Annotated in this window: 45 protein-coding genes and 1 tRNA gene; 8 read left to right on the top strand and 38 right to left on the bottom strand. The window is 68.9% G+C overall.

The genetic code is table 11. The features are described 5' to 3' along the window. Positions 1 to 166: 166 nt before the first annotated feature. From ACWCRB_RS25345 to ACWCRB_RS25310, 8 genes are all read right to left on the bottom strand, one after another. Positions 167 to 400, bottom strand: coding sequence for a hypothetical protein (locus tag ACWCRB_RS25345; protein WP_044472114.1), 234 nt, complete (start codon positions 398 to 400; stop codon positions 167 to 169). Between the two features lie 433 nt (positions 401 to 833). Continuing rightward, a tRNA-Ala gene (locus ACWCRB_RS25340) sits at positions 834 to 906 on the bottom strand. Between the two features lie 105 nt (positions 907 to 1,011). After that, positions 1,012 to 1,686 carry a histidine phosphatase family protein gene (locus ACWCRB_RS25335; RefSeq protein ID WP_450998212.1) on the bottom strand — a complete coding sequence of 225 codons (675 nt, stop codon included), beginning with the start codon at positions 1,684 to 1,686 and terminating at the stop codon, positions 1,012 to 1,014. After that, entirely contained in the window at positions 1,683 to 2,126 is a 444-nt protein-coding gene (gene rsfS, locus ACWCRB_RS25330; RefSeq protein ID WP_369035937.1) for a ribosome silencing factor, read from the bottom strand. The genes ACWCRB_RS25335 and rsfS overlap by 4 nt, the downstream gene beginning before the upstream one ends. A gap of 100 nt (positions 2,127 to 2,226) precedes the next feature. Further along, positions 2,227 to 3,960, bottom strand: coding sequence for an LCP family protein (locus ACWCRB_RS25325; protein ID WP_450998211.1), 1,734 nt, complete (start codon positions 3,958 to 3,960; stop codon positions 2,227 to 2,229). A gap of 16 nt (positions 3,961 to 3,976) precedes the next feature. Further along, on the bottom strand, positions 3,977 to 4,603 hold the full coding sequence (gene nadD, locus ACWCRB_RS25320) for a nicotinate-nucleotide adenylyltransferase (protein WP_235479158.1): 627 nt from the start codon (positions 4,601 to 4,603) through the stop codon (positions 3,977 to 3,979). Positions 4,604 to 4,642: 39 nt separating this feature from the next. Further along, positions 4,643 to 4,807 (bottom strand): hypothetical protein, encoded by a 165-nt coding sequence (locus ACWCRB_RS25315; RefSeq protein WP_198655517.1) that lies wholly within the window; start codon positions 4,805 to 4,807, stop codon positions 4,643 to 4,645. A gap of 120 nt (positions 4,808 to 4,927) precedes the next feature. Further along, on the bottom strand, positions 4,928 to 5,098 hold the full coding sequence (locus ACWCRB_RS25310) for a hypothetical protein (protein ID WP_235480212.1): 171 nt from the start codon (positions 5,096 to 5,098) through the stop codon (positions 4,928 to 4,930). A 102-nt stretch (positions 5,099 to 5,200) separates the two neighbouring features. Here ACWCRB_RS25310 and ACWCRB_RS25305 point away from each other — a divergent pair, with 102 nt between their 5' ends. Then, positions 5,201 to 6,280 carry a M48 family metallopeptidase gene (locus ACWCRB_RS25305; RefSeq protein WP_450998210.1) on the top strand — a complete coding sequence of 360 codons (1,080 nt, stop codon included), beginning with the start codon at positions 5,201 to 5,203 and terminating at the stop codon, positions 6,278 to 6,280. A 71-nt stretch (positions 6,281 to 6,351) separates the two neighbouring features. Here the strand turns inward: ACWCRB_RS25305 and ACWCRB_RS25300 are convergent, their stop codons facing one another. The 5 genes from ACWCRB_RS25300 to proB form a co-directional block, all read right to left on the bottom strand. Then, positions 6,352 to 7,422: an SCO2583 family membrane protein gene (locus ACWCRB_RS25300; RefSeq protein ID WP_450998209.1), complete on the bottom strand. Its 1,071-nt coding sequence runs from the start codon at positions 7,420 to 7,422 to the stop codon at positions 6,352 to 6,354. Between the two features lie 101 nt (positions 7,423 to 7,523). Next, the gene (locus ACWCRB_RS25295) at positions 7,524 to 8,120 is read right to left on the bottom strand and encodes an SCO2584 family spore wall biosynthesis protein (RefSeq protein WP_450998208.1); all 597 of its coding nucleotides are present in this window, start codon (positions 8,118 to 8,120) and stop codon (positions 7,524 to 7,526) included. Positions 8,121 to 8,428: 308 nt separating this feature from the next. Beyond that, positions 8,429 to 9,715 (bottom strand): glutamate-5-semialdehyde dehydrogenase, encoded by a 1,287-nt coding sequence (locus ACWCRB_RS25290; protein WP_450998207.1) that lies wholly within the window; start codon positions 9,713 to 9,715, stop codon positions 8,429 to 8,431. A gap of 105 nt (positions 9,716 to 9,820) precedes the next feature. Next, positions 9,821 to 10,285: a hypothetical protein gene (locus ACWCRB_RS25285; protein ID WP_105974476.1), complete on the bottom strand. Its 465-nt coding sequence runs from the start codon at positions 10,283 to 10,285 to the stop codon at positions 9,821 to 9,823. A gap of 206 nt (positions 10,286 to 10,491) precedes the next feature. Beyond that, entirely contained in the window at positions 10,492 to 11,619 is a 1,128-nt protein-coding gene (gene proB / locus ACWCRB_RS25280) for a glutamate 5-kinase (RefSeq protein ID WP_450998206.1), read from the bottom strand. A gap of 249 nt (positions 11,620 to 11,868) precedes the next feature. Here proB and ACWCRB_RS25275 point away from each other — a divergent pair, with 249 nt between their 5' ends. Both ACWCRB_RS25275 and ACWCRB_RS25270 read left to right on the top strand, forming a co-directional pair. Beyond that, positions 11,869 to 12,585 (top strand): phospholipase D-like domain-containing protein, encoded by a 717-nt coding sequence (locus tag ACWCRB_RS25275; protein ID WP_450998205.1) that lies wholly within the window; start codon positions 11,869 to 11,871, stop codon positions 12,583 to 12,585. A gap of 194 nt (positions 12,586 to 12,779) precedes the next feature. After that, positions 12,780 to 13,109, top strand: coding sequence for a hypothetical protein (locus ACWCRB_RS25270; protein ID WP_450998204.1), 330 nt, complete (start codon positions 12,780 to 12,782; stop codon positions 13,107 to 13,109). A 58-nt stretch (positions 13,110 to 13,167) separates the two neighbouring features. Here the strand turns inward: ACWCRB_RS25270 and ACWCRB_RS25265 are convergent, their stop codons facing one another. The 9 genes from ACWCRB_RS25265 to ACWCRB_RS25225 all read right to left on the bottom strand — a co-directional run bounded on the left by ACWCRB_RS25265 (position 13,168) and on the right by ACWCRB_RS25225 (position 27,485). Beyond that, positions 13,168 to 15,204 carry a hypothetical protein gene (locus ACWCRB_RS25265; RefSeq protein ID WP_450998203.1) on the bottom strand — a complete coding sequence of 679 codons (2,037 nt, stop codon included), beginning with the start codon at positions 15,202 to 15,204 and terminating at the stop codon, positions 13,168 to 13,170. Positions 15,205 to 15,364: 160 nt separating this feature from the next. Next, the gene (locus tag ACWCRB_RS25260) at positions 15,365 to 16,867 is read right to left on the bottom strand and encodes an SDR family NAD(P)-dependent oxidoreductase (protein ID WP_450998202.1); all 1,503 of its coding nucleotides are present in this window, start codon (positions 16,865 to 16,867) and stop codon (positions 15,365 to 15,367) included. A 174-nt stretch (positions 16,868 to 17,041) separates the two neighbouring features. Further along, positions 17,042 to 18,592, bottom strand: coding sequence for an alkaline phosphatase D family protein (locus tag ACWCRB_RS25255; protein WP_450998201.1), 1,551 nt, complete (start codon positions 18,590 to 18,592; stop codon positions 17,042 to 17,044). 321 nt (positions 18,593 to 18,913) lie between these two features. Continuing rightward, the gene (obgE, locus tag ACWCRB_RS25250; protein WP_450998200.1) at positions 18,914 to 20,350 is read right to left on the bottom strand and encodes a GTPase ObgE; all 1,437 of its coding nucleotides are present in this window, start codon (positions 20,348 to 20,350) and stop codon (positions 18,914 to 18,916) included. Positions 20,351 to 20,470: 120 nt separating this feature from the next. Beyond that, the gene (gene rpmA / locus ACWCRB_RS25245) at positions 20,471 to 20,725 is read right to left on the bottom strand and encodes a 50S ribosomal protein L27 (RefSeq protein ID WP_105974470.1); all 255 of its coding nucleotides are present in this window, start codon (positions 20,723 to 20,725) and stop codon (positions 20,471 to 20,473) included. 14 nt (positions 20,726 to 20,739) lie between these two features. Beyond that, positions 20,740 to 21,060 carry a 50S ribosomal protein L21 gene (rplU, locus tag ACWCRB_RS25240; RefSeq protein WP_006374708.1) on the bottom strand — a complete coding sequence of 107 codons (321 nt, stop codon included), beginning with the start codon at positions 21,058 to 21,060 and terminating at the stop codon, positions 20,740 to 20,742. Positions 21,061 to 21,384: 324 nt separating this feature from the next. Further along, entirely contained in the window at positions 21,385 to 25,176 is a 3,792-nt protein-coding gene (locus ACWCRB_RS25235; RefSeq protein ID WP_450998199.1) for an Rne/Rng family ribonuclease, read from the bottom strand. A 263-nt stretch (positions 25,177 to 25,439) separates the two neighbouring features. Further along, positions 25,440 to 26,240: a TIGR03936 family radical SAM-associated protein gene (locus ACWCRB_RS25230; protein ID WP_450998198.1), complete on the bottom strand. Its 801-nt coding sequence runs from the start codon at positions 26,238 to 26,240 to the stop codon at positions 25,440 to 25,442. Positions 26,241 to 26,288: 48 nt separating this feature from the next. Beyond that, entirely contained in the window at positions 26,289 to 27,485 is a 1,197-nt protein-coding gene (locus ACWCRB_RS25225; RefSeq protein WP_450998197.1) for a hypothetical protein, read from the bottom strand. Positions 27,486 to 28,247: 762 nt separating this feature from the next. Between ACWCRB_RS25225 and ACWCRB_RS25220 the strand changes: the two genes are divergently transcribed. Beyond that, positions 28,248 to 29,024, top strand: coding sequence for a methyltransferase domain-containing protein (locus tag ACWCRB_RS25220; RefSeq protein WP_450998196.1), 777 nt, complete (start codon positions 28,248 to 28,250; stop codon positions 29,022 to 29,024). A gap of 130 nt (positions 29,025 to 29,154) precedes the next feature. On the opposite strand, the gene ACWCRB_RS25215 is transcribed toward ACWCRB_RS25220, so the two are convergent. After that, positions 29,155 to 29,940 carry a S1 RNA-binding domain-containing protein gene (locus tag ACWCRB_RS25215; RefSeq protein WP_450998195.1) on the bottom strand — a complete coding sequence of 262 codons (786 nt, stop codon included), beginning with the start codon at positions 29,938 to 29,940 and terminating at the stop codon, positions 29,155 to 29,157. A 288-nt stretch (positions 29,941 to 30,228) separates the two neighbouring features. Between ACWCRB_RS25215 and ACWCRB_RS25210 the strand changes: the two genes are divergently transcribed. Beyond that, the gene (locus ACWCRB_RS25210) at positions 30,229 to 30,618 is read left to right on the top strand and encodes a hypothetical protein (RefSeq protein WP_450998194.1); all 390 of its coding nucleotides are present in this window, start codon (positions 30,229 to 30,231) and stop codon (positions 30,616 to 30,618) included. Positions 30,619 to 30,723: 105 nt separating this feature from the next. On the opposite strand, the gene ACWCRB_RS25205 is transcribed toward ACWCRB_RS25210, so the two are convergent. Beyond that, a complete protein-coding gene (locus ACWCRB_RS25205) occupies positions 30,724 to 31,128 on the bottom strand; it encodes a hypothetical protein (protein WP_450998193.1) in 405 nt (134 codons plus the stop codon). Positions 31,129 to 31,748: 620 nt separating this feature from the next. Here ACWCRB_RS25205 and ACWCRB_RS25200 point away from each other — a divergent pair. Continuing rightward, the gene (locus ACWCRB_RS25200; RefSeq protein WP_450998192.1) at positions 31,749 to 32,072 is read left to right on the top strand and encodes a hypothetical protein; all 324 of its coding nucleotides are present in this window, start codon (positions 31,749 to 31,751) and stop codon (positions 32,070 to 32,072) included. Between the two features lie 56 nt (positions 32,073 to 32,128). Further along, positions 32,129 to 32,761, top strand: a complete 633-nt coding sequence (locus tag ACWCRB_RS25195; protein WP_450998191.1) for an Imm21 family immunity protein — start codon at positions 32,129 to 32,131, stop codon at positions 32,759 to 32,761. A gap of 237 nt (positions 32,762 to 32,998) precedes the next feature. Here ACWCRB_RS25195 and ACWCRB_RS25190 read toward each other — a convergent pair whose 3' ends face one another. The 11 genes from ACWCRB_RS25190 to ACWCRB_RS25140 form a co-directional block, all read right to left on the bottom strand. Further along, entirely contained in the window at positions 32,999 to 34,951 is a 1,953-nt protein-coding gene (locus ACWCRB_RS25190) for a TIGR03960 family B12-binding radical SAM protein (RefSeq protein WP_450998190.1), read from the bottom strand. 84 nt (positions 34,952 to 35,035) lie between these two features. Continuing rightward, positions 35,036 to 36,538 (bottom strand): CYTH and CHAD domain-containing protein, encoded by a 1,503-nt coding sequence (locus ACWCRB_RS25185; RefSeq protein WP_450998189.1) that lies wholly within the window; start codon positions 36,536 to 36,538, stop codon positions 35,036 to 35,038. A 107-nt stretch (positions 36,539 to 36,645) separates the two neighbouring features. Then, the gene (rodA, locus tag ACWCRB_RS25180) at positions 36,646 to 37,845 is read right to left on the bottom strand and encodes a rod shape-determining protein RodA (RefSeq protein WP_450998188.1); all 1,200 of its coding nucleotides are present in this window, start codon (positions 37,843 to 37,845) and stop codon (positions 36,646 to 36,648) included. Next, a complete protein-coding gene (gene mrdA / locus ACWCRB_RS25175; protein ID WP_450998187.1) occupies positions 37,842 to 40,106 on the bottom strand; it encodes a penicillin-binding protein 2 in 2,265 nt (754 codons plus the stop codon). The genes rodA and mrdA overlap by 4 nt, the downstream gene beginning before the upstream one ends. Positions 40,107 to 40,263: 157 nt before the next feature. After that, on the bottom strand, positions 40,264 to 40,935 hold the full coding sequence (gene mreD / locus ACWCRB_RS25170; protein ID WP_450998186.1) for a rod shape-determining protein MreD: 672 nt from the start codon (positions 40,933 to 40,935) through the stop codon (positions 40,264 to 40,266). 14 nt (positions 40,936 to 40,949) lie between these two features. After that, the gene (gene mreC / locus ACWCRB_RS25165; protein ID WP_450998185.1) at positions 40,950 to 41,894 is read right to left on the bottom strand and encodes a rod shape-determining protein MreC; all 945 of its coding nucleotides are present in this window, start codon (positions 41,892 to 41,894) and stop codon (positions 40,950 to 40,952) included. 166 nt (positions 41,895 to 42,060) lie between these two features. Further along, the gene (locus tag ACWCRB_RS25160; protein ID WP_235479136.1) at positions 42,061 to 43,080 is read right to left on the bottom strand and encodes a rod shape-determining protein; all 1,020 of its coding nucleotides are present in this window, start codon (positions 43,078 to 43,080) and stop codon (positions 42,061 to 42,063) included. 361 nt (positions 43,081 to 43,441) lie between these two features. Next, complete coding sequence (gene ndk, locus ACWCRB_RS25155) at positions 43,442 to 43,855, bottom strand: nucleoside-diphosphate kinase (protein ID WP_006375945.1); 414 nt, start codon at positions 43,853 to 43,855, stop codon at positions 43,442 to 43,444. A gap of 68 nt (positions 43,856 to 43,923) precedes the next feature. Then, positions 43,924 to 44,289 carry a DUF4233 domain-containing protein gene (locus ACWCRB_RS25150; protein WP_450998184.1) on the bottom strand — a complete coding sequence of 122 codons (366 nt, stop codon included), beginning with the start codon at positions 44,287 to 44,289 and terminating at the stop codon, positions 43,924 to 43,926. Between the two features lie 5 nt (positions 44,290 to 44,294). Continuing rightward, a complete protein-coding gene (gene folC / locus ACWCRB_RS25145; protein ID WP_450998183.1) occupies positions 44,295 to 45,779 on the bottom strand; it encodes a bifunctional tetrahydrofolate synthase/dihydrofolate synthase in 1,485 nt (494 codons plus the stop codon). Between the two features lie 163 nt (positions 45,780 to 45,942). Further along, positions 45,943 to 48,567: a valine--tRNA ligase gene (locus ACWCRB_RS25140; RefSeq protein ID WP_450998182.1), complete on the bottom strand. Its 2,625-nt coding sequence runs from the start codon at positions 48,565 to 48,567 to the stop codon at positions 45,943 to 45,945. Positions 48,568 to 48,703: 136 nt separating this feature from the next. Between ACWCRB_RS25140 and ACWCRB_RS25135 the strand changes: the two genes are divergently transcribed. Then, on the top strand, positions 48,704 to 49,666 hold the full coding sequence (locus tag ACWCRB_RS25135) for a hypothetical protein (RefSeq protein WP_450998181.1): 963 nt from the start codon (positions 48,704 to 48,706) through the stop codon (positions 49,664 to 49,666). A 73-nt stretch (positions 49,667 to 49,739) separates the two neighbouring features. Here ACWCRB_RS25135 and clpX read toward each other — a convergent pair whose 3' ends face one another. From clpX to ACWCRB_RS25120, 3 genes are all read right to left on the bottom strand, one after another. After that, positions 49,740 to 51,026: an ATP-dependent Clp protease ATP-binding subunit ClpX gene (gene clpX / locus ACWCRB_RS25130; protein WP_450998180.1), complete on the bottom strand. Its 1,287-nt coding sequence runs from the start codon at positions 51,024 to 51,026 to the stop codon at positions 49,740 to 49,742. A gap of 195 nt (positions 51,027 to 51,221) precedes the next feature. Further along, positions 51,222 to 51,920, bottom strand: a complete 699-nt coding sequence (locus ACWCRB_RS25125; RefSeq protein WP_235479130.1) for an ATP-dependent Clp protease proteolytic subunit — start codon at positions 51,918 to 51,920, stop codon at positions 51,222 to 51,224. Positions 51,921 to 51,970: 50 nt separating this feature from the next. After that, the gene (locus tag ACWCRB_RS25120) at positions 51,971 to 52,588 is read right to left on the bottom strand and encodes an ATP-dependent Clp protease proteolytic subunit (RefSeq protein ID WP_330293871.1); all 618 of its coding nucleotides are present in this window, start codon (positions 52,586 to 52,588) and stop codon (positions 51,971 to 51,973) included. Positions 52,589 to 53,037: the final 449 nt, after the last annotated feature.

The raw sequence follows: 53,037 nt of genomic DNA, 5'->3' as shown, positions 1-53,037 counted from the left end.
CAAGACGGGCACGCGATGTGCTGCAGCTTGAACTCCTGACCTCCTGCATGCCATGCAGGCGCTCTACCAACTGAGCTATAGCCCCTCGCACCGCTCCGCCGGGTCTCCCCGGCGGCGACGCCAACATTACCGGTCCCCCCGGTGCAGCACCAAATCGTTTGCCGGGTCAGGCTGTGACGAACGAGTAGAACCGTTTGAGGGTGCAGTGCTCCTCCAGGAGCCGGCCGTAGATCGGCTCGCCCTCCAGCTCACGGTAGGTCTCGATCGGGTCGCCCTTTATGATCAGCGCCCGCGCGCATTCCTCGCACCAGTACTGGTAGTCGTGGTTCACCGGCTCCATGTCACGGACGATCGGCGTACCACTGCCGCACCAGTCGCATTTCCTCCTGTGTGCACCCATCGATCAGCTCCAGCTGTGGCCGCAGGCCGTGCACACGTAGGAAATCCCACCGTTGTCACCGAGCACCTGGGCGACGTGGCCGGAACCGCAGGAAGGACAGCTGAGACGGGTTCTCCTGCCCCGTATGACTGCCGCTTCAGAGAGGTGACCGACCTCCCTGAGGATGCTCGCAGGCATCGCAACTCCCTCCCGTCGGGCCGCGCCCCCTTCCGGCCGTTTGATTCTGCCACGGCCGGACCAATACGGTCAGCGACGCCTTCGTACCAGTCCGGACACGGCACCCGCCGCAGCCGTCGCGGCCAGCACGAACGCGCACTTAAGAAGAGCCTCCGCAGAGGTATACGCCTCCGGGCCCCAAGTGACTCAAGCCGGGGCGAACGAAAAATCCCGCCCCCCGGAGGGGGCGGGACCTTGATCAACCAGCCATCTACTGTGGAGCTAAGGAGAATTGAACTCCTGACCTCCTGCATGCCATGCAGGCGCTCTACCAACTGAGCTATAGCCCCGCTGCTCTTCCCGACCCGGCGGGGCGAACAAGAAGAACTTTAGCCTGCGACCAGCCGGAAAGTGAAATCCGGGCCCGGGCCCCTGACGGGGTGCGGGAGGCGCGCTCAGTCGTCGTCGCCGAGCACCGGCTCGGGCAGTGTGCCGGCGTTGTGCTCCAGCAGGCGCCAGCCGCGGGCGCCCTCGCCGAGGACGGACCAGCAGCAGTTGGAGAGACCGCCGAGGCTCTCCCAATGGTGGGACTCCAGGCCGAGGAGGCGCCCAATGGTCGTCCGGATGGTGCCGCCGTGGCTGACCACCACAAGGGTGCCCTGCTCGGGGAGTTTGTCGGCGTGCCGCAGCACCACGGGGGCGGCGCGGTCGGCGACCTCGGTCTCCAGTTCGCCGCCGCCGCGGCGGACCGGCTCACCGCGCTTCCACGCGGCGTACTCGTCGCCGTGGCGGGAGATGATCTCCTCGTGCGTCAGACCCTGCCAGACGCCCGCGTAGGTCTCGCGCAGGCCCTCGTCGTGCGTCACCGTGAGGCCGGTGAGTTCGGCGAGTTCGCCCGCGGTGTTCGCCGCGCGCTGGAGGTCCGAGGCGACTATCGCGTCGGGCTTCAGGGAGGCGAGCAGGCGGGCGGCGCGGCGGGCCTGGCCGATGCCGGTCTCGGTGAGCGGCACGTCCGTGGTGCCCTGGAAGCGCCGCTCCACGTTCCACGCCGTCTGGCCGTGGCGCCACAGGATGAGACGGCGGCCGGGGCCCGGCTTGCGGCGGGTCCCGGTGGACGCGGGGGCGGTCACCGCAGCCCTCCGAAGTCGGCGGTGTCCTCCTCGGCCTGCAGCTTGGCGTGCTCGGCAGCCTTGCCCCGGGTGGCCTTGGCGTCGGCGGGCAGCTCCAGTTCGGGGCAGTCCTTCCAGAGGCGCTCCAGGGCGTAGAAGACGCGCTCCTCGCTGTGCTGGACGTGGACGACGATGTCGACGTAGTCCAGGAGCACCCAGCGGGCCTCGCGATCGCCCTCGCGGCGGACCGGCTTGGTGCCGAGTTCCTTGCTGAGCCGCTCCTCGATCTCGTCGACGATCGACTTGACCTGGCGGTCGTTGGGTGCGGAGGCCAGCAGGAAGGCGTCCGTGATCGACAGCACGTCGCTGACGTCGTAGGCGATGATGTCGTGCGCGAGCTTGTCGGCTGCCGCCTGCGCGGCGGCGGTGATCAGCTCGATGGAACGGTCAGTGGCGGTCACTACAAGGCTTTCGGTCGGCGGTCGGGGAAACCCGTACGAGTACTGCTACGGAACCCAAGGGTCTCACGGACCGCCGACACCACCCCACGTCATTACGGGATCACGACGCGGGCTCGTAGTCCTGGCCGAGGATCACGGAGACGTCCGCGTTCGAGGTGACCGTGCCCTTCTTCACCGCGCTGGTGGGCAGGCCCAGCGTCTTGGCGGCCTCGGTGGCGTTCTCCTTGTCGGCGGCGTCGGAGTAGGTGACCAGGGAGGTGGCGCGGGCGGTGTCGGCCGTACCGGCCTCCAGGAAGGTGAAGCCGCCGTTGAGGAGGACGACTCGGGCCTTCTCGGTGTCGTCCTTGTCGCCGGTGGCGTTCTGGACGGAGACACGGACCGCGGCGTCCTTGTCGGGGCTCTTGGCGGTGCCGCCGAGCACCGTCTTGACGACGGAGGCGCTGGCCTGGGCGCTCAGCGTGCCGTCGCCCTGGACGGGCAGCAGCGAGGTCCTGTAGTCGCCGCCCTTGGCGAGGTCGGCGAGCCGGGCGAGGAAGCTGCCGAGGTCCTTGTCGGTCAGCGAGGGGTCGAGGATCTGGGCCAGCGTCTGCACGGTGACCGTCGCGGCCTGGGAGTCGGAGGACAGCTTGCGCAGCACGCCCTGCATGACCTGCCCGAACCGCTCCAGCTGGGCGTCCTGGGTCTCGCCGGAGGCGAGGTAGGTGGCGTAGGCGACGGCCATCTTGCCGCTGAGGGTCTGGTCCTCGCCCTTCTTCACCAGGGGCGCTGTGCCCTTCTTGGTGTTGTCCGGGTCGGGCACGTCCGCGTCGGTGTCGATGTCGATGTTGCCGACCAGCTCGACGAGGTTCTGCAGGTAGGGCGTGTCGAGCCGCCAGGTGCCCTCGATGTCGGTGCCGAGGACGGTGTCGAGCGCGTCGCGGGTCCCTGAGGAGCCGTCGTCGTCGACGGACTTGGCGAGGGTGGTCGTGGAGCCGTCGTCGTCGGTCAGGGCGAGGGAGTTGGGCAGCAGGACGGTGGTGCCCTGCTTGGTGGTGGCGTTGTCGACGAGCAGCACCGTGGAGGTGCCGCCCTTCTTGGTGTTGTGCAGATGGACGACCACGACGTCCCGCTTCTGGGCCGCGGCGCTGGTCGCACTCCCGGCCTTCGTGTCCGAGGAGGACGCGCCGGGCAGCTTCCCCGCGTACCAGAGGTAGCCCACTCCGCCCACCGCGACCAGGGCGAGGACGACGACCAGGGCGACGGCACGGCCCCGCGCGCGGCGCTTGGCCTCCTCGCGTCGCTCGGTGCGGTTCTCGGTGAAGTTCAGCCAGTCGATGACGTCCTCGGAGTCACCGTCGGGATCCTCGACGAAGGCGAACTGCTGGGTGCTGTAGTCGCGTTCGCCCGCGGGCTCCTCCGCCTTCGGAGCGCCGCCCTCGGCGGGCGGCCCACCCTGCTGCGGCACGAAGGCGGTCGGCTCGGCCTGCGCGGTACGTGCCGTCGGGGCGGCGGGCGCGGTCTGCTCGGCGACCCGGGGCTGCTGCCCGCTGCTCGCCGGCTGCCCGTAGGGGTCGTACCCGGTGGCCGGGTTCCCGGCGCCGTAGGGGTCGTACGCGGGCGCGGCCTGCTGCTGCCCGGTCGCGTACGGGTCGTAGCCGTACCCCTCGTACCCCTGTGCCGGGGGGGCCTGGGGGGCCTGCTGCGCGTACGGGTCGTACGACTGCTGCCCTGGCTGTGACGCTTGCGGGTACCCCTGCTGCGGCACCGGCTGGTACACAGGCCGGCCGTAGTCGTCGTAGCCGACGAGCTCGTACTGCTGGTCGCCGTCGTACCCCGAGTCGTATCGGTCGTTCACCGGTGCCCCTCTCGGCTCACTCGCCGCGGTACAGCTCGCGCTTGTCGATGTAGCGCACCACACCGTCCGGCACCAGATACCAGACCGGGTCGCCCTTGGCGACCCTTGCACGGCAGTCTGTGGACGAGATGGCCAGAGCGGGCACCTCGACCAGCGAGACACCGCCCTCCGGGAGTCCCGGGTCGGTCAGGGTGTGACCGGGCCGGGTGACTCCGATGAAGTGCGCGAGGGAGAACAGTTCCTCGGCGTCGCGCCAGGTGAGGATCTGGCCGAGCGCGTCGGCGCCCGTGATGAAGAACAGGTCCGTGTCGGGGTTGAGCGCGCGCAGGTCGCGCAGGGTGTCCGTGGTGTACGTCGGGCCACCGCGGTCGATGTCGATGCGGCTGACCGAGAACTGGGGGTTCTCGGCGGTCGCGATGACCGTCATCAGATAGCGGTCCTCGGCCGGCGACACACTGCGGTCGGTCTTCTGCCACGGCTGTCCGGTCGGTACGAACATCACCTCGTCGAGGTGGAACTGCGCGGCGACCTCGCTGGCCGCCACGAGGTGCCCGTGGTGGATCGGATCGAATGTGCCGCCCATGACGCCGATGCGACGCTTGCCCGGGTTCGACCGGCCGGTAGGCATGTCCTGCTCTCCCATGGGTGCAGACCCTACCGGCCCTGCCTGAACGGACCGGACTCAGCGGTCACGGTTGAAGCGGGTGGTGATCCACAGCAGGAGCATCAGGATGAAGAAGGCGCCGCCACCGGTGAGGTAGGGGCTGAGGCTCTCGTGGTTGCCGCCGTGCTCCTCGCCCTCGGCGGCAAGGGTGACCAACTGGGCTGCGGTGCTGTGGAAGCTCATCTTCGGCAGGACCTATCCGGTGAGGGCGGGATAAAGACGTCGGCTCATCGTAAGCGTGCCCGTCCACCGGGATCACGCCGACTCCGCCCAAGGACCCGGCGGGGGAACTTCCGGCCCGTCTCAGTCGTCCTTCTCCTTGTACCCCCGCAGCAGGAACCACGCGGTCAGGATGCAGCCGAAGAACATCACGATGAGCACGACCCGGAGCAGATCGCCGGACCCCTGTCTCTCGGCGGCTTTCGCGGCCTCGGTGATCCAGTCGGTTGCGGGGGTGTGGTCCATCGGATCCATCGGATCGCTCCTTACGGTGTGCTGCCCCGCCACGGTATCTCCGCCTAGGCTGGGCCCCGCTTCGGGGGGCACATAAGGGCAATCAGACGCGTGGGGGAACACATGTCCGACGACAGCCACGAGAGCAACGGACACGGGCCGGGCGACGGCCACGAGAACGTGCCCAGCAGGCAGCGCACCCGCTTTCCGGGGATCTCCTCGCGGGCGTACGAGCACCCGGCCGACCGCTCCGCCCTGGTCGCCCTGCGCAAGCTCAGCGGGTTCGACACCGTCTTCAAGGCGCTCAGCGGGCTGCTCCCCGAGCGCAGTCTGCGGCTGCTGTTCCTGTCCGACTCGGTGCGGGTCTCGGAGCAGCAGTTCGCCCACCTCAACGTCATGCTGCGGGACGCCTGCGACATCCTGGACCTGGAGAAGGTCCCGCCGATGTACGTCAACCAGGACCCCCAGCCCAACGCGATGTGCATCGGCCTGGACGAGCCGATCATCGTCGTCACCACCGGCCTGGTCGAGCTGCTCGACGAGGAGGAGATGCGGGCCGTCGTCGGACACGAGGTCGGACACGCCCTTTCCGGGCACTCCGTCTACCGGACGATCCTGCTCTTCCTGACCAACCTGGCCCTCCGCGTCGCCTGGATCCCGCTCGGCAACATCGCGATCATGGCGATCGTGACCGGCCTGCGCGAGTGGTTCCGCAAGTCGGAGCTGTCCGCCGACCGCGCGGGGCTCCTCGTCGGCCAGGACCTCAAGGCCTCGATGCGCGGCCTGATGAAGATCGCCGGCGGCAACCACCTGCACGAGATGAACGTGGACGCGTTCCTCGCCCAGGCCGAGGAGTACGAGGCGGGCGGCGACCTGCGCGACTCCGTACTGAAGATCCTCAACGTCCTCCCCCGCACCCACCCCTTCACCACCGTGCGCGCCGCCGAGCTGAAGAAGTGGGCCGAGTCCCGCGACTTCCAGCGGATCATGGACGGCCACTACCCGCGCCGCACCGAGGACAAGGACACCTCGGTCTCCGGCTCCTTCCGCGAATCGGCGTCGAGCTACGCGACCAACGTCAAGAACTCCAAGGACCCCCTGATGAAGCTGGTCACGGACATCGCGGGCGGAGCGGGCGACCTCGGCGGCCGGATACGGCGCGGCTTCGGCAACACGCCGCGAGACACACCTCCGGACGCCTGACCCAACCTAAGGGGCGCGGGGAACTGCGCGACCAGCCCCCACCGGGCCCGCACCCGCCAACACACCCTCCCTCACACCTTCGGCTGCGCCCCCGCCGCCAACGACCCGCACAGCGCCGTAGCCCCATCCGTGGCGAACGGATCCGTACCGGCGGGGCCACCTTCCTTGGCGGTCTGGCCGGCCAGCAGCGGGCGGAAGTGGTTCGCGGAGTCCTCCGCGCAGGACAGAGGGCCGGCCTGGACGTACGAGACGACCAGCCGGGCCTGGTGCATCCGCAGGTCGTCACGGTCGAAGCTGAAGTGCAGCTCGCGCCGGACGGTGAACAGAGACGCCTTCGCCTTGCCGTCCGCGCCGGTCGGCCGCAACGCGTACACGAAGGTGTGGTCGGCGACGACCTCCAGGGTCGCCGAGTCGGCCTCGGCGGCCCGCAGGGTGCCCCGGACGCGGATCTTGTCGTCGGCGAGCTGGGCGCGGGAGGGGTCGAAGCGGACCAGCCATCCGGTGGGCGCATGCCTGCCGTCGGCGGCCGGGCTGTCGAAGCTCTGGTCGAACTGGTCTAGCTGGTCGGGATCGAGCAGCACCCGCACGGCACGGACCTCGCCGCCGGTGAGCACCTCCGGATAGAGCGAGGACTCGACTATGTAGTCCTTGGCGGTGGTCAGGGCGCTGACGACCTGGCTGTCCGAGAAGTGCGCGGTGCTCTTGGTGGCGGGCAGTGCGATGCCCTCGGCGCCTATGCCGAACTGGGCCGCCGGACTGCGCGCGAACAGTTGTTCGGGGTCGACCGCGCCGGGCACGGCACCCTGCGGGGCCAGCGGGATGACGGTCATCCGCAGCGGCTCGGGAGACAGCTCGGCGACCGGGCTCTCGTACGGGTTGCGTATGCCCATGTAGATGGCGGTGCCGAAGGCGACGGCGATCAGCACGACGAGGATCAGCGCCTGCCGGGACAGCCCCCGGTGCAGGGGCTGACGGCGGCGTACGGCGGGTGCGTGGTCGTCCAGGCGCTCCTGTGCGGAGAACTCCTGGAGCCGGGCAGCACGGACGAACGACTCGTCGAAGACGACGGATCGGTACTCGTCCTCGCCGCCACCAGGGGTGGCCTCGGGTGTCCCCTCAGGTGGGTCTCCTGGTCCGCCCATACATTCAGAGTAGGTCGCGGGAAGCCCCGGTAAACGCCCTCCCGCACGACAAGTTCTGACAGGTTCTCACCAGGAAGAAACAGGGCGCGGACAGGTTTGGGTCAAGGAGTGCGCGGGATCGCCGAGACGGCCGGCTGGGAGTAGTCGGCGGAGGCCGAGGGGGTCGTCGCGCTGCCCTGTTCAAGGCCGGTGGAGGCGGGCGGCGGCACCTGCTCCTGGCGGCCGGACGACGCGCCCCGGTAGACCGCCGTGAAGGCCAGCGCGACCATGCCGATCCCCATCACGAGGGCGAGCATCCAGGCGACGGGACGGTGCCAGCGGGAGACCTGCTTGCCGTGGGTGCCCGGAGCGCCGTAGCGGCCCTCCAGGATCTCGGCGTCGTCCAGGTCGTCGAGATCCGGGTCGTGGCCGAAATAGGCGGGGTCGTCCGGGCCGAAGCCGTCCTCGTAGCGCTCGTCGTCCCCTCGTGGGCCTCTGGTGTGCGCCCGGCGCGCCTCGGCCTCGGAGGCCTCCGCTCTCGCCTGCGCGGCGGCCAGGAGGCGCTCGACGGCGGTCGGCTCGTGCACCACGGCCGCCTGTACGAAGGCCTCGTCAAAGACCACGGAGGCGAACTCTTCGTCCGACACCCCGCGGTCGCGGTCGTCTTCGGGCTCCCAGCCGTCAGGGAAGAACGGCGTGCCCCCCACGTCCTCCGGCACGGATCCAGAGTAGACCGGGGGTGTCATTTTGGGCAGACGGTCGGGAAATTCAGCTACTGGATGAGATGCGTTTCATTCGCGGCCGGGCGCGCGGAGCCGCGTTCGCTCAGGCCCGCCTCTGGGTGTTCGCGCCGGTCACACCTGCCGACCTGCTTTTTCTGCCGGGGGTCCGGGGGTCGCCTCCCCCGGGAAAGATGAAGCATGCGCGGCCGACCGCCCCCGTGCACTGCGATCCGCCGGGGCCCCGCGCCGGTCGTGCGCCGGGCGCCCGGCGCACGGACCCGTGATCACGCCCCTCAGCAGCGGATTCAGCGGCGGATATGCCCGTCGCCCGTGACGATGTACTTGGTGCTGGTCAGCTCCGGCAGGCCCATCGGGCCGCGTGCGTGCAGTTTCTGGGTCGAGATGCCGATCTCGGCGCCGAAACCGAACTGACCGCCGTCGGTGAACCGCGTGGAGGCGTTGACGGCGACCGTGGTCGAGTCGACCAGCTGGGTGAAGCGGCGGGCGGCCTGCTGCGAGGTCGTCACGATCGCCTCCGTGTGCCCGGAGGTCCACAGCCGGATGTGCTCGACGGCCTTGTCTAGGGAGTCGACCACGGCGGCGGCGATGTCGTAGGACAGGTACTCGGTGTCCCAGTCCTCCAGCGTGGCCTCGACGACGGTCGCCTTGGAGTCCTTCGCGTACACCTGCACCCGCGGGTCGGCGTGCACGGTCACCCCGGCCTCGGCGAGGGCGTCCAGGGCGAGCGGCAGGAACTCGGCGGCGATGTCCTGGTGGACCAGGAGGGTCTCGGCGGCGTTGCAGACGCTGGGGCGCTGGGCCTTGGAGTTGATCAGGATGTCGACGGCCATGTCGAGGTCGGCCTGGGCGTCGACGTAGACGTGGCAGTTGCCGACGCCGGTCTCGATCACGGGGACCGTGGACTCGGTGACGACGGTCTGGATGAGGGAGGCGCCGCCGCGCGGGATCAGGACGTCGACCAGGCCACGCGCGCGCATCAGCTCCCGTACGGACTCGCGGCCCTCGCCGGGCACGAGCTGGACGGCGTCGGCGGGCAGCCCGGCGCCGCCGACGGCGTCGCGCAGCACCCGTACGAGCGCGGTGTTCGACTCGTACGCCGAGGACGAGCCGCGCAGCAGGACCGCGTTGCCGGACTTCAGGCAGAGGGCGGCGGCGTCGACCGTCACGTTCGGGCGGGCCTCGTAGATGATGCCCACGACGCCCAGCGGGACGCGGACCTGGCGCAGGTCGATGCCGTTGGGGAGGGTCGAGCCGCGGACGACCTCGCCGACCGGGTCGGGCAGCGCCACCACGTCCCGTACGTCGGAGGCGATGGCGCGCACCCGCTCCGGGGTGAGCGTCAGCCGGTCGATGACCGTCTCGCTGGTGCCGGCCTCGCGCGCGCGGGCGATGTCCTTGGCGTTGGCCTCGACGATTTCGCTCGTACGGACCTCCAGCGCGTCCGCGATGGCGAGCAGCGCGTCGTCCTTCTCGGCCCGCGGGAGGGGGGCGAGGTCGGCGGCGGCTGCCTTGGCGCGGTAGGCGGCCTGGGTGACCGGGGACATCGAGTCGTACGGCGAAAGCGTGGTCATGGGGGAAGCGTAGTGCGCCGGGCGGAACCGTCCACCGGCTATCCCAAACCCCGAGACAAGCCGCTCAGACCCCGCAAAAGGGGTCCCCCTGTAAAGGCCGGAAGGTCAGAAGGGGTGGACGCCGACCGGGGTCGCCGGCAGCGGGCCGTAGCCCTCGGCGATGCGGTGGTGGTAGGTCTCGCGGTCGATGACCTCCAGGCCGACGATCTCCCAGGGCGGCAGCTGCGCGGTCTGGCGGTGCTCGCCCCACAGCCGCAGGGCGACGGCCGCGGCGTCGTGCAGGTCGCGGGCCTCCTCCCAGTAGCGGATCTCCGCGTGGTCGTTGGCGTAGCGGCTGGTCAGCAGAAAGGGATGGTCGTGGGCGAGCTGTTCCAGCCCTCGCCTGACCTCCTTGAGCGGGGCCTCGGCGCCGGAGACGCTGAGCGTGACATGCCACAGCCGGGGCACGTCCTTGGGCTCCTCGTACGCCTCCTCGTAGCGGGCGCCGGCCACGACGCTGGTCAGGGCGCGCTCCTCGCCCACCTTGCGCGAGGCGGTTCCACCGCGGGACGCCGCCGCCCCAGGGCGCACTCGTCTCACGACGGCCTCCTTTACCCGATGGTCGTGCGGAATCTCCCTGAAACAGAGAGAAGCAGGTGCGCACGCTTCATGGGGCGCTTTTGCGGAACGTCCACCTCACGGCGGGCGGATTTGCGGGGCGTTCCCCCTGTTTTCGGCCTTTGCGGGACGGGAGTAAAGAGAGGTTTTACAGAGACCGGGGATTCCCTTTGGGGCCCCTACGGGTTCAGGACGACGAGGTCGTCCCGGTGGACGACCTCGCGCTCGTACGCGGGACCCAGTTCGCGGGCCAGTTCGCGGGTCGAGCGGCCGATCAGCTGGGGGATCTCCTTGGCGTCGAAGTTGACGAGCCCGCGTGCGACGGCGTGGCCCGCGCTGTCGCGCAGTTCGACCGGGTCGCCCGCGACGAACTCGCCCTCGACGCCGGCGATCCCGGCCGGCAGCAGCGACTTGCGGCCCTGGACGACCGCGCGCACGGCGCCGTCGTCCAGGGTGAGCGAGCCCTGCGGGGTGGAGGCGTGCTGGAGCCAGAGCAGACGGTCGGCGGAGCGCCTGCCGGTCGAGTGGAAGTAAGTGCCCGTATCCCGGCCCGCGAGGGCGTCGGCGGCGTGGATCGCGCTGGTGAGGACCACCGGGATTCCGGCGGCGGCGGCGATCCGGGCGGCCTCGACCTTGGTGACCATGCCCCCGGTGCCGACTCCGGCCTTGCCCGCGCTGCCGATGTCGACCTGCGCGAGGTCGGCCGGACCGCGCACCTCGGCGATCCGTGACGTACCGGGCTTGCTGGGGTCGCCGTCGTACACGCCGTCGATGTCGGACAGCAGGACGAGCAGGTCGGCGCGCACGAGGTGGGCGACGAGGGCGGCGAGGCGGTCGTTGTCGCCGAAGCGGATCTCGTCCGTGGCGACGGTGTCGTTCTCGTTGACGACCGGGAGGGCGCCCATCGCGAGGAGCTTGTCGAGGGTGCGGGAGGCGTTGCGGTGGTGGGCGCGGCGGCTCATGTCGTCGGAGGTGAGGAGCACCTGGCCGACGCGGATGCCGTGGCGGGCGCAGGAGGCGGCGTAACGGGCGACGAGAAGGCCCTGGCCGACGCTGGCGGCGGCCTGCTGGCGGGCCAGGTCCTTGGGGCGGCGGCGCAGGCCGAGGGGGGCGAGGCCTGCGGCGATGGCGCCTGAGGAGACGAGGACGATCTCCTTCTCGCCGCCGCTGCGGCTCTTGGCGAGGACGTCGACGAGCGCGTCGACCCGGTCGGCGTCGAGGCCGCCTGCCGCCGTGGTCAGCGACGAGGAACCCACCTTGACGACAATCCTGTGGGCCTCTGCGACGGCCTGCCTTGCCCCTGCCACCTGCGGTCTGTCCCCTCGGGTCGTCCGGCTGTACTGCCGGGCAATTTACGCGAACACCCCCTGGGGGTGTTCATCGGTCCAGTGGGCGGACGGGGGATCTCACCCCCATCCGAATCCCACAACCACCCGAATCCCACGCCCACCCGACGCCCGGCCCCACCGCCCCCTCTGGCAACATCCCCTCGGCAAGCGTCAGTTCGAGGAATCCGAGCACGCCCGAACCGATCCGCACTCTTGTCAGGGGGACCCATGAATCTCGCGCCTCGCGCGTCCACCAGCAGATCCGGCCGGCTCGCCGCGATCCTGGCCGCGCTCTCGCTCGCCGCCGGGCTCCAACTCGGTCTCGCCGACGACGCGTCCGCCGCCGTGACCGCCGGCCCGGTCTTCAACGACCCGACCGGAACCGTCGCCGAACAGCGGGCCATCCGCACCCTGCTCCTCGACCACATCGGCCAGTCGGCATCGGGTTCGTCGATCAAGGCCTCCGTCTACCACCTCTGGGACGAGGGCCTCGCCCAGGCTCTCGCGGACGCCCGCGCCCGGGGCGTCGACGTGCAGCTGATGCTGGACGAGAGCGACGTCAGCGACAACGCCGACGACCCCTCGTACCCCGTCCTGGCCGCCGCCCTCGGCACGGACCTCACCCAGGACTCGTTCGTCGGCCTGTGCCCGGTGAACAAGTCCTGCCTGGGCCAGCCCGCCCTGGGTGCCTCCATCAACCACAACAAGTTCTGGCTGTTCTCGCAGGTCGACGGCGCCTCGAACGTCGTCGTGCAGACCTCGTCGAACATGACGCCGTCCAGCTACAGCCGCTTCTGGAACGACGCGTACGTCCTGCCGGGCAACACGGCGATCTACACCGCGTACAGCGACTACTTCGCCGAGCTGGCCGGAAAGACTGAGCGAACTGGCGATCCAGCCGTCGAACACTTGTCCAGCACTCCCCCCTTCAGGGTGGCGATGTAGGGCACCCTGCCCGTATCGGCCAACGGGTCGCAGCGGCATGCCTAGGATCGCGTTGTCGGACAACGGAGTTGTCCGACCTACCGCCGGACGGGCGGGAAGTCAGGCCTGCGGAGGCCACGTAAGACCGACCCTCACCGGTTGGCAGAGGTCGGTGAAACAGGAACCCATGGTGGTACCGCGCAGTGGTACGGACCTTGAATCGCCTACCTCCGGGTGGGCGAGGGCGTCAAAACTGGGACGACGACGGCAACGCGAGCACCATCTCGCGGATCGTTCACTCCAAGCACCTGCCGAGGGAGGCAAATACGAAGGCACGGCTTAGCCAGAAGGTCCTGTGGACCGGCAGCCACAACTACTCAGGGCCGGCCCTCACCAAGAACGACGAGGCGCTGCTGAAGGTCGACAGCAACGCCGACCACGACGCCTACGTCACCGTCTTCGACGCGACCAAGGCAGCGGCGGTCCCCGGCACGGCCGACAGCACGAACGCCTGCAAGGGCATCAGCGGCACCCCCGAGGACTGAAACGGGAGGGGCCCGTCCCGAGGAACGATCCTCAGAAAGGGCCCCTCCCCACGGATTCTCAGGTCCGCGCGGTCGCCGCCTGCCGCTTCTGGCCCGCGTTCCGGGTCTCGGCCTTCACCGCGAGGTCGGCCGTCGCGGTGTTGAACTGCTCGATGGACGGCGGCTCGTCGGGCCCGAGCAGATACCGCTTCAGCTCGGCGCGCTCCCCGGCCAGCGGATCGGCCGCCGGATCGCGTACGGCGTCCAGCAACTGCCCCAGTTCCTCGGCACTGTTGGTGAGGATCACGGCGGCGCGTACGGCGGTGTTCTGCCGTTTGAACTCCTCCGCGCCCAGCTCCGCCGAGTCCGTCACGGCGTACGGCTTACCGCTCGCGATGAAGTCGGAGACCACGCTGGAGATGTCGGAGACCATCCCGTCGGACACGTTGAAGCAGTCGTAAAGGCGTGGCTCGGCGCCCGTGATGACCCGGTGCTCCCCGGCGCCGAACGAACGCCAGTACGCGTCGTTCCACTCGGTGCGCAGCTTCGCAGTCTCCTCGTGCCGCTCCAGGTCGACGACGCCGTCCCGCGTCGCCTCCGCCTCGTCGCCCTTCTCACCGCCGGGCCCGGCCAGTTCGGCGAGCCGCGCCTCCATACGCGCGAGGTCCGCCTTGGCCCGCGTCTGCTCGTCGGCGTCGCCCAGGAAATGCGGGTCGGATGCCCGTTCGACCGCGGCGGCCTCGACCAGGGCAGTGATCCGCTCGTGCGCGGCCTTGGCCTCCTCGCTGCGGGTGCCGGTGAAGGGGTGCGGCTTGTACAGCACCCGGACGGGCGGCTCGGCCGACACCAGTGCGCGCACGATGTTCTCGCCGGCGAGCAGGAGGGAGGTGTTGCCGGGATCGTCGTCCCAGCCCTCCCAGGTCGGGGCGTAGAGAATCGTGGGCACCCCTCCGGACGGGCCGCCCCGAACACCGCTCTCGATGGGCGCCAGTTGGGGCCGCCCCACCTCGACGATGTCCTCGTCCCGGACACCCACGTCGGCGATGGCGTACCGGTCGCGCCCGGCCCGTCCGGCGACCCACACCTCGTCGTAGGCCTTGCTGAACGGGTTCACGCTGGCGATCTTGTCGCTGTCGCCGTGCCCGATGAAGACGTGCTTCATGGTCGGTACGCGCAGCAGGTGGATGTTCTTGCCGACGTTCGCCGCGTAGAGCGCGACCCGGACCGTGCGCAGGTCCAGGTTCATCAGATGGATGCCGCCGGGCACGCAGATGACGGGGACGGTCGTCGGCGCGAGGTTCTGCAGTATGACGCGTTCCCGCAGGACGATCAGCGGCCGGGTCTCCAGCTGCTCCATCGTCTCCAGCCACATGTTGACCTGGTACGCCGAGTCCTTGGAGCCGGAGAAGTACAGCAGCGTCTGCGGCCGGTACTCGCGCAGCCACGCGTCCGTCGCGGCCAGCACGGTCTCCGCGTCCGGCGGGATCCGGCGGCCCCGGACGAAGGGCGCGAGGGCGACCACGTACAGGAACGCCAGTCCGAGTGTGATGCCGACGCCGGTCATGCCGTACGCCGTCGAACCGGTCTCGACGGTGATCAGGATTCCGGTGATCGCGGCCAGGTCGAGGTGGAGCATCTTCTCGCTGGAGCGTTCCAGCAGGAAGCGCGGCGGGGCGTTCGGGATGGGGATGCGCGAGGCCAGATCGACGTTGCGGGTGGCGACGGGCATCCGGCGGCGGTTGCGGATCAGCGTGGTCAGAGCGCCGTGCGGGGCCTGGAAGCCGTAGAAGGCGATGAAGCAGGCGATCGCCGCGTAGAAGATCATGCTCCGGGAGAGGTCCGCGCGTGCCAGGAGCAGCAGCACCAGCAGTTCCCGCACCAGGAACCGGATGGAGACGCCCGCCCGCACCTTGCCGAGGCGGTTGATCAGATAGCTGCCCCGGTGGTGCAGATAGTGGTCCGCCAGGTAGGTCACTGCGGCGGCGACGGCGAAGGCGGGCACGCTCGGGACGAGCGCGGCCACCATGAGACAGGGGAAGCCCAGCATCATGAGGACCGCCGCGGCCAGCTCGGCCGGGCTGCCCACCCGGGCGACGCGAATAGCAGTGGAAATCAAGGAGAACCTGTATCTGGGAAAGTACCGGGACACCCGGGAAAGAAGCTGTGAATTTTCCGGGAGCCTGTAGGGAATTTATCTGGGGCTTATTACGGATCCTGTCCGGGCCTGCTGTCGAATTTCACGCTCGGTCTTCACCGTCGTGCTTGTCTCTCGGGCTTCATGCTAGGCCGTCGTCCTGACGGTCGAGAACGCTGGCGAGCGCCTGTTCGAAGCCGGAGGCCCGGCCGGCCGGGGCCGTCGGGTCCTGCTGGCGGACGTCGATGACATGCCCGGTCAGCTCGGACAGCAGCACGTCCAGCGACGTACGGGCCACCGCCTCGGAGGACAGCAGCGAGCCCGCGGGCTCCTCGCCGAAGGCCTTCGTACGCATCGGGGTGGCCGTGCGCTCCGGGTTGATGCAGTTGACGCGGACCCCGTCACCGGCCCATTCGTCCGACAGGGCCTGGGTGAGGTTCACCATCGCGGCCTTGGTGGAGGAGTAGAGGCTGTACTCGGCACGGCCGCGCGTGTAGCTGCTGGAGGTGTAGAGCAGCAGCTGACCCTTGGTCTCGGCGAGGTACTTGTAGGCCGAACGGGCGATCTGCACGGGGGCCAGGTAGTTGACCTTCAGCGCTTCCTCGATGGTCGCGTTGTCGGTCTCGGCGAGTTTGCCGATGCGCAGTACGCCGGCCGTGTTGACCACGTGGTCGATGCGCCCGGTCTCGGAGTACGCCTTGGACAGCGCGTCGTCGACCTCCTCCGGGTTCTCGACGTGCGTCCCGGTGGTCGAGCGCCCGAGGGCGTACACCGTGGCGCCGTACCCCTCGGCCAGCTCGGCGATGTCCTTGCCGATGCCGTAGGACCCACCGAAGACGACGAGCGTCTTACCGGTGAGCAGCTCCCGATAAGCCTCTTCACTCATCTGCTGGGGCGTGGCGGTGGAGGCGAGCTGGAAGAGCTTGTCGGCGATGAAGACGTCGACGGGCTGGGTGACCTTCATGTTGTACTCGTCGCCCGCGACGACATGGATCGGCACGTCCGGCAGGTACTTGAGTACGACCGAACAGTCGTCCGTGGCCTGGAAGTTGGGGTCGCCGGCCGCGACCTCGTAGGCCCGCCGAATGGTCGACAGCTTGAACGCCTGGGGCGTCTGACCACGCCGAAGCCGCGACCGGTCCGGGATCTCGGTGATGAACTCACCGTCCTCACCGTGCGTACGGGTGACGATGATCGTGTCGGCGGAGGGAATGGCGACGTCGACGGCCTGGAACCGCTCCAGGGCGATCACACAGTCGTCGATGACCCGCTGGGACAGCAGCGGCCGTACGGCGTCGTGGAACAGGACGTTGCGGTCCTCGCCCTCCTCCAACCCCTCCCCCAGCGCGCCGATGGCCCGCTCGGTGGTGTCGTTGCGGGTGGCGCCGCCCTCGATGATCCGGGTGACCTTCTTGAAACCGGCCTTGGCGACGATCTTCTCGATGTCCGCCACATAGCCGGGCGCCATCAGCACGATGACGTCGTCGATCGAATCCGCCTGCTCGAACGTGTTCAGGGTGTGCTCGATGACCGCCTTCCCGGCGATCTTCAGCAACTGCTTCGGAATCGACAGGCCCACCCGCTGACCGGTGCCGCCCGCGAGGACGACGGCGGTGGTGCGGGGCTTGGCATTGTGCTGGGACACGGGCGACCTACCTCGGGGCAACAGAGAACCCTGAAATCGTCCCACCTGCGGTAACCGCAATGCAAGGTGAGCGCCGCCCGGCGCATATGCGTGCGCAACCCGCCATTCACCGGAAATTATTTTCAGTGATTCTGCTTACGGTCGACCGCGGGCCCTTTCGCCGGTCAGACCGGTTCAGACCTGCCGTACCCCCGGTTTCCCGGAGTCGACACGGAGTTTGGCGAGGGTCCGGGAGGCGGAGGTGGGCTTGGTCACGGTGTCCGCGATCCGCACCTGGGCGTCGATGCCGCCCCGCCGGATGTCGAAGAGGTGGTATCCGCGATGGTTGTCGATGACCTTCCAGTGCGGATTGTCACCCATGCGCGGGTCCCACTCCTTGTGGAAGGCGACGGGATCCTGGTCCCCGTTGCTGGAGATGGACGTACCGACGAACTCGGCACCGACAACAGCCGAGCCGGGGTCGGCGTAGTCCCGCTTGAGGTCGCTGATCATGGTGAGGTGCCGGTCGCCGGTGAGGACGACGGGGTTACGGACCTTCGCGAACTCGGCGAGCAGCGCGTTGCGTTCGACCTGGTAGCCGTCCCAGGCGTCGTAGAACCAGAGCTTGCCGGGGCCGATCTGGAGGTCGGTCTCGGCCATCATGATCTGCGAGGCGATGAGATTCCACCGAGCCTGCGACCCGTGCAGCCCATCCAACAGCCACTGCTTCTGCGCGGCGCCGAGCATGGTCATCGCCGGGTCCAGGGCACCGGCCGCGGTGGTGGCCTGGTCGCTGCGGTACTGCCGGGTGTCGAGCACGTTGAGCCGCACGAGCCGCCCGAAGTCGAGCCGCCGGTGCATACGGATATGGGGCCCGTTGGGCACGGAGGTGGCGCGGACGGGCATGTGCTCGTAGTAGGCCTGGTAGCCGGCGGTGAGCCGCGCGACGAACGCGTCGTGCGTCTGCTTGTCGGGATCCTGCGGGATCTCACCGGCGAAGTCGTTGTCGATCTCGTGGTCGTCGAAGGTGACGACGAAGGGCGCGGCGGCGTGCATCGCCTTGAGGTGCGGATCACTGCGGTACTGGGCGTACCGGTTGCGGTACTGGACGAGGCTGTACGGCTCACCGCTGCCCTCGTGCCTGCGTACGCCGGTGCTCGCGGGCGTCGACTCGTAGATGTAGTCGCCGACGAAGACGACGAGGTCGGGATCCTGGGCGAGCATGTCGGCGTACGGGGTGAAGTAGCCGTGCTGCCAGTTCTGGCAGGAGGCGAGCGCGAGGCGCAGATGGCTGCCGGAGACGAGCGGCCGGGGTGCGGTACGGGTACGCCCGACCGGCGAGAGCTGCCCACTGGTCCGGAACCGGTACCAGTAGTGCCGGTCGGGACTCAGCCCGCGTACATCAGCGTGAACGCTGTGCCCGTACTCGGGCCGCGCCCAGGCGTACCCACGCTTGACCTTGCGCCGGAACCGCGAATCCTCGGATATCTGCCACTCGACGACAACGGCCCGATCGGGCATGCCCCCACCGTTGAGCGGATCAGGAGCGAGCCGGGTCCACAGCACGACACCGTCCGACAGGGGATCCCCGGAGGCAACCCCAAGACTGAACACCCCGCTGGGCAACGGGGTTTGCGCGGCCCGAGCGGTCCCCGCAAGCAGCAACTGCCCGGACGCGGCGGCGCCGACGGCAGCGGCCCCAGCAGTCAGAAACCGGCGTCTGCCGGGCGAAACGACCCCACTCATCGTCGAACTCCCTTGCCTGGGCAGCTTCTTGGACCTACGGAAGCTCCCACGACAGCCCGACCGACCCGCTGAACAACGGGATGCGAGTACATGACAAACACAAGTACACGGACGAACAGGAGACCCCTGAGGAATGATCAGGGGGAGATCATAGAAAACGGCGCGGGTAGTCCCGTCGGCAGGGGGTATTTCAGCCCGTCCGGCGTTTGAGGACGAGGCCGTCCAGGCCGACAGCGGGGGGTCTGGGGGCGCAGCCCCCAGGGATGGGAACGGGTAAGGGGCGGCGGGGGCGAAAAACAACGCCCCCGCACCCCCACGCCCCTAAAACGGCTCGAAGTCGTCGAACTCCCGCTGAACATCGTCCCGCTCAGCCTGCCGATCCCGCCGCCGCTGCGCAGCAGGCCGAGGCACCTCAAGCCGATGATCCTCCCCACGCCGCCCAAGCATCTCCGCACCAGCCATGACCGTCGGCTCCCAGTCGAAGACAACCGCGTTGTCCTCGGGCCCGATGGCAACCCCATCCCCCGCCCGGGCCCCCGCCTTCATCAACTTCTCCTCGACACCCAGCCGGTTGAGCCGGTCGGCGAGATACCCGACCGCCTCGTCGTTGTTGAAGTCGGTCTGCCGCACCCAGCGCTCGGGCTTCTCGCCCCGCACCCGGAACAGCCCGTCCTCCTCCTGGACGACGGTGAAGCCCGCGTCGTCGACGGCCTTGGGCCGGATGACGATCCGGGTCGCCTCCTCCTGGGGCTTCGCGGCCCGCGCCTGCCCGACCATCTCGGCGAGCGCGAACGACAGCTCCTTCAGCCCGATATGGGCGACGGCGGACACCTCGTACACCTGGTACCCACGAGCCTCCAGCTCGGGCCGCACCATCTCGGCGAGGTCCAGCCCGTCGGGCACGTCGACCTTGTTCAGGACGACGATCCGCGGCCGGTCCGACAGCCCCCCGTACTCCTTCAGCTCCTCCTCGATCATGTCGAGGTCGGAGACGGGGTCACGCTCGGACTCCAGCGTCGCCGTGTCCAGCACATGCACGAGCACACTGCACCGCTCCACATGCCGCAGGAACTCGAGCCCGAGCCCCTTGCCCTGACTGGCACCGGGAATGAGCCCGGGCACGTCAGCAATCGTATAAACCGTAGCCCCAGCCGTAACGACACCCAGATTGGGCACAAGGGTCGTGAACGGATAATCAGCGATCTTCGGCTTGGCGGCGCTGAGCACCGAAATCAGCGAAGACTTACCGGCACTCGGATACCCCACGAGCGCCACATCCGCGACGGTCTTCAGCTCCAGGACGATGTCCTGCAAGCCCCCGGGCACCCCGAGCAGTGCGAACCCGGGCGCCTTGCGCCGGGCCGAGGAGAGCGCGGCGTTGCCGAGCCCACCACGCCCGCCCTCCGCGGCGACGTACGAGGTCCCGTGCCCGACCAGGTCGGCCAGCACGTTCCCGTCCTTGTCGAGAACGACCGTCCCGTCCGGCACCGGCAGCACCAGATCCTGCCCGTCCTTGCCGGACCGGTTGCCGCCCTCGCCGGGCTTGCCGCTGGTGGCCTTGCGGTGCGGGGAGTGGTGGTAGTCGAGCAGCGTGGTCACGGACTGGTCGACGGTGAGGATCACGTCACCGCCGTGTCCGCCGTTGCCGCCGTCGGGCCCGCCCAGCGGCTTGAACTTCTCACGGTGGACGGAGGCACAGCCGTGACCTCCGCTACCCGCGGCGACATGCAGCTCGACGCGGTCCACGAAGGTGGTCATGGGATGTGCCTCCAGTTACGTACGAAAATCTTCAGGCAGAAATCTCTGCACAGGTAAAACACGCGAAAGGCGGACCCGCTTCCCGTGAGGGAAGTGAGGTCCGCCTCGCGAAAGAACCGATCAGGCGACCGGAACGATGTTCACGACGTTGCGCCCACGGTGCGTACCGAACTCCACCGCACCGGCGGCAAGCGCGAACAGCGTGTCGTCCTTGCCACGGCCGACGCTCGCGCCGGGGTGGAAGTGGGTGCCACGCTGGCGGACCAGGATCTCACCGGCGTTGACGACCTGACCGCCGAAGCGCTTCACGCCGAGCCGCTGAGCATTGGAGTCGCGACCGTTCCGGGTGGACGATGCGCCCTTCTTGTGTGCCATCTCTCCTCAGTCCCTTACTTCGCAGCCGCGGGGATCTCAGTGACCTTGATCGCCGTGTACTGCTGGCGGTGGCCCTGACGACGGCGGTAGCCGGTCTTGTTCTTGTAGCGAAGGATGTCGATCTTGACGCCCTTGTGGTGGTCCACGATCTCGGCCTGGACCTTGATGCCGGCCAGGACCCACGGGTCGCTGGTCACAGCGTCGCCGTCGACAACGAGCAGGGTCGAGAGCTCGACCGTGTCGCCAACCTTGGCAGTGGAAATCTTGTCAACCTCAACGATGTCGCCGACAGCAACCTTGTGCTGGCGACCACCGCTGCGCACGATGGCGTACACGCAGATCTCACTCTCTCGCTCGGGAACGGCACCCCCGCAGTCCAGCCGCCCGGCAAAAGCGGACGGCCTCTCCCGCCGCACCAAAATTGCCCGGTGCTCAGGAGGATGCAGGTTTACGGGGATGTGACGCGTCGTGGATGAAGCTATGGACACGCCGACGCTCAAGATTACGGGCCCGGCCTGAACGGGTCAAACTGAGCGCGATTCCCCCCGCTCAGGGCCCCCAAACCACAAGCACCCAAACGGCGACGGCCCGCCCGGTGAACCCGGACGGACCGTCGTACCGCACACGTGACTACTGCTGCCCGGACAACCGGAGGCTGATCAGCCCTCCGTGCCCGCCGACACCGACTCCTCAGCCGCCGCCGTCTTCTTCGACGTCGCCGCCTTCTTGGTCGTGGCCTTCTTGGCGGCCGTCGTCGTCTTCTTCGCAGCCGTCTTCTTGACCGCCGTGGTCTTCTTCGCGGCGGTCTTCTTGGCCGTGGTCGCCTTCTTGGCGGCGGTCTTGCGCGCGGTCTTCTTGGCGGGAACCGCGTCCTCGGCCTCGGCCGTGTCGGCGGGCGCCGCAGCGGCCTCGGTGGCCGCCGGGACGACCACGACGGCCGCCTCCGCGGACGAGGTGGGCGCGGTGGCCTTGCGCACGGCACGTCGCCGCGGCCGGGCCGGAGCCGCACTCTCGGTCGCCGCGACAGCCTCCACGGGCTCCTCGACAGGAGCAGGAGCCGCCACCGGCCCGACGACGGTCTCAGCCACGACCGTCACCACGGTCTCCGCCACAGCCTCGTCGGCCGCCTTCGGCGACCCGGCCGGAGCGGACACCTTGCGGGTCGCCCGCCGACGCGTACGCCCCTTGGGAGCCGCGTCGTCCTGCACCGCGACGGGCGCCTCGACCACCGGGTCCTCGACGGCGACGGGCTCGACGTGAGCCACGACCTCCGGCACGGCGACCGGCGCCGCGTCCGCAACCACCGAAACCTCGGCGACGTCGGCGACCACGGGCTCGGCCGTACGGGCATCAGCGCGACGCCCGTCCGTCGAACGCGACTCCGACCGGGGTGCCCCCGCCGGAGCCGAGGCCCGACGGCCGGCGCGCCGCCTGGAACGGCCACCGCGGCCGGCCGCGGCCTCCGCCTCGGCGGCACTGTTGTACAGCTCGTCGTCGGGCTCGAAGAAGGGCTCCGGCGCCGCGACCTCGGCGGCGACCTCGGCCGCCGTCTCCTCGACGTCCTCGTCGGCGTCCGTGTCCACGATCACGTCGTGCTCGTGGGTGTCGTGGGCGTGCTCGTGCTCGGCGCCGCCACGGCCGCGCTTCTTGCGCTTGCCGCCGCCTCCGCTGGAGCTGGGCTGCTCCATGTGCACGATGACACCGCGGCCGTTGCAGTGGACGCAGGTCTCGGAGAACGACTCCAGGAGGCCCTGCCCGACCCGCTTACGGGTCATCTGCACGAGCCCCAGCGACGTGACCTCGGCCACCTGGTGCTTCGTACGGTCGCGGCCCAGGCACTCGAGCAGGCGCCGCAGCACCAGATCGCGGTTGGACTCCAGGACCATGTCGATGAAGTCGATGACGACGATGCCGCCCAGGTCGCGCAGCCGCAGCTGGCGCACGATCTCCTCGGCCGCCTCCAGGTTGTTCCTGGTGACGGTCTCTTCGAGGTTGCCGCCCTGGCCGGTGAACTTGCCGGTGTTGACGTCGACGACGATCATCGCCTCGGTCTTGTCGATCACCAGCGAGCCGCCGCTGGGCAGCCACACCTTGCGGTCGAGCGCCTTGGCGAGCTGCTCGTCGATGCGGTACGTCGCGAAGACGTCGACCTCGGAGGTCCACTTCGACAGCCGGTCGGTCAGGTCCGGGGCGACGTGGGCCACGTACCCGTGGATGGTCTGCCAGGCCTCGTCACCGCTGACGATGACCTTGGTGAAGTCCTCGTTGAAGATGTCGCGCACGACGCGGACGGTCATGTCCGGCTCGCCGTACAGCAGGGTCGGCGCGTTGCCGCCCTTCGACTTCTTCTGGATGTCCTCCCACTGCGCCTGGAGCCGCTCGACGTCACGGCGCAGCTCGTCCTCGCTCGCGCCCTCGGCGGCGGTACGCACGATGACGCCCGCGTCCTCGGGGACGATCTTCTTGAGGATGGTCTTCAGACGCGCGCGCTCGGTGTCGGGCAGCTTGCGGCTGATACCGGTCATCGACCCCTCGGGGACGTAGACCAGGTAGCGGCCGGGGAGCGAGACCTGGCTGGTCAGCCGCGCGCCCTTGTGGCCGATCGGGTCCTTCGTGACCTGCACGAGGACCGACTGGCCGGACTTCAGCGCGCTCTCGATGCGCCGCGGCCCGTTGGCCATGCCCAGCGCCTCGAAGTTGACCTCACCGGCGTACAGGACGGCGTTGCGCCCCTTGCCGATGTCGATGAACGCGGCCTCCATGGACGGCAGCACGTTCTGGACCTTGCCCAGGTAGACGTTGCCGACGTACGAGGTCGCCTGCTCCTTGTTGACGTAGTGCTCGACGAGCACGTTGTCCTCGAGGACGCCGATCTGGGTGCGGTCGCCGTACTGGCGTACGACCATCACCCGTTCGACGGCCTCGCGGCGGGCCAGGAACTCGGCCTCGGTGATGATCGGGACGCGGCGGCGGCCCTGCTCGCGGCCTTCACGGCGGCGCTGCTTCTTGGCTTCGAGGCGGGTCGAGCCCTTGATCGACTGGACCTCGTCGCTCGGGTGCTCGTCCCGCTTGGGGCGCGGCTCGCGGACCTTGACGACGGTGCGCTCGGGGTCGCTCTCGCCGGTCCCGATCTCGCTCTCACCGGACGAGTCACCGGCACGACGCCGACGACGGCGCCGGCGACGGCTGCTGGCGGAACCGGAACCGCCCGGCTCGTCGCGCTCGTCCTCCTCGGCGTCCTCGTCGACCTGGTCGGCGGTGTCCGCGGCGTCCTCGTCGGCCCGCGCGGACTGCTCGCCCGCGTAGTCGTCGTCCCCGGAGTCGCTGTCGGAGTCGGTGGACTCCCCACGGCGCCTACGACGGCCACCGCGGCGGCGGCGCCGACGCGAACCGGGGCCCTCGTCGCCGTCGTCGTCCGTGTCGGTGTCGGTGCTGTCCTCGGCGGACTCGTAGGCGTCGTCGACGCTCTCCGCCTCCTCCGGCTCCTCGACCACGACGGGCGCGGCGGCAGCCACGGGCTCCTCGTCGGCACGCCCACGACGGCGACGACGGCGCGGGGTGTGCTCCTCGACGACGGTCTCGACGACCGGGGCGGCCTCGACGGTCTCTTCCTCGGTCTCGACCTCCTCGACGTCCTCGGCCGCTTCGGCGGCAGCCGCGGCGGCGGCCCGCTCGGGCGTCTGGAACATCGGCTCGGTGAAGACGGGCGCCTGGAACACGGCGACGGCGGGACGCGCGGGGCGCCGTCCACCCTCGCCGTTCTCGACGGCGGGCGCGGGCGCGGAGAACCCGACAGCGGCCTTACGGGCGACTCGGCGACGCCCACGACGCGACGAGGCGTCCTCGGCGACAACGGTCTCGGGCTCGATCTCAGGCTTGGCAGCCTCGGCGACGGGCGCGGGCGCCTCCTCCACCGGGGCGGCCGGAGCCGCGACCTCGGTCTCGGCGGCGGGCGCGGAGACCCGGCGGGTGGCCCGGCGACGGGCACGCGGAGCAGGCGCGGCCTCCTCCACGGCGGCGGGCGCCTCGGCCACGCTCTCCTCGCCGCTCTTCTCGCCCTGCTCGCCGCTCTCCTCGGCAGTCGGGGCGGATACGGCGGTCACGGCCGGTTCGTCGACGGCCTCGGCAGCCTTGGCGGGCGCACCGGCGGGCGCGGACGCGCGCCGGGTGGCCCGACGGCGCGTACGAGGAGCGGGCGCCTCGGCGGCGGCTTCCTCGACGTTCTGATCGGTCTGTGCGGCCTTGGCGGCCTCAGCAGGCTTGGCGGCCTCTACGGCCGGTATGGCCGGCGCCGTGGTCTCGGCCACGGCAGCGGCCTCGGCCCCGGCGACAGGCGGTCCCGCGGGGCGGGACGCTGCGCGGCGCCGACGGCGCGGCGGCAGGGTGTCGCTGGGGGTGTCGTGTGCGGAACCCTCGATGGGTTCCGAAGCGGCTTCGGTCGGTTCGAGCATGCGGGCGGTTCTCCCGTCAGGCTCCCGGGCGCCGCACCTGGTCCGGCTTGGGTGCCGGTGACGTCCGCGGCTCGCGCAGTGCGCGGTGCCGCCGTCCGGGGCGCGGGCGCCGCACGGGAGCTCTCTGTGTCCTGTCTCGCCGGTTCCGTACGCCATGTTGCGTACGGCCTGGCGAAAGTCTTGTGGTCGGTGCGCTGCCCGACCCAGGTGGCTCCCGAGTACGAGGGCGGCGCTACGACGTCCGTCCCTTCGCGGGACCTTCCTTACGCCGGTGCCTGCGACGCGGCGGCAGTCGGAGCGGCCATGGAGAGGGCCACCGCTGCCTCGCGGTCGGGCGCGAGCGGGTCGGTCACCGTGCCGGTCTCTTCATCGAACAGCCCCTGCGCCAGCCTGGTCACCCCTGCGGGGACCGGCGGCGCCAGGTCGGCCACGGCGCGGAGACCGGACAGGACGTCGTCGGGTCGAACGGCAGGCGTCACGTGCCGAACAACCAGCCGCAGTATCGCACAGGCCTGGTCGGTCGGCCTATCAGCCTGTGGACTGTGCGTCTCATCACCTGGCTCAGCGCCCACTGCGAGTGCCTCCAGGCCCGCGACCGCGCCCCGGGCATCGAAGGTTCTCATGCCGTTCTTGGCGAGGCGCTGGACCTCGACGGTCTCGGCGGCGTTGAAGAGGTCGACGGCGCGGCGCGCGTCCTCGGGCGCCACACCCTCCAGACGCAGCTCCCATACGGAAGCCGTGAGCCGGTCGGCGAGCCCGGAGGTCCGGGCCTCGACCGCGTCGACGATGTCGAGCCCGGTGGGCAGCGACTCGTCGAGCAGCTCGCGCAGCTTGTCGGGATCGCGCGCTTCGGTGAGCGCGATCTCCAGGTACTCCGCCTCACTGCCCGTGCCGGTGGCTGCGGCATTGGCGTACGACACCTTCGGATGCGGCGTGAACCCCGCCGAGTAGGCCATCGGCACCTCGGCACGGCGCAGCGCACGCTCGAAAGCGCGCTGGAAGTCACGGTGGCTGGTGAACCGGAGGCGGCCGCGCTTGGTGTAGCGCAGTCGGATGCGCTGCACCGTCGGCGCGGGCGGCGGGCCTTCGGGCTGTCGCTTGCCCAGTGTCGTTCAGTCCTTCGTGAGTGCGGTCGTACTGCTACCAAGAGTACGTCCGTCGACGCCTCCTGGTTCCCGCCGGTCCACGGCGACCGCTTCCTTCGGCTCCCCGAAGAGCATCCGCCGGAAGTCGGCCCGGGCCTGCCGTGCCGAGTCGCGTGCGGCGGCCAGCACCTGCCGGGTGACCCGCCCCACACTGCGCGCGGCCTCGGCGGCGGGCCGCAGAACGGCGTCCCGCACGAAGTGCCCGACCGGCGTCAGCACCGTCTGGTACGCCCAGCGCACGGGCTCCACGAAGATCCACCGAAGGAGGGTCCCGAGGAACCGTCCGACGGCGAGCGAGATGTGCCCGGCGATGCGCCAGGCATGTCCGAGGGCGCCCCAGACCTCCCGCCCGATGACGGCGAGGACGCGTCCGACGGGCGTCAGCACCCAGCGCCACAGCGCGAGCGCGGGCAGGACGAGAAGCAGGCGCAGCAGCCAGTAGAGAACGAACCCGATCCCGGTGACCACCATGCCGGCGCACCACGCGACCCACCGGGCACACCAGGCGATCGCCCGCCCGATCGGCGTGAGGATCCACTCGTACAGCCATTGCGCGGGTACGACGACCAGGTACCGCGCGAGCCAGGCGGCCACGGCGTACGCGCCGAGCCCCAGGGCCGCCGCACCCGCCCCGAGCCCCTTGAGCACCCACAGCACCGCGTGCCCCACAGGCGTGAGCACGCGCGCGTAGACCCAGCCGAGCCCGGCACCGATCCCCCGGCACACCCACCCGATCCCTGCGCCGATCCCCCGGCACACCCACCAGAGTCCGGCGCCGATCCCCCGGCACATCCAGGCGAGCCCGTGACCGAGCGGCGTCAGCACATGCCGGTAGAGCCACACCAGGGGTACGACGACGAGCACGTTCCCGAGCCAGCCGAGCGCCTTCCCCACGGGCTCGACGACGTACCGCCACAGCGCGACGAACGGCCAGACGAGGACGGCCCACAAGACCCAGGCCAGCGCCCGCCCGAGGGGCCGCAGCACCGCGTCCATGAGGAGGCGCCAGCCGACGACGAGCCCGTCCCACACCATCCGCACGGGCACGACCAGCACGAGTACGACGATCCGCACAGGGATGCGAATCGCAACGACGAGACACCCTTCAGGCTGCCGCTCGGGCTGCCGCACCTCGCCCCCGGTGGCCGGTTTCTCCAGATCCATACCGACGTAGACGCGCGGGCCCCCTGTCCGGATGCGGTGTATCCGAAAAGTGACCAGGACGAGGGACAACGGCCGTAAACCTACGACTTTTCGTCCTGCCAGAATGCGCGGATGGGCATACCGAACGCACTGAACCCGAACAAGCTGGCCTAGTACTGCACTTCGCCCCTGGACGAGCACAGCTGCCCGTCGGCCTCGGTGACCGTCGTCGAACACGGCGAAGTGACCCTGTCCGAGGCATCCGGCCTCGCGGACACCGCCACGAACGACCACGGGTGGCCGGCGCCGACGACCGCATCGACGCGACCCCGTACGCGCGACTGCACCGCCCCCGGGCACCGCCTTCGAGTACGCCAACCTCGGCTACCGGGCCCTGGGCCGTCTGCTGAAACCGGAGACAGCGGCGGCCGTCCGCGAGGCGCACCCGGTCAACGCGGGCCTCGGATACGGGCTCGGCTGGTGCCTCTCACGCGGTGCCGGTCCCCTGGTGCAGAGCCACGGCGACGGGATGGGCGGAGTCGCGGGATCGTCGTGACCGTGCCCGAGCGGCGGCTGTCGGTGTCGGTACTGACCAACAGCACAGCCCGGAACTGTTACTCCGCCTCCGCCACGAACCCGGCAGCGGCAGCCTCAACGGCGTGGCGCAGGCCTACAAGTCCGGTGACGCAGAGGGCCTGTTGGGCAACTTCCTGATGCACTCCTGCCAACTCCACCCCCGTTGAACCCACTTGGCGCCGGACACACAACTGCTTGACTGGTCCCATGACGAAGACCCTCGGTGTGCCCAGGCCCGACCAGGCGGCCTACATGCTGCGTGCCGCGTCCGAGGACGCGGGACGGGCGTACAAGCAGCGACTGCTCGACCTGCTGGACCTCCGCCCGGGCCACACCGTCCTGGACGTGGGCTGCGGCCCCGGCACAGACCTGCCCGCACTGGCGGAACGCGTCGGCGCGACCGGCCGCGTCATCGGCGTGGACCGGGACCCGGCGATGCTGGCGACGGCCCGTGAACGCACCGCCGCCACAAGCACGGTGGAGCTCCGCGAGGCGGACGCACACGCCCTGCCCGTCGTCCCCGGAACAGTGGACCGCGCCAAGATCGACCGGGTGCTGATGCATGTGCGGTCCCCGGCGGACGTACTGGCCCAACTCCGCACCGCCACCCGCCCGGGCGCCCTCGTCGCCCTGGTGGAACCCGACTGGGACACCCTGGCGGTGGACTCGGAGGACCTGGAGACGAGCCGCGCCTTCACCCGCTACACCACCGAGAAGGTGGTCCGCCACGCCACCGTCGGCCGCAGCCTCGCCCGCCTGACGACCCGGGCGGGCTTCCGCGTCGAGACGACGATCGCCACGACCCCGGTCTTCACCGACTTCGAGCACGCCGACCACACCCTGGGCCTCGGCCGCAACATGCAACAGGCCATCACGGAGGGCCACATCGACAGGACCCGGGGCGAAACCTGGTTCACCGGCCTCGCCCAAGGCCCCTTCTACGCGTCGTTCACCCTCGTCACGGTGATCTGCTCCCACCCGTGACGTCGGGTCATTTCAGTGACTGTGCCCGGTCCCCACCGGCTGCTTCACGGTCAGCGGGAGCAACTTCTTACCCGTGGGGCCGATTTGAATGGAAGTGTCCATCTGCGGGCACAACCCGAACCAAAAACCCTCACGCACGCCGCATAGACAGGGTCAGCGTGCGTCGCTCTCGATCGAGGTTCATGACGCTGACGGAGACCTCGTCGCCGATCTGCACGACGTCCTCTGGGGCCGCCACGAGTTCCGAGCTGAGCTCACGCAGATGAACCAGCCCTTCGACCCCGTCCGCGACCTGGACGAAGACGCCGAACGGAACCAGCTTGGTCACCAGCCCTCGTAGCGTCTGACCCACCGCGATGCGGTCAGCGAATATCGGAAAGGGGTCTGGCTGCGTCGCCCGCAAGGACAGCCGGGCCTCTCCGTTCGTGGTGTCGAACTGCAAGAACTCGCACGACACCCGCTGGCCAACTGCAACAACCTCGGATGCCGCCTCAAAACGACGCCAGGACAGTTCGGGATACGTGATGAAGCCAACGCCTGGATAGACCGGATGGTCAGGTCCCTCGTCCAGTGCCACGAACACACCGAACCGCTCGATCGCCGCCACCGCGCCGGCCAGGATCTCACCACGACGAAGCCCCTTGAGGAACGCCCAGAGTGCCGGATGCTCGGTAGCCGCCATCGACAACCAAACCCGACCCGCGTCCAGATCCACGGCGATCACCTCAGCGGTGATCCGCTGCCCGACCACAGCGACATCAGCGAAGCGGCGACGCCAGGACCCGTCCAACGCCCCCACCACCCCGAGCGGCCGAGCACCAAAACCGTCCAGGGCTACCGACATCCCAGACCTGCTCACCGCCACGACCGTCCCGGAACAAAGAGCACCCACATCGATCACTGCCAGAAACTTCATGACAGCCTGGTCCGCCGACGCTTCCCCCATGCCGCCCAGACTCTCACGACGAGCCGCTAAACCCACCCCACCTCGGACTCAATGCCCACCGGGCTCCCAGGCGTCGGCAGTGGAGCACGAGGAACCGCCTGGGCACCCCTCCGCGCCTGCAAAGGTTCGCAGAGGCTCACCGAGCTTTTCGGCCCAAATGACTGCGTCGGTCAAGAAGCAGGTACACGCAAACGGCGTGCTTTCTGTCCGATTCTCACTGCTACCTGACCTGCGCATATGCCACTACGCTCCGCACCTATGGGGAAAGCCATGCGCCTGTACTGGGGATACGTTGCGGTTGGGGCTCTCATCTTTGCGTGGACCCAGCAATGGGCCCTTCCGATCATTGCCGCCCTGTCCATTGCGGTCTTCGCCTACGCCTCCTTCCAGGTGCCGGTCTGGTGCGGGGCGGTCAATCGAGACGGTCGGACCTACTGCCGAAACAATGCCTACGGCGTACTGATGGGGTGCCGAAACCGCCAACATCGTTGGCAGAAACTCAAGATGATCGTGCTGCGAAGCAAGGTTGGAGATGTGAGTCGCGCCGTCTTTCCTACTGCGAAAGAGAAGTTCAACGCCTTCCTGGCAGTGGGAGGCCTGCTCTCTGCCATCGCCGCAGTAGTCGTTCCCGTTGTGACAGGAGGCTGACGCCCTCCTTCAACCACTGCCGCCAGTTCACAACCCGTCCGTCGTCGACCCACACACCGTGGAGCGACCATCGTCAGAGAGTCGATGCAGACACCGCCAACGTGCTCAGTAGCTGGCAGTCCGATCGAAGCTGGTGACGTTGAGTTTGATGCCCTTCACGCTCTTGAGCGTCGTGGGGTACTCACCCAGGGCGGTCTGGCCAGGCTGGACGTCGGTGTCCAGTTGGGTGCCGTTCGCTAGTCGAGTGCCGCTGGCGTCCACCGCTTCCCAATCCCATGAGTAGTCGGACTTCTCGCTGCTGTTGTTCTTGATCGTCCAAACGACCCAAATATTGGTGAGTCCGGATTCCGAGCGATCGTCCAGTTGGAAGCTCACAAGGTCCGCTCGTTCGCTCTTGCCCTGGGGCGTCTGCTGCGCCTTCGCGGTAGCGGTCACGCTAGGTGCAGGCGTGGTGCTCTCATCGCCACTCCCCAGCGCGATGACCATCACAACCACGACGATGACAACCACCGCAGCCAGAGTTCCAGCACACCCCCAAAGACAGCCACGACCCCGCCGTTTGCTCTGCGGAGGCCTGGCAGGAGGCGCCCACTGCCCAGAAGGGGGAGGCCCACTGTCCCGGCGCTCCCACCGAGGACCATTCGCCGGCGGCTCACTCGCTGGCATGGTGGCCTCCTCCGTAGCGGATACCCGCCACGCTAGGAAGCCGGGCCCAACCCCGCGAACCAAGAGCAGCCACTCAGGCGACGACCAACCCCGTACGGCCTCCTCCTGGACCGTCAGCCCCTCAGACCCACTCTCCACAACCTCAGACTCGACAGCCGAAGAGCCCCCAGGCGCCGGCAGAGGCGTTCTCAGTGCCTCCTCCACGACAGCCCGCCGCTCACTCCACGCACCCAGCGCCCCCAGGACGGCAGCAACCTCACCCTCGCCGCCGTCCCCCAACACCTCCGCGATCCGCCCCAACGCCTCACTCACGTCAGTGCACGTGTCCGCTGGTCGCAGCGTCCTTCTTGACCCTCAGCGGCAGCAACTTCTTCCCGCTGTTTACTTGTGGCCAGGTGTCATCTGCGGACACGGCGCCCCTCACAACGAAGCTGGGGACTCCTGTCGCATAAGGTCGGGCACCGATGACCAACCACGACACCTACGGCACCAGCACTCACACCACGGGCGAGTTGGCCCGGCTGGTCGCCGACCACCTCGATGTCACCTTCACCGCACGCGAGAGCGACTACCGGGGCCTCTACCACGTCGCCGACAGCGCCTACGGACGTATCGAGATCCAGCCCAACGCTATCCCCGGAGACGACGTCCAGGACGACCTATACGCCCCTGAGCACCCGTCAATCAGCGTGCTCCTGCTGATCACCACCCCAAACCCGGATTCCACCGTGCATGATCGCCTCGACTGCATCGACGGTCTCGCTCACCTAGGCCACGAGGTTTGGTGACAGCCATTGATCCACTTCAACGAGGCGTTGTCAGAGGCATACGGCAACCTGGCGCCATGAACAGATCGAACGACGCGGCATCCACACCCCGCACGCAGCCGGAGCTCAACTGGGTTGCGTCCATGGGTGGCCCGCTCATCGTCATACCGGTATCGGCGTTGCAGGAGTGGAGCGGCTGCACGCAAGACGGAATGATCATCGGCGACACCGATGACCCGGACGACTACGACCGCGCGTGCGCGGTAGAAGACCTCGTCGCTGTGATCGACGTGGGCCCAGCCGGCGCGCGGGCCCTTGTGCTGGGCGATGAGCCGGCCACAACCTGTTATCTGCCCGAACGAAGGGCTTTCGTGCGCTGGCTCGCCTCAGACTCCGACGCAGAGCTCCTCGTGGCCGCCGAGAGGCTGCTGGACGACCCCACCACCGAGTGGGAGGCAGCGGGAGTATGGGAAACGGACGGACCGGCGATGCTCATGGACTCCGCCGAGGCCGGTGCAGATCTCGATCGGCCGTACCCCGACCGCCCCGAGCTGCCAGAACAAGCACCCGTGGCTGTACCGGCAGGCCGCTGGAACATCCGGGCGGTCCACGTGACCAACGAGTTTCCCTGGGTCGGCGTGGTCCAGCTCACTCCGGAACTAGGCGCCGACGTCTCCGCGTCACCGGCGGACAGCTCACCCCGTCCATAGCCAGTCCTCAGACCCACCAGCCGACAGGCTCCAGGGGCTTCCAGCCCTCAGACCCACTCCACCTCAGAGTGAACGGTCGAAGAGGCCCCAGGCGACGGCAGCGGCGTTCTCGGGGTATCCCGCGCGATCCCCTGCCGTCTGCTCTGAGCGCCGAGCGCCCTCAGGACAGCAGCAGCCTCTTCCTCGCTGCCGCCGTCCTCCAGAGCCTCCACGATGCGCCGCAACGCCTCACTCACGTCAGTGCACGTGTCCGCTGGTCGCAGCGTCCTTCTTGACCGTCAGCGGCAGCAACTTCTTCCCGCTGTTACTTACTTGTGGCCAAGTATCCATCTGCGGGCACACCCCACAGTCGAAGCAAGGCGTCCACCGGCAGTCCTCGACCTCTGTCTCGTCGAGGGAGTCCTGCCAGTCCTCCCAGAGCCAGTCCTTGTCGAGGCCCGAGTCGAGGTGGTCCCACGGGAGGACCTCCTCGTACGTGCGTTCGCGCGTCGTGTACCAGTCGACGTCGACCCCGAAGTCGGGCAGCGTCTTCTCCGCGCAGGCCATCCAGCGGTCGTACGAGAAGTACTCGCGCCAGCCGTCGAAGCGGCCGCCGTCCTCGTACACCGCGCGGATCACCGCGCCGATGCGCCGGTCGCCGCGTGACAGCAGGCCCTCGACGATGCCGGGCTTGCCGTCGTGGTAGCGGAAGCCGATCGAGCGGCCGTACTTCTTGTCGCCGCGGATCTTGTCCCGGAGCTTGGTCAGGCGCGCGTCCGTGTCCGCCGCCGACAGCTGCGGGGCCCACTGGAACGGGGTGTGCGGCTTGGGCACGAAGCCGCCGATCGAGACCGTGCAGCGGATGTCGTTCTGGCCGGAGACCCTGCGGCCCTCGGCGATCACGTTCATCGCCATGTCGGCGATCTGGAGGACGTCCTCGTCGGTCTCCGTCGGCAGACCGCACATGAAGTACAGCTTCACCTGGCGCCAGCCGTTGCCGTACGCCGTGGAGACCGTCCGGATCAGGTCCTCTTCCGAGACCATCTTGTTGATGACCTTGCGCATGCGTTCCGAGCCGCCCTCGGGGGCGAAGGTCAGGCCCGAGCGACGGCCGTTGCGCGTCAGCTCGTTCGCCAGGTCCACGTTGAAGGCGTCCACGCGAGTGGAGGGGAGCGACAGGCCGATCTTGTCCTCCGTGTAGCGGTCCGCCAGGCCCTTCGCGATGTCACCGATCTCCGAGTGGTCCGCCGAGGACAGGGAGAGGAGGCCGACCTCCTCGAAGCCCGTCGCCTTCAGGCCCTTCTCCACCATCTCGCCGATGCCCGTGATGGAGCGTTCACGGACCGGGCGGGTGATCATGCCCGCCTGGCAGAAACGGCAGCCGCGCGTGCAGCCGCGGAAGATCTCGACCGACATCCGCTCGTGGACGGTCTCCGCGAGCGGGACCAGGGGCTGCTTGGGGTAGGGCCACTCGTCCAGGTCCATGACCGTGTGCTTGCTGACCCGCCAGGGGACACCGCTCTTGTTCGGTACGACGCGGCCGATCCGCCCGTCCGGCAGGTACTCCACGTCGTAGAACGCCGGGATGTAGACGCTGCCGGTCTTCGCGAGACGGAACAGGACCTCCTCGCGACCGCCCGGACGACCCTCCGCCTTCCAGGCGCGGATGATCTCCGTCATGTCGAGGACGGCCTGCTCGCCGTCGCCGATGATCACCGCGTCGACGAAGTCCGCGATCGGCTCGGGGTTGAAGGCCGCGTGACCGCCGGCCAGCACGATCGGGTCGTCGAGCGTCCGGTCCTTGGACTCCAGCGGGATGCCCGCCAGGTCCAGCGCCGTCAGCATGTTCGTGTAGCCCAGCTCCGTGGAGAAGGACAGCCCGAACACGTCGAAGGCCTTCACGGGACGGTGGGCGTCCACCGTGAACTGCGGGACGCCGTGCTCCCGCATCAGCGCCTCGAGGTCGGGCCACACGCTGTACGTACGCTCGGCGAGCACGCCCTCACGCTCGTTGAGCACCTCGTAAAGGATCATGACGCCCTGGTTGGGCAGCCCGACCTCGTACGCGTCGGGGTACATGAGCGCCCAGCGGACGTCGCAGTCCTCCCACGGCTTGACCGTGGAGTTGAGCTCTCCGCCGACGTACTGGATGGGCTTCTGCACATGCGGGAGCAGAGCTTCGAGCTGCGGGAAGACCGATTCGGCTGACATCTCGCACTTCCGTGGACCGACAGGGGTGGTCATTCAGCCTAACGCGGCCCGGGACACCCGCCGTACCGCCGAGGATCTCCGCCCTCAGACGTCCATCCCGTCCTTGGCCGTCGCCCAGGCCTCCGGCGCCGCCTCCTCCACCCGCTCCGCCCGCCGCTCCTCGCGCCCGTACAGCAACCCGTACGTGAAGGTGTTCTCGCCCGCCGCGTGCGCCACGGCGGACAGCTCGCCCAGTGTCGTGCGGACCATGACGCTGTCCTGGTGGTCGCCGAGGAGGCTCTGGAGGGACTTCATCGACTTGACGAGCGCCTTGGCCGGGCCGCCGAGGGCCGGGCCCGCCGCCTCGGCCGCGTACCGGGTGCGCTTGGCCTTCTTGCGGGCCTCGTGCAGCCCGAGGTCGCGGTCGGCGCCGGACGGCTGCTCCATGGCCTCCTCGATCAGCGCGGCCACCTTCGAGAAGTCCTTGCGTACGGCCTTGGCGAGCACCTTGTCCGGATTCTTGGCCGCTGCCTTGAGCACCGGCGGGTCGGCGACCACGGCGTCCAGGGTGTCGAGGAGGGCCAGATAGCGCGGGGAGTCCAGCACGCCGAGCAGTCGGCTGCGGGCCCCGCCGTACTCGGCCTTGGACCAGGCGGCCAGACGGTCCCGGACCGGGCCGTGGACGAGGGTGGGGGCCAGCTCGTCGAGAACCGTGTTCAGCCGTTCGGCCAGCACCTCCTGGTCGCGGCCCACGCCCAGTTCCCCGGCGAGCCACTTCAGCTCGTCGCCGATCGGGTCGGTGACCTCCCGGTCGAGAACCTCGCCGAAGGACTTGAAGGTGCTGCGCAGCCGCCGCGTGGCGACCCGCATGTCGTGCACCGACTCCTCGGTGTCCTGGCGCACGGCCGGATCGAGGTCGACGATGGCGTCCCGCTGGGCGCGGACATAGGCGAGGACGTGGTCGCCGGCGGTGAAGGGCTCGGCGGGTTCCGCCTCCGGCTGCGGCTGTCCGCCCTTGGTCTCCTCCAGCGCCCGCGCCAGCTTCGACGAGGACTTGGACGGCCGTACGCCCGCCTTGCGCAGGCGCTTCTCCACCTTGTCCAGGACGCGGATGTCACCGCCGTCGGCCAGCTCCACCTCGATCTCGGTCCACTGGGCGGTACCGTCACCGCCGAACAGCCGCTCCGCCCGTACGGTGTCCACGCCGACCTCGGCGAGCTGCTTGCCCTCGGCGTCGACGAGGTCGCGCACGTCCCGTGCGGAGCGCAGCCGGACCACGGGCACGAGCTGTCCCTCACGGACCCGGGCGCGGACCAGCCCGGCCAGTTCGTCGGGGACGGTGTCGGAGAGCGGGACCTGGATCTCGTCCCGCACCCCCGGGCCGACCGGGAGTTTGAGGTGCCAGCCGGCGTCGGACCCGCCGGTGCGGCGGCGCAGGGTGATCGACGCGGAGGCCAGGCGCAGGTCAGAGGTGTCGTAGTAGGTCGCGTCCAGCTCGGCGGTGCCCTTGTCGAGGACCTCCGCGACCCCGGCGACACCGGTCAGGTCGGGCAACCCACTGTCGTCGGATTCGTACTTCCGCTCGATTTCCCGCTTTGTGTCCGCCATGAATTGAATCTAGTCACGATTCGACGTCGGCGGCAGCCCCCAAAGGTCACTTATTGGCCATGCGGGACACATTCACCGTTCTCCCTGATGACACCTAACAGTCACCTCTAGGCGGACATGGGCCGCTCCACCCTGATCGACTGCAACAACCCCACCGCCACCCACACAGCGAACATCGACGATCCTCCGTACGACACGAAGGGCAGTGGCAGACCGGCGACCGGCATGATCCCCAGGGTCATCCCGATGTTCTCGAACGACTGGAACGCGAACCACGCGATGATCCCGGCGGCGACGATCGTGCCGTACAGCTCGGTCGTCTCACGGGCGATACGGCAGGCCCGCCACAGCACCACACCCAGCAGCAGGATGATCAGGCCCGCGCCCACGAAGCCCAGCTCCTCCCCCGCGACCGTGAACACGAAGTCGGTCTGCTGCTCCGGGACGAACTGGCCGGTGGTCTGCGAGCCGTGGAACAGACCGGTGCCGGTGAGGCCGCCCGAACCGATCGCGATCCTCGCCTGGTTGGTGTTGTAGCCGACGCCGGCCGGGTCGAGTTCCGGGTTGGCGAAGGCGGCGAAGCGGTTGATCTGGTACTCGTCCAGGATCCCGAGCTGCCAGATCAGCACTGCGCCCAGGGCGCCCGTGCCCAGCAGACCGAAGATCCAGCGGTTGGAGGCGCCGGAAGCCAGCAGCACCCCGAGCACGATGATGACCATGACCATGACCGACCCGAGGTCGGGCATCAGCATGACGATCATCATCGGTACGGCGGCCAGGCCCAGGGCCTGCAGGACCGTGCGGTGGTCGGGGTAGGGCTTGTCGCCCGCGTCGACCCGGGCGGCCAGCAGCATCGCCATGCCCAGGATGATCGTGATCTTCACGAACTCCGAGGGCTGGAGCGAGAAACCGCCGCCGAGCACGATCCACGCGTGGGCGCCGTTGACGGTCGCGCCCAGCGGGGTCAGCACCATGAGGATCAGGAAGACCGAGAGCCCGTACAGGATCGGGACCGCCGTGCGCAGGGTGCGGTGGCCGAGCCAGACCGTGCCGATCATCAGACAGAACCCGATGCCGGTGTTCATCAGATGCCGGATCAGGAAGTAGTACTGGTCGCCCTGGTTGATCTCGGTGCGGTTGCGGGTCGCCGAGTAGACCAGGATCGCGCCCATGAAGGACAGCGCGAGCGCGGACAGCAGTATCGGCCAGTCCAGCCTGCGGGCCAGCGAGTCGCGGGCCAGCAGACGGGACAGGGACGAGCGTTCGGGGCCGTAGCCGGAGACGGAGAAGGTGTTCGCGCCGGTCATGTCGTGGTCGTCCTTCGCGTACTCCGCCTGCGCCTGCGTCTGCGGCCGCCCTGTGCTCGTCGGCCGCTGCGGTTGGTGCGTGTGCCTTCCGAGGCGACCGTGGCCGGCGGGAGCTGTCCGCCCGCGACGGCGAGGATCTCCTCGGTGGCCTTCGGTGGGACGTACGGCTTGATCTTCGGGGCGTCGATCGAGCCGTCCGACTCGATCTTCGGCAGGCTCTTCTGCGGGGTGGGCAGCAACGCCTTCTTGTTGTCGATCTTGCCGTCCTCGGAGACGCCGTACAGCGCCTCGTAGATGTTGCGGACGGCCGGTCCTGAGGCGCCGGAGCCCGTACCACCCTGGGAGATCGTCATGACGATCGTGTAGTCCTTGGTGTACGTCGCGAACCATGAGGTGGTCTGCTTGCCGTAGACCTCGGCCGTACCCGTCTTGGCGTGCATCGGGATCTCGTCCTGCGGCCAGCCGCCGAACCGCCAGGCCGCCGAACCGCGGGTGACGACTCCCTCAAGGGCACCGTCTATGTCCTTCAGGGTCGACTTCGAGATCGGCAGCTTGCCGTGCGACTTGGGCTTGATCGCCTCGACGGACTTGCCGTCGGCGCTGACGATCGCCTTGCCGACGGTCGGGTCGTACAGGGTGCCGCCGTTGGAGATCGCCGAGTAGATCGTCGCCATCTGTATCGGCGTGACGAGGATGTCGCCCTGGCCGATGGAGTAGTTGACGGAGTCACCGGCGCGCATCAGATTGCCTTCGAGGCAGTTCTCGTACGCGATCTGCTGGGCGTACGTGCCGCCCTTCTTGCCGTACTTGCACCAGGAGGCCTTGTTGGCCTTCCAGTAGTCCTGCTTCCACTTGCGGTCGGGGACGCGGCCGGCGACCTCGTTGGGAAGGTCGATGCCGGTCACGGCGCCGAGGCCGTAATCGTGGGCGGTGGTGTAGAACCAGTTCTTCGCGTTCTTGTTCGGCTTCAGGCCGCCATCCTTCGCCCACTGGTCGTGGGCGAGGCGGTAGAAGACGGTGTCGCAGGAGACCTCGATGGCGCGGCCGAGGCTGATCGGGCCGTACCCCTTGGACTCGTAGTTCTTGAAGACCTGGCCGCCGATCGAGTACGAGCTGGAGCAGTCGTAGTTCCCGTCGAAGGGGTAGCCCGCGTTGACGGCGGCCGAGGTGGAGATGACCTTGAAGATCGAGCCGGGGGCCGCCTGGCCCTGGATCGCCCGGTTGAGCAGCGGGTAGTTGGAGTTCTTCCCGGTCAGCTTGGCGTAGTCCTTGGCGGAGATGCCGCCGACCCAGGCGTTCGGGTCGTACGTCGGGTTGGACGCCATGGCGACGACCCGGCCCGTCTTGGCCTCCATGACGACGACAGCGCCCGCGTCGGCCTTGTAGTTCTCGCTGGTGTTGTCGTCGTACTCCTTGCGGGCTTCCTTCATCGCGTTGTTCAGCTCGTACTCGGCGACCCGCTGAACCCTCGCATCTATGCTCGTCACGAGGTTGGAGCCGGACTGCGCGGGGTCCGCCTCGGCGGTGCCGATGACCCGGCCGAGGTTGTCGACCTCGTAGCGCGTCACGCCGGCCTTGCCGCGCAGCTCCTTGTCGTACTCCCGCTCAAGACCGGAGCGGCCGACCTGGTCGGAGCGCAGATACGGCGAGTCGGTGTCCTGCGCCTTGGTGATCTCCTCGTCGGTGACCGGGGAGAGATAGCCGAGGACCTGGGCGGTGTTGGACCCGCCGGGGCCGGCGTACCGGCGTACGGCCTCGGGTTCGGCGGTGATGCCGGGGAAGTCCTCGGAGCGCTCGCGGATCTGGAGGGCCTGGCGGGCGGTGGCCTCGTCGGTGATGGGGATCGGCTGGTACGGCGAGCCGTTCCAGCAGGGCTGCGGCGTCTTCGAGTCGCAGAGCCGGACCTTGTCCTTGACGTCCTTGGGCTTCATGCCCAGGACCCCGGCGAGCTTGGTGAGGACGGCGTCGCCGTCGTCCGCCATCTTCAGCAGTTCGGTGCGCGACGCGGAGACGACGAGGCGTGTCTCGTTGTCCGCGATCGGCACTCCGCGCGCGTCGAGGATCGACCCACGGACGGCGGGCTGCACGACCTGCTGCACATGGTTGCCGGACGCCTCCTTGGCGTAGGCGTCGCCCTCGCGGATCTGGAGATACCACAGCCGGCCGCCGAGGGTGCCGAGGAGGGAGAGGACGAGGATCTGGATGACGACGAGCCGGATCTGGACGCGTGGCGTCCGGCCGGTCTCGGGAATGTTGGTCACTGGTGCTGCCTCCCCCTCTCAGAGAGCCGACGTGTGTGATGTAGATGTGTGTGCGTGTACGAATGATGAACGGTCGGCCTGTGAGGCCGCGTTCCGCCCCGGCGAACCCGTTCGAGTGCTCCATCCACTGGCGCGCTCCGCGCGCGGGCTCCCGCGGTCACAGGCGCTTGACCCCCTTGATGCGGCCGGCGCGGGCGGCCTTCGAGCGGGCCGCCTTCACCTTCAGGCCGCCGCGCTGGCTGCCGATGCGCAGGCCGGTGCCGGAGGAGAGCCAGCCCGACGAGATGTCGCTCTTCTTGGCCGAGGAGTTGGCCTCGGCGAGCGGATCGTTCTCCGCTCTGCGGGCCAGGAACATGATGCCGGGGACCACGAAGGGCGCGAGCAGCAGGTCGTACAGCGCGGCCGTGAACAGCAGGCTGGTGAGGCCCACGTTGCGGGCGGCGGTGTCGCCGACGAGGGCGCCGACACCGGCGTACAGCAGGGTCGTGCCGACGGCGGCGGCGACCACGACGGTCATCGGTCCTGTGGCCGACTTGAGCTGGCCGTTCTCGGGTTTGACCAGGCCGGCGAGGTAGCCGATGACGCAGAGCACGAGGGCGTAGCGGCCGGCCGCGTGGTCGGCGGGCGGGGCGAGGTCGGCGAGGAGTCCGGCGCCGAAGCCGACGAGCGCGCCGCCGACATGGCCGTACACCAGGGCGAGGCCGAGGACGGTCAGCAGGAGGAGGTCGGGGACGGCGCCCGGGAGGTGCAGGCGGGCGAGGACGCTCACCTGGACCACCATGGCGACGACCACCAGGGTGGTGGAGAGGAGCATCCGGTTGAAACGCATGGGGAGTTCAGCTCCTACTGCTCTTGCTGGTACTGGCCGTCGGCCGTCGTCGCGGACGGGGTCACCGTGACGGTGACCGTCGGGGTGGGCGTCGGCTTCGGCTTGGCCGGGAGGACGGTGTCGCGCGGGTCGGTGCGCGGGGCCTCGACGACGACACCGACGATGTCGAGCTTGGTGAAGCCGACGAACGGCGTGACGTAGATCGTGCGGGTCAGGTCGCCGCCGGACGGGTCGACACGGGACACGACCCCGACGGGTACGCCGGGCACGAACGGCTTGTCGGCCTGCGAGCCGAAGGTGACGAGCCGGTCGCCCTTCTGCACCTTGGCCTTGCCGTTGAGGAGCTGGACGCGCAGCGGCCGGTCGCCCTGCCCGGAGGCGAAGCCCAGTTCGTCGCTGCCCTCCATGCGCGTGCCGACGGTGAAGTCGGGGTCGTTGGCGAGCAGCACGGTCGCGGTGCCGGGGCCGACGGTGGTGACGCGGCCGACGAGTCCGTCGCCGTTCAGGACGGTCATGTCGCGCTTGACGCCGTCGTTCGCGCCGATGTCGATGGTGACCGTCCAGGAGAAGCCCTGGGCCGCTCCTATGGCGATGACCTCGGCGCCCTTGATGCCGTACTGCCCGGCACCGGCCGACTTCAGCATCTTGTCGAGCTGGTTGAGGCGGCTGCGGTTGCGATCGCCGCTGCCGAGACGGGCCTTGAGCGCCGCGTTCTCCTTCTCCAGCGCGGCGAGCCGGTCGTGCCGCTCACCGGAGTCGCGTACGGCGGAGACCGCGTCGCCGACCGGGTCGACCACGGTGGCCACCCCGTCCTCGACCGGCCCGAAGACGGCTGCCGCGGCCTGTCGGGCACCGTCGACCGGTGAGTCCTCCCCGCCGCGGATGTCCACCGTGATCAGCGCGAACGCGATCGCGATCAGCAGCACCAGGAGCAGCCGGCTCTCTCGTGTGTCCCTCACGTGCGGCGGCCGTGCCTTCCTCAATAGAGTTTTTGGGCAACTTGGGCAACGAAGTCTTTGGGAGCCTTTGGCGGCAATGGAGTTCTTTGGGCGAGCTTATGCCTCTATATCAACGATCCGCCGCACGAGAGGAGATCATCTCGTACGGCGGAATCGAAGAGTCACGTCATCTGCGCGGCTGCGCGTCCAGCACCTGCTGGAGCGCCTCGAACTCCTCCACGCACTTGCCGGAACCGAGCACCACGCTGTCCAGCGGGTCCTCGGCGATGTGGATGGGCATGCCGGTCTCCCGGCGCAGCCGCTCGTCGAGCCCGCGGAGCAGGGCGCCGCCGCCGGTCAGCACGATTCCGCGGTCCATGATGTCGCCGGACAGCTCGGGCGGGCACTTGTCGAGGGTGGTCTTCACGGCGTCGACGATCGCGTTGACCGGTTCTTCGATGGCCTTGCGGACTTCGGCCGCGGAGATCACGACGGTCTTGGGCAGCCCGGAGACAAGGTCCCGGCCGCGGATTTCGGTGTGTTCGTCAGCGTCGAGGTCGTACGCCGAACCGATCGTGATCTTGATCTGTTCGGCCGTCCGCTCACCGAGGAGGAGCGAGTACTCCTTCTTGATGTGCTGGATGATCGCGTTGTCCAGTTCGTCACCCGCGACGCGGATGGACTGGGCGGTGACGATGCCGCCGAGGGAGATGACCGCGACCTCCGTGGTGCCGCCGCCGATGTCCACCACCATGTTGCCCGTGGCCTCGTGGACCGGCAGGCCGGAACCGATGGCCGCGGCCATGGGCTCCTCGATGATGTGCACCTGGCGCGCGCCGGCCTGGGACGAGGCCTCGATGACGGCACGGCGCTCGACGCCCGTGATGCCCGAGGGCACGCAGACGACGACACGGGGACGGGCGAGATACCGCCGCTTGTGAATCTTCAGAATGAAGTAGCGGAGCATCCGCTCGGTGATCTCGAAGTCGGCGATGACGCCGTCCCTGAGCGGGCGCACGGCAACGATGTTGCCGGGCGTCCGACCGATCATCTTCTTCGCTTCCGATCCGACCGCGAGAATGCCACCGGTGTTGGTGTTGATCGCGACGACGGACGGCTCGTTGAGTACGATCCCGCGACCCCTGACGTACACCAGCGTGTTGGCGGTCCCGAGGTCGACAGCCATGTCACGGCCGATGAACGACATTGAGTTCCCCATCAGGATTCGTCTGGCCTTCCCAAGTGAAGCGTGTGATGGCTTTGGTTTGGGGTGGCGAAGTGGGTGCGGTGACGTGAAGGCTTGCAAGGCTTACATCGTAGTCTCGCCTGCACGAACACCGCGCGAGGGTCTTCGCCATTGTCAGCATGCGATGTGCCGTCTCGCTTCTGGAGACGAGCGTTCGGGGGTAGGCGTTCCCCCGATCGGCACGCATATGCCGGGGGACGGCCGGTTTTCGACGGCCGTCCCAGGTCGGACAATCCTCGGGCATCCGAGTGAGATGACGGTTCCTCAGAAACGGTGTGTGCAGAAACTGCGCAAGAAGTTCACCGGCCGGATACGCGGGTGCTCAGTCGCGGCCGGGGAAGAAGATCTTCAGCTCGCGCTCGGCGGACTCCTCGGAGTCGGAGGCGTGGATGAGGTTCTCGCGGACGATCACGCCGTAGTCACCGCGGATGGAACCGGGGGCGGCGGCGATGGGGTCGGTGGGCCCGGCGAGCGCGCGCACACCCTCGATGACCCGCTCGCCCTCGACGACCAGGGCGACGACGGGGCCGGATGCCATGAACTCGACGAGGGGCTCGTAGAAGACCTTGCCCTTGTGCTCGCCGTAGTGCTGCTCCAGCGTCTCCTGGTCCAGGGTGCGCAGCTCCAGCGCGGTGATGCGCCAGCCGGCCTTGCGCTCGATCCGGCCGATGATCTCGCCGGTCAGGCCGCGACGGACGGCGTCGGGCTTGAGGAGGACGAGGGTGCGCTGAGTCACGGGGGTGGCTCCATTCGAGGTCACGTATGTGCGGTGCTCAGAGGCTACAGGGCCGCCCTGAGCGGGTGTCACGCAGCGTCAGGACTGGTAGTACCGGCCGACTGGGCCTGCGCGGCGAATCTCGCCTTCGCCTCGTCGATCTTCCGGCCGTAGTGGACGGACGCCCACCACAGCGCGGCGAACATCGCGCCCATGAAGTACATGGTCGGGACGACGATGCCGGACGCGATGAGCGCGATCTGCAGGGCCCAGCCGAGCTGGATGCCGCCGGGCCGGGTGATCACACCGCACAGCAGCACGCACAGCAGCATGGCGATGCCGCTGACCGTCCACACGGTCGACGTGGACAGGTCGGGGTCCTTCATGGCGACGAGACCGGCGAAACCGATCACGAAGACCTCGCCGATCAGGGTCGAAGCACAGAGCGTACGCACGGAAGTCAGCCCCTCCCCAGGAGCAGTCGGGCCTCGCCGACGGTGATGACGGAGCCGGTGACGAGCACGCCGGCGCCCGAGTACTCCCCGTCCTCCTCAGCGAGGGTGATGGCGGCCTCCAGGGCGTCGTCGAGCCGCGGCTCGACCTGGACGCGGTCGTCGCCGAACACCTCGACGGCGATGGCGGCCAGCTCGTCGACGTCCATGGCTCGCTGGCTGGAGTTCTGCGTGATCACGACCTCGGCGAAGATCGGCTCGAAGGCTTCGAGGAGCCCCCGTACGTTCTTGTCGCCGCTCGCCCCGACCACACCGATCAGCCGGCTGAAGTCGAAGGCCTCGCCGACCCCCTCGGCGGTGGCCCGTGCGCCCGCCGGGTTGTGCGCGGCGTCGAGCACGACGGTGGGAGAGCGCCGTACGATCTCCAGCCGCCCGGGGGACGTCACCGCGGCGAACGCCTTGCGGACGGTGTCGGTGTCGAGGGGTTCGGGCCGCTGGGTGCCGACGCCGAAGAACGCCTCGACGGCGGCGAGGGCGACGGCCGCGTTGTGGGCCTGGTAGCCGCCGTGCAGCGGCAGGAAGATCTCCTCGTACTCCCCGCCGAGTCCGCGCAGCGTCAGCATCTGCCCGCCGACGGCGACCGTGCGGCTGACGACCCCGAACTCCAAGCCCTCCCTGGCCACCGTGGCGTCCACCTCGACGGCCTTCTTCAGCAGCACCTGGGCCGCGTCGACCGGCTGCTGGGCGAGGATCACGGTCGCGTCCTGCTTGATGATCCCGCCCTTCTCGACGGCGATCTCACCGGGCGTCTCGCCGAGCCGGTCGGTGTGGTCGAGGTCGATGGGCGTCACGACGGCCACATCGGCGTCGATGACGTTGGTGGCGTCCCAGCTGCCCCCCATCCCGACCTCGACGACAGCCACGTCGACAGGAGCGTCGGCGAAGGCCGCGTACGCCATGCCGGTCAGCACCTCGAAGAAGGAGAGCCGGAACTCCTGCTGGGCGTCGACCATCTCGACGTACGCCTTGATGTCGTCGTACGTCTCGACGAACCGCTCCGCCGGGATGGGTGCCCCGTCGAGGCTGATCCGCTCGGTGATCGACTGGACGTGCGGGGAGGTGTACCGGCCGGTGCGCAGGTCGAAGGCGCCGAGGAGGGCCTCGATCATGCGGGCGGTGGAGGTCTTGCCGTTGGTGCCGGTGATGTGGATCGAGGGGTACGCGCGCTGCGGCTCCCCCAGGACGTCCATCAGCGCGGCGATACGGCTGACGCTGGGCTCCAGCTTGGTTTCGCCCCAGCGGGTGGCGAGGTCCGCCTCGACGGTGCGGAGGGCCTTGTCGACCTCGGGGTCGGTGGGGCGGCCCGGCACGTCGGCGCTCGGGGCTCCGCCCTGGGTGCGGAGGGTGCGGCTGCCGGCCTCGATGACCGCGAGGTCGGGGTCTCGGTCGGTCTCGGCGTCGATGATCTCGTCGAAGGGGTCGGTGTCGCTCACGTGGGTCAGTCTACGGAGGGGGTGCCTACGGGGTGGGGTGGTGGGGGTTTCGTTGGCGGGTGCGGGTCCGGTTGTGGCTGGTCGCGCAGTTCCCCGCGCCCCTGTCGGCGACGAGGGCGCCCGGAGCTTCACAGCTCCGGGCGCCCTCGTGCCGTAGAAACTCCTACGCCTGCGGCAGGGTTTCCAGTTGGGTCTGGATGCGGGTGATGTCCTCGTCGGCCTTGGTGAGGCGGCTCTTGATCTTGTCCACCACCTGGTCCGGGGCCTTTGCCAGGAAGGCCTCGTTGCCGAGTTTGGCCTCGGCCTGCTGGCGTTCCTTCTCCGCTGCCGCGAGGTCCTTCGCGAGGCGTTTGCGCTCCGCGGCGACGTCGATGGTGCCGGAGAGGTCGAGGGCGACCGTGGCGCCGGCGACCGGGAGGGTTGCCGTGGCCGCGAAGCCCTCGCCCTCCGGCTGGAGGCGGAGGAGCTGGCGGATGGCCGGCTCGTGCGCGGCAAGGGCCGTGCCGTCGAGGGTGAGGCGGGCCGGGACCTTCTGGCCGTCCTGGAGGCCCTGCTCCTTGCGGAAGCGGCGGACCTCGGTGACGACGGCCTGGACGGTGCCGATCTCGGCCTCGGCCGCCTCGTCGCGGAAGCCACTGTCCTTGGGCCACTCGGCGATGACGAGGGACTCACGGCCGGTCAGTGTGGTCCACAGGGTCTCGGTGACGAAGGGGACGACCGGGTGGAGCAGGCGCAGCATGACGTCGATGACCTCGCCGAGGACCCGGCCGGAGACCTTCGCCTGCTCGCCGCCCGCGAAGAACGTCGTCTTCGACAGTTCGACGTACCAGTCGAAGACCTCGTCCCACGCGAAGTGGTAGAGCGTGTCGCTGAGCTTCGCGAACTGGAAGTCGTCGTAGTACGCGTCGACCTGCGCGACCGTCTTGTTCAGGCGGGAGAGGATCCAGCGGTCCGTGGCCGAGAGTTTCTCGACGGGCGGGAGGTCGCCCTCGATCGTGGCGCCGTTCATCAGCGCGAAGCGCGTGGCGTTCCAGATCTTGTTGGCGAACTTGCTGGACGCCTGGACCCAGTCCTCGCCGATCGGCACGTCGGTACCGGGGTTGGCGCCCTTGGCCAGGGTGAAGCGGACGGCGTCGGAGCCGTACTTGTCCATCCAGTCCAGCGGGTCGACGACGTTGCCGAAGGACTTCGACATCTTCTTGCCGCGCTCGTCGCGGACCAGGCCGGTCAGGGCGATGGTCTTGAACGGGGCCTTGCCGTCCATGGCGTACAGGCCGAACATCATCATCCGGGCGACCCAGAAGAAGATGATGTCGTGGCCGGTGAGCAGGACGTCCGTCGAGTAGAACTTCTCGAGGTCCGGGGTCTGTTCGGGCCAGCCGAGGGTGGAGAACGGCCAGAGGCCGGAGGAGAACCAGGTGTCGAGGACGTCGGTGTCCTGGGTCCAGCCCTCGCCGGTGGGCGGCTCTTCGTCGGGGCCGACGCAGACGATCTCGCCGTCCGGGCCGTACCAGACGGGGATGCGGTGGCCCCACCACAACTGGCGTGAGATGCACCAGTCGTTGAGGTTGTCGACCCAGTCGAAGTAGCGCTTGGACATCTCCTCGGGGTGGATCGAGACCCGGCCGTCGCGGACCGCGTCACCGGCGGCCTTGGCCAGCGTCTCGACCTTGACCCACCACTGGAGGGACAGGCGCGGCTCGACGGTGGTGGAGCAGCGCGAGCAGTGCCCGACGGAGTGCGTGTAGGGGCGCTTCTCGGCGACGATCCTGCCCTGTCCGCGCAGGGCGCCGACGACGGCGGAGCGGGCCTCGAAGCGGTCCAGGCCGAGGAAGGGGCCGTGGACGGTGATGACACCGTGCTCGTCCATGATCGTCATGTTGGGCAGGTTGTGGCGTTGCCCGATGGCGAAGTCGTTCGGGTCGTGGGCCGGGGTCACCTTGACGGCGCCGGTGCCGAACTCCGGGTCCACGTGGGTGTCCGCGACGACCGGGATGGTCCGGTCCGTCAACGGCAGCTTGATCTGCCTGCCGACGAGGTGCTTGTAGCGCTCGTCGTCGGGGTGGACGGCGACGGCGGTGTCACCGAGCATCGTCTCGGCGCGGGTGGTGGCGACGACCAGGCTGTCCTCGCCCTCGCCGTACCTGATCGAGACGAGTTCGCCCGCGTCGTCCTGGTACTCGACCTCGATGTCCGAGATGGCCGTAAGACACCGCGGACACCAGTTGATGATGCGCTCGGCGCGGTAGATCAGCTCGTCGTCGTAGAGGCGCTTGAAGATCGTCTGGACGGCCTTGGAGAGGCCCTCGTCCATGGTGAACCGCTCGCGGTTCCAGTCGACGCCGTCGCCGAGGCGGCGCATCTGGCCGAGGATCTTGCCGCCGTACTCCTCCTTCCACTGCCAGACCCGCTCGACGAACTCCTCGCGCCCCAGGTCGTGGCGTGACTTGCCCTCCTCGGCAAGCTGCTGCTCGACCTTGTTCTGGGTGGCGATGCCCGCGTGGTCCATGCCGGGGAGCCAGAGCGACTCGTAACCCTGCATGCGCTTGCGGCGGGTGAGGGCGTCCATGAGCGTGTGCTGGAAGGCGTGGCCCAGGTGGAGGGAGCCCGTCACGTTCGGCGGCGGGATGACGATGGTGTAGGAGGGCTTGTCGCTCTTCGCGTCGGCGGCGAAGTAGCCCCGGTCCACCCAGCGCTCGTACAGCTTCCCCTCTACCTCGGCCGGCGCGTACTGGGTCGGCAGTTCGGTGATGGGCGCTGTTGGCTGCTGCTGAGCGTTCTCGGTCACCCGGTCAGTTTAGAGGCGTCACCGCCGTGTCCCGAAACTCGATTCTTTCGTAACGGTGGGACACCCGGGGCAACTCGGGCCACTGGCCTGCGCGAGGATGTCAGGAACACATAAGCATCTGGAGGGGAACCCAGAGATGAGCTACAACCAGCCGGGCCCGTACGGCGGGCCACCCCAGCAGCCCGGACCGTACGGGCAGCCGGCCGCCCAGCCGGGTCCGTACGGCCAGCCGCCCCAAGCACCTCAGGCCCCTCCGGCGGCTCCGCAGCCCGGCTACGGCTACCCCCAGCAGGCTCCGCCCGCGCAGCCCGGCTACGGCTATCCGCAGCAGGCCGCCCCGAACCCGTACGGTCAGCAGCCCGCCTACGGCCAGCAGCCGCCGTACGGCCAGGACCCGTACGGGGTTCCGCAGCCGCCGACGCCGGGTGGGGGCAAGAAGAAGACGACGGCGATCGTCCTCGGGTCGGTGGCCGTCGTGGCCGCCATCGCCGTGGGGGCGTACTTCGTGCTCGGCGGTGGCAGTGGCTCGGGCAGTGGCTCCGACATCGCCGACGACGGGGCACACAAGCTGACGGCGCCGGCGACCGTGCTCGACGGCGCGTACAAGAAGAGCGGGGACTCCGCGGCCGACGGGCTGACCGAGGACGAGATCAAGGACGCCGAGGCCTGGGGGGTCCAGAACCCCAAGGACGTCAGCGCCATGTACACCTCCGGCGAGGGCCTCACCGCCAAGAGCCTGATGTTCGCCGGCGTGTACGGCACCATCGACGACCCGGAGAAGGTCGTCGACGCGATGTTCGCCCAGATGAAGACGGAGTCGGCGAAGAGCACGGCCTCCGGTGACGGCAAACTCGTCGGCAGCCCGCAGGAGTTCACGCCGGCCGGCTTCGACAACGGCATCATCAAGTGCCAGCAGATCGAGAGCACCGAGTCCGGCACGACGACGAAGATGCCGTTCTGCATCTGGGGCGACCACAGCACGCTCAGCTACGTCCTGACGTACGACCTCGCCGCCCTGGCCGCGGGCAAGTCCGGCACGATGGAGGAGGCGGCCGAACTCGCCGCCAAGTTCCGCACGGACGTGCGCGTCAAGGCCTGACATGCCTCAACTGCGGAGGGGCCCCGGTCTGTTGACCGGGGCCCCTCCGCAATCGTTCGGAAATACTCGGCCGTTACGCCGTCTTCTGCTCGCCCGGGCCGCGCCCGCGCGCGTCCCTCGGGATCAGGGTCGGGTTCACGTTCGACAGGACGACGTCCGCCGTGATGACGACGCGGGCCACGTCCTTGCGGGACGGGACCTCGTACATCACCGCCTGGAGGACCTCCTCCATGATGGCGCGCAGACCGCGGGCGCCGGTCTGGCGCAGGATCGCCTGGTCGGCGATGGCCTCCAGGGCCTCGCGCTCGAAGTCCAGCTCCACGCCGTCGAGTTCGAAGAGGCGCTGGTACTGCTTGATGAGGGCGTTGCGCGGCTCCACCAGGATCTGGAGGAGGGCCTCGCGGTCGAGGTTGTGGACGGACGTGATGACCGGGAGGCGGCCGATGAACTCGGGGATCATGCCGAACTTCACCAGGTCCTCGGGCATGACGTCCTCGAAGCGGTCCTTCGCCTCCAGCTCCTTCTTGGAGCGGATCGTGGCGCCGAAGCCGATCCCCTTGGCACCCGCGCGGGACTCGACGAGCTTCTCCAGGCCCGCGAAGGCGCCGCCCACGATGAACAGGACGTTCGTCGTGTCGATCTGGATGAACTCCTGGTGCGGGTGCTTGCGTCCGCCCTGCGGCGGGACCGAGGCCGTCGTGCCTTCGAGGATCTTCAGCAGGGCCTGCTGGACGCCCTCGCCGGACACGTCACGCGTGATCGACGGGTTTTCACTCTTCCGCGCGACCTTGTCGATCTCGTCGATGTAGATGATTCCGGTTTCGGCCTTCTTGACGTCGTAGTCCGCCGCCTGGATCAGCTTCAACAGGATGTTCTCGACGTCCTCGCCGACATACCCGGCCTCCGTCAGCGCCGTCGCGTCGGCGATGGCGAACGGGACGTTGAGCATGCGCGCCAGGGTCTGCGCGAGGAGGGTCTTGCCGGAGCCCGTGGGGCCCAGCAGGAGGATGTTGGACTTCGCCAACTCGATGGCGTCGTCGCGGCTTTGACCGCCGCCGTTCTCACCGGCCTGGACCCGCTTGTAGTGGTTGTACACCGCGACGGACAGGGCCTTCTTGGCCGACTCCTGACCGACTACGTACCCCTCGAGGAACTCGTAGATCTCGCGGGGCTTGGGGAGTTCCTCCCACCTGACCTCGCTCGTCTCGGCAAGTTCTTCCTCGATGATCTCGTTGCAGAGATCGATGCACTCGTCGCAGATGTACACACCGGGGCCTGCGATGAGCTTCTTGACCTGCTTCTGGCTCTTGCCACAGAACGAGCACTTGAGCAGATCGCCGCCGTCACCGATGCGTGCCACGGTGTGCTTCCCCTTCGCCTGGGAGACGCCTAGGTCCAGCGACTCCTGGTGCTGCCTTATGTCCGACGGTACCTTGCCGGGCCCCCCGTTCGGGCCCCCCTTGGCGCGGTTCACTTTGACGTGCTCCGAGTCAAACCGTGCCAAGGGGCGGCAGACGATACAGCTTCCGCGTCTACCAGTACGCCTACCAGTACGTCAGCGGACGCTGGCGTTGTTCATCTTCCGGGTGGAGATGATCTGGTCGATCAAGCCGTACGACAGCGCGTCCTCGGCCGTGAGGATCTTGTCGCGCTCGATGTCCTCGCGGATCTTCTCGATCGGCGTGGTGGAGTGCCTGGCCAGCATGTCCTCCAGCTGGGCACGCATCCGGAGGATCTCGTTGGCCGCGATCTCCAGGTCGGAGACCTGGCCACGCCCGGTCTCGCTGTACGGCTGGTGGATCAGCACGCGCGCGTTGGGCAGTGCCATGCGCTTGCCCGGCGTACCGGCCGCGAGGAGGATCGCGGCGGCGGAGGCCGCCTGGCCCATGCAGACCGTCTGGACGTCCGGCTTCACGAACTGCATCGTGTCGTAGATGGCCGTGAGGGCCGTGAACGAGCCACCGGGGCTGTTGATGTAGACCGAGATGTCCCGGTCGGGGTCCATCGACTCCAGGCACAGCAGCTGTGCCATGACGTCGTTGGCGGAGGCGTCGTCGATCTGCACACCGAGGAAGATCACACGCTCCTCGAAGAGCTTCGCGTACGGGTCGTACTCACGCACGCCCTGCGAGGTGCGCTCGACGAAGCGCGGGATGACGTAGCGCGATTCGGCGCTGGGGCCGGTGTACTGCGCCTGGGCGGCCTGTGCCGCCCTCGTACGGTCGTAGAGGCCGCTGCCGGGGAAGTCGTTCACGATGTCTCCTGAAAGGGGCTGAGGCGGGGGCTGGAGGGCGGTGAGGGCGCTTACGAGCCCGCACCCCCGGTGCCGCCGCCGCCCGGGATGCCTGCGGCCGTGGCGATGACGTCGTCGATGAGGCCGTACGCCTTGGCCTCCTCGGGGTCGAACCAGCGGTCGCGGTCCGAGTCCCGGGTGACCTGCTCGACGGTCTGGCCGGTGTGCTGCGAGGTGAGCTCGGCCATGCGCTTCTTGGTGTGCAGCAGCCGCTCGGCGTGGATCTTGATGTCCGACGCCGAACCGGCGAGGCCGGCGGAGGGCTGGTGGATCAGGATCTCGGCGTTCGGCAGCGCGAAGCGCTTGCCGGGCGTACCCGCGCTGAGCAGGAACTGACCCATGGAGGCCGCGAGGCCCATGGCGATCGTCATCACGTCGTTCTTGATGAACTGCATGGTGTCGTAGATCGCCATGCCGGCCGTGATCGAGCCGCCGGGGCTGTTGATGTAGAGGTTGATGTCCTTGTCCGGGTCAGCGGCGGCGAGGAGCAGCAGCTGCGCGGTGATCTTGTTCGCGATGTCGTCGTCGACCGGCTGGCCGAGGAAGATGATCCGCTCGTTGAGCAGCCGGTTGTAGACCTGGTCGCCGAGGCCACCGCCGATGGAAGGCTCGCCGGCGGCGGAAGGCATCAGATTCGTCACGTCGTATCCACCTGCTCGTCTTACGACGGCGCCGGGCCGTCTCACGTGTTCTGCCGGGGCGTGGGGCCGTCCGGCGGTTATTCGGGGACTCCCCTGCCCTCGTACTCATGGACCCTAACGCGCGGGTCCCTCCGGGGAATCCCGGGAATGGAACTGTTCGCTGTGAGCGCATGTGCTCCGCCGGGTTGAGCAGGGTCTCCGGTGTGGGTCGGCTGTGCGGCGGCCGGGGTTTCGGTGAGCGTCGCGGGGCTCCCGCCCCGGGCCCCGGTTACCTCTCGCCGTGGCTCCGCCGGGGGTGGGCGGGTGCCGGCCCGTGGGGCTTCCCGCGCAGTTCCCCGCGCCCCTTTGGGGCGCGTCCTTGTGGGCGTGGATGACGGGCAGCCCCGCATGCCCTCAGGGGCGCCGCCCACCCCTGCCGTCTTGAACTGAGTACACCG

The organism is Streptomyces sp. NPDC002156 (genome assembly GCF_053593675.1).
The sequence above is the reverse complement of the archived record's forward strand: the minus strand, read 5'-3'. Positions and strand labels throughout refer to the sequence as shown.

Coding starts and splice junctions, on each gene's coding strand:
- ACWCRB_RS25345 (WP_044472114.1), bottom strand. CDS start 400: ATGGGTGCACACAGGAGGAAATGCGACTGGTGCGGCAGTGGTACGCCG.
- nadD (WP_235479158.1), bottom strand. CDS start 4,603: ATGGGAGAGCAGGACATGCCTACCGGCCGGTCGAACCCGGGCAAGCGT.
- ACWCRB_RS25315 (WP_198655517.1), bottom strand. CDS start 4,807: ATGAGCTTCCACAGCACCGCAGCCCAGTTGGTCACCCTTGCCGCCGAG.
- ACWCRB_RS25310 (WP_235480212.1), bottom strand. CDS start 5,098: ATGGATCCGATGGACCACACCCCCGCAACCGACTGGATCACCGAGGCC.
- ACWCRB_RS25305 (WP_450998210.1), top strand. CDS start 5,201: ATGTCCGACGACAGCCACGAGAGCAACGGACACGGGCCGGGCGACGGC.
- ACWCRB_RS25300 (WP_450998209.1), bottom strand. CDS start 7,422: ATGGGCGGACCAGGAGACCCACCTGAGGGGACACCCGAGGCCACCCCT.
- ACWCRB_RS25290 (WP_450998207.1), bottom strand. CDS start 9,715: ATGACCACGCTTTCGCCGTACGACTCGATGTCCCCGGTCACCCAGGCC.
- ACWCRB_RS25275 (WP_450998205.1), top strand. CDS start 11,869: ATGAATCTCGCGCCTCGCGCGTCCACCAGCAGATCCGGCCGGCTCGCC.
- ACWCRB_RS25255 (WP_450998201.1), bottom strand. CDS start 18,592: ATGAGTGGGGTCGTTTCGCCCGGCAGACGCCGGTTTCTGACTGCTGGG.
- obgE (WP_450998200.1), bottom strand. CDS start 20,350: ATGACCACCTTCGTGGACCGCGTCGAGCTGCATGTCGCCGCGGGTAGC.
- rpmA (WP_105974470.1), bottom strand. CDS start 20,725: ATGGCACACAAGAAGGGCGCATCGTCCACCCGGAACGGTCGCGACTCC.
- ACWCRB_RS25235 (WP_450998199.1), bottom strand. CDS start 25,176: ATGCTCGAACCGACCGAAGCCGCTTCGGAACCCATCGAGGGTTCCGCA.
- ACWCRB_RS25225 (WP_450998197.1), bottom strand. CDS start 27,485: ATGGATCTGGAGAAACCGGCCACCGGGGGCGAGGTGCGGCAGCCCGAG.
- ACWCRB_RS25220 (WP_450998196.1), top strand. CDS start 28,248: ATGACGAAGACCCTCGGTGTGCCCAGGCCCGACCAGGCGGCCTACATG.
- ACWCRB_RS25215 (WP_450998195.1), bottom strand. CDS start 29,940: ATGAAGTTTCTGGCAGTGATCGATGTGGGTGCTCTTTGTTCCGGGACG.
- ACWCRB_RS25210 (WP_450998194.1), top strand. CDS start 30,229: ATGGGGAAAGCCATGCGCCTGTACTGGGGATACGTTGCGGTTGGGGCT.
- ACWCRB_RS25200 (WP_450998192.1), top strand. CDS start 31,749: ATGACCAACCACGACACCTACGGCACCAGCACTCACACCACGGGCGAG.
- ACWCRB_RS25195 (WP_450998191.1), top strand. CDS start 32,129: ATGAACAGATCGAACGACGCGGCATCCACACCCCGCACGCAGCCGGAG.
- ACWCRB_RS25190 (WP_450998190.1), bottom strand. CDS start 34,951: ATGTCAGCCGAATCGGTCTTCCCGCAGCTCGAAGCTCTGCTCCCGCAT.
- ACWCRB_RS25185 (WP_450998189.1), bottom strand. CDS start 36,538: ATGGCGGACACAAAGCGGGAAATCGAGCGGAAGTACGAATCCGACGAC.
- rodA (WP_450998188.1), bottom strand. CDS start 37,845: ATGACCGGCGCGAACACCTTCTCCGTCTCCGGCTACGGCCCCGAACGC.
- mreD (WP_450998186.1), bottom strand. CDS start 40,935: ATGCGTTTCAACCGGATGCTCCTCTCCACCACCCTGGTGGTCGTCGCC.
- ACWCRB_RS25160 (WP_235479136.1), bottom strand. CDS start 43,080: ATGTCGTTCATCGGCCGTGACATGGCTGTCGACCTCGGGACCGCCAAC.
- ACWCRB_RS25135 (WP_450998181.1), top strand. CDS start 48,704: ATGAGCTACAACCAGCCGGGCCCGTACGGCGGGCCACCCCAGCAGCCC.
- ACWCRB_RS25120 (WP_330293871.1), bottom strand. CDS start 52,588: ATGCCTTCCGCCGCCGGCGAGCCTTCCATCGGCGGTGGCCTCGGCGAC.